General features: G+C 68.0%; 44 protein-coding genes (1 of these 44 cut by a window edge). 23 read left to right on the top strand and 21 right to left on the bottom strand.

Annotated elements, in window-relative coordinates:
* The first annotated feature begins 278 nt into the window (after positions 1 to 278).
* Positions 279 to 1,163 carry an endonuclease domain-containing protein gene (locus ACM6LU_RS36060; protein WP_414942335.1) on the top strand — a complete coding sequence of 295 codons (885 nt, stop codon included), beginning with the start codon at positions 279 to 281 and terminating at the stop codon, positions 1,161 to 1,163.
* A 46-nt stretch (positions 1,164 to 1,209) separates the two neighbouring features.
* Here ACM6LU_RS36060 and ACM6LU_RS36055 read toward each other — a convergent pair whose 3' ends face one another.
* Positions 1,210 to 1,806: a TetR/AcrR family transcriptional regulator gene (locus ACM6LU_RS36055; RefSeq protein WP_414942334.1), complete on the bottom strand. Its 597-nt coding sequence runs from the start codon at positions 1,804 to 1,806 to the stop codon at positions 1,210 to 1,212.
* 81 nt (positions 1,807 to 1,887) lie between these two features.
* Between ACM6LU_RS36055 and ACM6LU_RS36050 the strand changes: the two genes are divergently transcribed.
* From ACM6LU_RS36050 to ACM6LU_RS36040, 3 genes are read left to right on the top strand one after another with little or no spacing between them, the layout of a single operon-like run.
* Entirely contained in the window at positions 1,888 to 3,387 is a 1,500-nt protein-coding gene (locus ACM6LU_RS36050) for an MFS transporter (RefSeq protein ID WP_414942333.1), read from the top strand.
* A gap of 36 nt (positions 3,388 to 3,423) precedes the next feature.
* Positions 3,424 to 5,118: an SDR family oxidoreductase gene (locus tag ACM6LU_RS36045; RefSeq protein WP_414942343.1), complete on the top strand. Its 1,695-nt coding sequence runs from the start codon at positions 3,424 to 3,426 to the stop codon at positions 5,116 to 5,118.
* A gap of 23 nt (positions 5,119 to 5,141) precedes the next feature.
* On the top strand, positions 5,142 to 5,732 hold the full coding sequence (locus ACM6LU_RS36040; RefSeq protein ID WP_414942332.1) for a TetR/AcrR family transcriptional regulator: 591 nt from the start codon (positions 5,142 to 5,144) through the stop codon (positions 5,730 to 5,732).
* Between the two features lie 51 nt (positions 5,733 to 5,783).
* Here the strand turns inward: ACM6LU_RS36040 and ACM6LU_RS36035 are convergent, their stop codons facing one another.
* Positions 5,784 to 6,935, bottom strand: a complete 1,152-nt coding sequence (locus ACM6LU_RS36035; protein ID WP_414942331.1) for a citrate synthase 2 — start codon at positions 6,933 to 6,935, stop codon at positions 5,784 to 5,786.
* A gap of 291 nt (positions 6,936 to 7,226) precedes the next feature.
* Here ACM6LU_RS36035 and ACM6LU_RS36030 point away from each other — a divergent pair, with 291 nt between their 5' ends.
* The 6 genes from ACM6LU_RS36030 to ACM6LU_RS36005 are packed head-to-tail and all read left to right on the top strand — an operon-like array spanning position 7,227 to position 11,643.
* A complete protein-coding gene (locus ACM6LU_RS36030; protein WP_414942330.1) occupies positions 7,227 to 7,529 on the top strand; it encodes an urease subunit gamma in 303 nt (100 codons plus the stop codon).
* 12 nt (positions 7,530 to 7,541) lie between these two features.
* Positions 7,542 to 7,835, top strand: coding sequence for an urease subunit beta (locus ACM6LU_RS36025; RefSeq protein ID WP_414942329.1), 294 nt, complete (start codon positions 7,542 to 7,544; stop codon positions 7,833 to 7,835).
* Positions 7,835 to 9,556: an urease subunit alpha gene (locus tag ACM6LU_RS36020; RefSeq protein ID WP_414942328.1), complete on the top strand. Its 1,722-nt coding sequence runs from the start codon at positions 7,835 to 7,837 to the stop codon at positions 9,554 to 9,556. Before ACM6LU_RS36025 ends, ACM6LU_RS36020 begins: the two co-directional genes overlap by 1 nt.
* A gap of 14 nt (positions 9,557 to 9,570) precedes the next feature.
* Complete coding sequence (locus tag ACM6LU_RS36015; protein ID WP_414942342.1) at positions 9,571 to 10,245, top strand: urease accessory protein UreF; 675 nt, start codon at positions 9,571 to 9,573, stop codon at positions 10,243 to 10,245.
* Entirely contained in the window at positions 10,235 to 10,942 is a 708-nt protein-coding gene (gene ureG, locus ACM6LU_RS36010; RefSeq protein ID WP_414942327.1) for an urease accessory protein UreG, read from the top strand. The genes ACM6LU_RS36015 and ureG overlap by 11 nt, the downstream gene beginning before the upstream one ends.
* Positions 10,939 to 11,643 (top strand): urease accessory protein UreD, encoded by a 705-nt coding sequence (locus ACM6LU_RS36005; protein ID WP_414942341.1) that lies wholly within the window; start codon positions 10,939 to 10,941, stop codon positions 11,641 to 11,643. Before ureG ends, ACM6LU_RS36005 begins: the two co-directional genes overlap by 4 nt.
* Before the next feature lie 81 nt (positions 11,644 to 11,724).
* On the opposite strand, the gene ACM6LU_RS36000 is transcribed toward ACM6LU_RS36005, so the two are convergent.
* Positions 11,725 to 12,816, bottom strand: a complete 1,092-nt coding sequence (locus tag ACM6LU_RS36000; protein ID WP_414942326.1) for a lipase family protein — start codon at positions 12,814 to 12,816, stop codon at positions 11,725 to 11,727.
* A 91-nt stretch (positions 12,817 to 12,907) separates the two neighbouring features.
* On the opposite strand from ACM6LU_RS36000, the gene ACM6LU_RS35995 reads away from it, so the two are divergent.
* Entirely contained in the window at positions 12,908 to 13,528 is a 621-nt protein-coding gene (locus ACM6LU_RS35995; RefSeq protein ID WP_414942325.1) for a TetR/AcrR family transcriptional regulator, read from the top strand.
* Between the two features lie 10 nt (positions 13,529 to 13,538).
* Here the strand turns inward: ACM6LU_RS35995 and ACM6LU_RS35990 are convergent, their stop codons facing one another.
* From ACM6LU_RS35990 to ACM6LU_RS35955, 8 genes are all read right to left on the bottom strand, one after another.
* Positions 13,539 to 15,080, bottom strand: coding sequence for a hypothetical protein (locus ACM6LU_RS35990; protein WP_414942324.1), 1,542 nt, complete (start codon positions 15,078 to 15,080; stop codon positions 13,539 to 13,541).
* A 112-nt stretch (positions 15,081 to 15,192) separates the two neighbouring features.
* The gene (locus ACM6LU_RS35985; RefSeq protein WP_414942323.1) at positions 15,193 to 15,786 is read right to left on the bottom strand and encodes a GTP-binding protein; all 594 of its coding nucleotides are present in this window, start codon (positions 15,784 to 15,786) and stop codon (positions 15,193 to 15,195) included.
* Entirely contained in the window at positions 15,764 to 16,144 is a 381-nt protein-coding gene (locus tag ACM6LU_RS35980; protein ID WP_414942322.1) for a DUF742 domain-containing protein, read from the bottom strand. Before ACM6LU_RS35980 ends, ACM6LU_RS35985 begins: the two co-directional genes overlap by 23 nt.
* A 20-nt stretch (positions 16,145 to 16,164) precedes the next feature.
* Positions 16,165 to 16,590 (bottom strand): roadblock/LC7 domain-containing protein, encoded by a 426-nt coding sequence (locus ACM6LU_RS35975; protein ID WP_005156032.1) that lies wholly within the window; start codon positions 16,588 to 16,590, stop codon positions 16,165 to 16,167.
* Positions 16,587 to 19,325, bottom strand: a complete 2,739-nt coding sequence (locus tag ACM6LU_RS35970) for a nitrate- and nitrite sensing domain-containing protein (protein WP_414942321.1) — start codon at positions 19,323 to 19,325, stop codon at positions 16,587 to 16,589. The genes ACM6LU_RS35975 and ACM6LU_RS35970 overlap by 4 nt, the downstream gene beginning before the upstream one ends.
* A 14-nt stretch (positions 19,326 to 19,339) precedes the next feature.
* Entirely contained in the window at positions 19,340 to 20,116 is a 777-nt protein-coding gene (locus ACM6LU_RS35965) for an ABC transporter ATP-binding protein (RefSeq protein WP_414942320.1), read from the bottom strand.
* On the bottom strand, positions 20,113 to 21,075 hold the full coding sequence (locus tag ACM6LU_RS35960; RefSeq protein ID WP_414942319.1) for an ABC transporter permease: 963 nt from the start codon (positions 21,073 to 21,075) through the stop codon (positions 20,113 to 20,115). Before ACM6LU_RS35960 ends, ACM6LU_RS35965 begins: the two co-directional genes overlap by 4 nt.
* Positions 21,072 to 22,076, bottom strand: coding sequence for an ABC transporter substrate-binding protein (locus ACM6LU_RS35955; RefSeq protein WP_414942318.1), 1,005 nt, complete (start codon positions 22,074 to 22,076; stop codon positions 21,072 to 21,074). The genes ACM6LU_RS35960 and ACM6LU_RS35955 overlap by 4 nt, the downstream gene beginning before the upstream one ends.
* Positions 22,077 to 22,399: 323 nt before the next feature.
* Here ACM6LU_RS35955 and ACM6LU_RS35950 point away from each other — a divergent pair, with 323 nt between their 5' ends.
* From ACM6LU_RS35950 to ACM6LU_RS35930, 5 genes are all read left to right on the top strand, one after another.
* The gene (locus tag ACM6LU_RS35950) at positions 22,400 to 22,771 is read left to right on the top strand and encodes a hypothetical protein (protein WP_414942317.1); all 372 of its coding nucleotides are present in this window, start codon (positions 22,400 to 22,402) and stop codon (positions 22,769 to 22,771) included.
* Positions 22,772 to 23,420: 649 nt separating this feature from the next.
* Complete coding sequence (gene pdxH / locus ACM6LU_RS35945) at positions 23,421 to 24,101, top strand: pyridoxamine 5'-phosphate oxidase (protein ID WP_414942316.1); 681 nt, start codon at positions 23,421 to 23,423, stop codon at positions 24,099 to 24,101.
* Between the two features lie 357 nt (positions 24,102 to 24,458).
* Positions 24,459 to 25,742: an MFS transporter gene (locus tag ACM6LU_RS35940; protein WP_414942315.1), complete on the top strand. Its 1,284-nt coding sequence runs from the start codon at positions 24,459 to 24,461 to the stop codon at positions 25,740 to 25,742.
* A 24-nt stretch (positions 25,743 to 25,766) separates the two neighbouring features.
* Positions 25,767 to 26,351 (top strand): DUF3558 domain-containing protein, encoded by a 585-nt coding sequence (locus tag ACM6LU_RS35935; protein ID WP_414942314.1) that lies wholly within the window; start codon positions 25,767 to 25,769, stop codon positions 26,349 to 26,351.
* A gap of 95 nt (positions 26,352 to 26,446) precedes the next feature.
* A complete protein-coding gene (locus ACM6LU_RS35930) occupies positions 26,447 to 27,832 on the top strand; it encodes an APC family permease (protein WP_414942313.1) in 1,386 nt (461 codons plus the stop codon).
* Positions 27,833 to 27,855: 23 nt separating this feature from the next.
* Here ACM6LU_RS35930 and ACM6LU_RS35925 read toward each other — a convergent pair whose 3' ends face one another.
* From ACM6LU_RS35925 to ACM6LU_RS35915, 3 genes are read right to left on the bottom strand one after another with little or no spacing between them, the layout of a single operon-like run.
* A complete protein-coding gene (locus tag ACM6LU_RS35925; protein WP_414942312.1) occupies positions 27,856 to 28,680 on the bottom strand; it encodes an MBL fold metallo-hydrolase in 825 nt (274 codons plus the stop codon).
* The gene (locus tag ACM6LU_RS35920; RefSeq protein ID WP_414942311.1) at positions 28,677 to 29,507 is read right to left on the bottom strand and encodes an MBL fold metallo-hydrolase; all 831 of its coding nucleotides are present in this window, start codon (positions 29,505 to 29,507) and stop codon (positions 28,677 to 28,679) included. The genes ACM6LU_RS35925 and ACM6LU_RS35920 overlap by 4 nt, the downstream gene beginning before the upstream one ends.
* Positions 29,507 to 30,070, bottom strand: a complete 564-nt coding sequence (locus ACM6LU_RS35915) for a TetR/AcrR family transcriptional regulator (protein WP_414942310.1) — start codon at positions 30,068 to 30,070, stop codon at positions 29,507 to 29,509. The genes ACM6LU_RS35920 and ACM6LU_RS35915 overlap by 1 nt, the downstream gene beginning before the upstream one ends.
* A 586-nt stretch (positions 30,071 to 30,656) precedes the next feature.
* On the opposite strand from ACM6LU_RS35915, the gene ACM6LU_RS35910 reads away from it, so the two are divergent.
* Genes ACM6LU_RS35910 through ACM6LU_RS35900 form a run of 3 tightly spaced genes read left to right on the top strand, consistent with a single transcriptional unit; the run spans position 30,657 to position 33,288 of the window.
* Positions 30,657 to 31,562: an aldose 1-epimerase family protein gene (locus tag ACM6LU_RS35910; RefSeq protein ID WP_414942340.1), complete on the top strand. Its 906-nt coding sequence runs from the start codon at positions 30,657 to 30,659 to the stop codon at positions 31,560 to 31,562.
* The gene (locus ACM6LU_RS35905; protein WP_414942309.1) at positions 31,562 to 32,047 is read left to right on the top strand and encodes a GNAT family N-acetyltransferase; all 486 of its coding nucleotides are present in this window, start codon (positions 31,562 to 31,564) and stop codon (positions 32,045 to 32,047) included. The genes ACM6LU_RS35910 and ACM6LU_RS35905 overlap by 1 nt, the downstream gene beginning before the upstream one ends.
* Before the next feature lie 11 nt (positions 32,048 to 32,058).
* Positions 32,059 to 33,288 carry an amidohydrolase gene (locus tag ACM6LU_RS35900; protein ID WP_414942308.1) on the top strand — a complete coding sequence of 410 codons (1,230 nt, stop codon included), beginning with the start codon at positions 32,059 to 32,061 and terminating at the stop codon, positions 33,286 to 33,288.
* On the opposite strand, the gene ACM6LU_RS35895 is transcribed toward ACM6LU_RS35900, so the two are convergent.
* Together ACM6LU_RS35895 and ACM6LU_RS35890 are read right to left on the bottom strand one after the other, a co-directional pair.
* Positions 33,257 to 33,898, bottom strand: a complete 642-nt coding sequence (locus ACM6LU_RS35895; protein WP_414942307.1) for a Uma2 family endonuclease — start codon at positions 33,896 to 33,898, stop codon at positions 33,257 to 33,259. The two genes, ACM6LU_RS35900 and ACM6LU_RS35895, sit on opposite strands and share 32 nt — an antisense overlap.
* Positions 33,899 to 33,971: 73 nt before the next feature.
* The gene (locus ACM6LU_RS35890) at positions 33,972 to 35,117 is read right to left on the bottom strand and encodes an acyl-CoA dehydrogenase family protein (protein ID WP_414942306.1); all 1,146 of its coding nucleotides are present in this window, start codon (positions 35,115 to 35,117) and stop codon (positions 33,972 to 33,974) included.
* Positions 35,118 to 35,220: 103 nt separating this feature from the next.
* On the opposite strand from ACM6LU_RS35890, the gene ACM6LU_RS35885 reads away from it, so the two are divergent.
* From ACM6LU_RS35885 to ACM6LU_RS35870, 4 genes are all read left to right on the top strand, one after another.
* The gene (locus tag ACM6LU_RS35885) at positions 35,221 to 35,814 is read left to right on the top strand and encodes a TetR/AcrR family transcriptional regulator (protein ID WP_414942305.1); all 594 of its coding nucleotides are present in this window, start codon (positions 35,221 to 35,223) and stop codon (positions 35,812 to 35,814) included.
* A gap of 48 nt (positions 35,815 to 35,862) precedes the next feature.
* Complete coding sequence (locus ACM6LU_RS35880) at positions 35,863 to 36,804, top strand: carbohydrate kinase family protein (protein WP_414942304.1); 942 nt, start codon at positions 35,863 to 35,865, stop codon at positions 36,802 to 36,804.
* A gap of 192 nt (positions 36,805 to 36,996) precedes the next feature.
* The gene (locus tag ACM6LU_RS35875; protein ID WP_414942303.1) at positions 36,997 to 38,352 is read left to right on the top strand and encodes a citrate synthase; all 1,356 of its coding nucleotides are present in this window, start codon (positions 36,997 to 36,999) and stop codon (positions 38,350 to 38,352) included.
* 114 nt (positions 38,353 to 38,466) lie between these two features.
* On the top strand, positions 38,467 to 39,816 hold the full coding sequence (locus tag ACM6LU_RS35870; RefSeq protein WP_414942302.1) for a cryptochrome/photolyase family protein: 1,350 nt from the start codon (positions 38,467 to 38,469) through the stop codon (positions 39,814 to 39,816).
* 382 nt (positions 39,817 to 40,198) lie between these two features.
* Here the strand turns inward: ACM6LU_RS35870 and ACM6LU_RS35865 are convergent, their stop codons facing one another.
* The 5 genes in view from ACM6LU_RS35865 to ACM6LU_RS35845 are tightly spaced (each overlapping or abutting the next) and all read right to left on the bottom strand, a layout consistent with a single transcriptional unit that may run on beyond the window.
* Positions 40,199 to 41,389, bottom strand: coding sequence for an ABC transporter permease (locus ACM6LU_RS35865; RefSeq protein WP_414942301.1), 1,191 nt, complete (start codon positions 41,387 to 41,389; stop codon positions 40,199 to 40,201).
* Complete coding sequence (locus ACM6LU_RS35860; protein ID WP_414942300.1) at positions 41,386 to 42,312, bottom strand: ABC transporter ATP-binding protein; 927 nt, start codon at positions 42,310 to 42,312, stop codon at positions 41,386 to 41,388. Before ACM6LU_RS35860 ends, ACM6LU_RS35865 begins: the two co-directional genes overlap by 4 nt.
* On the bottom strand, positions 42,309 to 42,539 hold the full coding sequence (locus ACM6LU_RS35855; RefSeq protein ID WP_414942299.1) for a hypothetical protein: 231 nt from the start codon (positions 42,537 to 42,539) through the stop codon (positions 42,309 to 42,311). The genes ACM6LU_RS35860 and ACM6LU_RS35855 overlap by 4 nt, the downstream gene beginning before the upstream one ends.
* On the bottom strand, positions 42,536 to 43,081 hold the full coding sequence (locus ACM6LU_RS35850) for a hypothetical protein (RefSeq protein ID WP_414942298.1): 546 nt from the start codon (positions 43,079 to 43,081) through the stop codon (positions 42,536 to 42,538). Before ACM6LU_RS35850 ends, ACM6LU_RS35855 begins: the two co-directional genes overlap by 4 nt.
* Positions 43,078 to 43,110, bottom strand: partial view of a helix-turn-helix transcriptional regulator gene (locus tag ACM6LU_RS35845; protein ID WP_414942297.1) — the final stretch only. It continues 237 nt past the right edge of the window; the window shows 33 of its 270 coding nt (coding positions 238-270); the start codon falls outside the window, past its right edge; its stop codon occupies positions 43,078 to 43,080. The genes ACM6LU_RS35850 and ACM6LU_RS35845 overlap by 4 nt, the downstream gene beginning before the upstream one ends.

Genomic DNA, 43,110 nt, shown 5'->3' with positions numbered 1-43,110 from the left:
TGATCGGTCAAACGACGCGCCCGAACTGGTTTTGCCATCCACCCAGACTGACGCCCCGACGATCACCCGCCACGAACGCCGACCGGCGTGTCGCCAACCCGGCCAACGTTCATGGACACAGCACTAGTTGCGGTACTTGCGCGTGCAACTACCGCAACTAGAGGACTGATTGCGGGGAGGGGAGGGGGTTATGCACAGGTGGGGGGTGTTGTGGACAAGTGCGGTGAAGATGATCTTGAAGCCGAGGTGACGGCGGGGACAGGAGGCATCGTCGAGGCGTGTCCAGAAATCCCACCAGCGAGTTCTCCGGCCCCTTCGTCGGTAGCCGCGCTCTCAGCGAAGGGGACCTCACCCGTGCCCAGCTCCGTTCAAGCCTGTACAACCGCCTGTTCCAGGACGTCTACGCCCCGGCGGGTATTCGCCAAGATCACGGGTTGCGGTGCAAGGCCGCGGCCCTCGCCGCGCCTGAAGGCGCGGTGCTGACCGGTTGCTCCGCCGCTACGGTGCGCGGGTTCCCGTTCGCGCTCGCGGATGACCCTGTCGAATTCGTCGTGCCCGAAGAGAAGGGCTTTCACGGTCTGAGTGGAACGCACCTCCGTCGCACCAGGCTCCTCGGCGAGGATTTCGAGCCCTGGCGTGACGGCCGGATCGCCACCCCGCTGCGCATGACGATGGACATCCTCACCAACACTCGCCTCCATCGCTCCTTCCCGCGTGTGGTCGGCTTCCTCGATGTTCTGCTCCACGAGGGATTCGTCGACCGCGACGCGCTGGAGGTGTACCTGCGACACCGGCATGACCACGGCATCGTCCGGGCGCGCCAGGCGTTCGCCCTCTCGGATGGGCGAGCGGAGTCGATTCCGGAGTCCGAGGTCAGGGTGTGGCTGAGACTCCATGACATCGAGGCGGAGCCACAGGTGGAGGTGTACCGAAATGGCCGGTTCCTCGGCCGCCTGGATCTCGCGATCCGCGAGGCCAAACTCGCCATCGAGTACGACGGCGCTTGGCACCTCGATGGCGAACAACCGCGCCTGGACGCCCGGCGGCGCGCACTCATCGAGGCGGAAGGCTGGAAGTTCATCGTCATCACCAAGGAAGAGCTCTACGTCGACCCGCGGGCGATGGTCCACCGGGTACGGACGGCCCTCGCCGCCCGCGTTTAGTCCTCTAGTTGCGGTACTTGCACGCGCAACTACCGCAACTAGAGGACTAATTGCGGGGAGGGGGTGTGAGGAGGGTGCGGATGGCGGTTTTCAGGGAAGGGAGCAGGGCGGCCGGATCGGCGGAGGTGAGCATCCGGTTCGCGAAGCCGTCCGTCAGGGCGAGGACGGCGTCCGCCAGGTCGGAGGCCGCGAGGTCGTCACGGACGTGTCCCTCGGACTGTGCCTTCTCGAGGTACTGCGTCGAGAGTTCTTGCAGTTCGTCGTAGCCGGTGCGGATGAACTCGGCCCACGACGGCAGGACGGCGGCGCGCGCGGTGAAGGCGTTGACGATGATGACCTCCGCGCGACGTTGTTCGTCGAGGGGCATCGCCTCGATCAGCAACCGCGACAGCAGGTCCAGCAGATTCCCGGACCGATCGAGGGTGTTCCAGCGCTGTTCCAGGAACTCGCTCGTCAGATCGAGGGCGAAGCGGAACAATTCTTCTTTGGTGGAGAAGTACTTCTGCACCGCGCCCGCGGACACTCCGGCCTCGACGGCGACAGAGCGCACGCTCACCGCCTCGACGCCGTCGCGCGCGACGATGCGCAGGAGGGCGCCGGCGATGTTCCGGCGGCGCTCGGCACGGTCCACGATCTTCGGCACGGCCGCATCCTACTTTTCGGTGGACGTCTTGCCCGGCTGGAGCCTTTGGAATACATTCGTATCCGAAAAGGGGGTCCTGGGGTGGACGAAGTCGCACAAAAGAGGCGGGCGGAGGAGAACCGGCTCGCCGCCGCGCTGGCCAGGGGTCCGGCGGAGGTCCTCGATTTCCTCCTGCCGTTGTGGGTGGGGAGCCAGCTCGGCGCTTCCGCGGCCGAGGTCGGTGCGCTCACCGCGCTGGAGACACTGGTGTCGTTCGTGGCCCGGCCGATCGCGGGCTCGCTCGCGGACCGGTTCGACCGCGGGCGGCTCGCGGCCGCTGGAGCGGTCCTGTATGGACTGTCCTTTGTGGCCTACGCCGTCGCGCCAGGCATCGGTGTCGCTAATGGCGCGGCGGTTCTCGGAGGTGCCGGAGGGGCGCTGTTCTGGGTCGCGTTGCGGGCTCGCGTGGGGGAGGGACTCGGCCGGGACGACGGCGCCTTCAGCAAGCTGTTCGCGGCCGAGGGTGGCGGCACGTGGATCGCGTTCCTGGTCGCGCTGACCGCGATCGCCTGGATCGACTACCGGGGCGTGTTCTGGCTGGGTGCGGCGGCCTGTGCGGTGGCCGCGGTGGTGCTGATGACCGCCGAATCCGCGCCGGTGCGTGAAGAAAGCGCGCCACGGCTTCTGCGACTGGGCAGGCGGATGCGGCCGATGCTCGTCCTCGTCGCGCTCACCGCGATGGCCGAGGCCGGGGTCGCGCTCCTGCTCCTGATGCACCTTCAACGCGGGCACCGGCTGGAACTCGGCGAGATCGCCGCCGTGTTCATCCCCGGGTTCATCGTGTACAGCTTCCTGCCGGACTACCTGCACGGCTTCGTCCGCAAGGTCGGCCGGACACGGGTGCTCGCTCTGGCGATGGTGGCGAGCGCGGCCTTCGCCGCCGGTTTGTCCTTCGCGCCCGACCCGCCCGTGCTCGCGGTCATGTGGATCCTGTCCGCGGCGGCGTTCGCGGCGGCCATCCCGGTCGAGCAGGCGGTGGTCGCCGAAGCGGCCGGGCTCAGCCTCGGCCGGGCGATGGGGATCTACGAGAGCGCGGCGCTACTCGGAGCGACGATCGGGACGTTCTCGGCGGGCCTGCTCTACGGCTCGGACACCGGCTGGCGCGTCGCGTGCTTCGGTGCGACGGCGCTTTTGCTCTTCGGATCGTTCGTGGTCCGTGGCGCCGTACGGCGTGTCGGAGTTGCGGAGTTTCCCGTGGAACCAGCGAAAACGGTGTCACAGAAGGAAGAACCGGCTCTCCGCATGATCGAGGAGGCATCGCAAGAGCCCGAACCGGTGAAGGCCGATGCGAACAAGCGCGCGAATCCGATCCGGAACTGGGCGATCCGCGCCGCCGTCTATGTCCTCGCTCAGGCGGCGCTGGCGATGGCCGGATACAGCTGGCCGGTCGAGGCGCTGTTCGGTGGGCCGCACGACGCCGGCTGGTTCTGGAATTCCAGTGGTCACTGGTTGGTGAACCTCGGCCGGATCTGGACCTTCGTCTTCGTGATCGACACCGGCTGGACGGCTGGCCGCGAGATACTCAAGAAGCGGCCTTATTGACATCTTGTCTAACATGACACCATGTCTCATACGTGGGTGACGGCCAGCGACGGTGTCCGCCTCTCGGTCCGGGTGACCGGTGCCGACGACGCGCCGACGGTGGTGCTCGTCCACGGATATCCGGACAACGGGTCCATGTGGGACGGCGTCGCCACCCTGCTGGAATCCCGCTACCGGGTCGTCGTCTACGACGTCCGCGGCGCGGGTCGTTCGGACAAGCCTTCGGGACGCGCGTCCTACAGATTGGATCAGCTGTCCAGCGACCTCGCCGCGGTCATCGACGAAGTCCAGCCGCAAGACAAGGTCCACCTGCTCGCGCACGACTGGGGCTCCATCCAGACCTGGCATTCCGTCACCGGGGACAGGCTGCGCGGACGGCTCGCGTCGTTCACGTCGATCTCCGGGCCGAGCCTCGACCACGCGGGAGCGTGGTTCCGCGCGCAGGTCCGCCCGAACCCGAAGCGGCTCAAGAACGCGCTCGCCCAAGGAACACACTCGACGTACATCCTCGGCTTCCAGATCCCCCTGATACCGCAGCTGTTGTGGCGTACCGGCGCGATGGGCGCGCTCATCGGCCGGATGGACCCTGCCGCCGCCGTACCGTCCACTTCGGACGGTTTTTACGGGCTCAATCTTTACCGTGCCAACATGTTCACGCGCCTGTCCCGGCCTCAGCCGCGTAAGACCGAGATCCCGGTGCAGGTGCTCGCGCCCACTGGCGACAAGTTCGTCACCACGCCGTTGCAGACCGAGATCGAGCGCTGGGCGCCGGACCTCCGGGTCCGCCGGATCGTCGGCACGCATTGGGTCGTCCGGGAAAAGCCGCGGGTGATCGCCGATGCCACCGCCGAGCTGATCGACCACGTCGAAGGTGGCGAGGAAAGCCGCGCGCTGAAGCGGGCCCGGCGCTCGGGTGGTTTCGCGGACAAGCTCGTCGTGGTCACCGGCGCCGGCAGCGGGATCGGCCGTGCGACCGCGCTCGCGTTCGCGGACAAGGGCGCCGACCTCGTCATCACCGACATCAACGGTTCCGCCGCCGTGGACACCGCGAAACTCCTGCGGAACAAGGGTGTCACTGTCGGTGAGTACATAGTGGACTCCTCCGACACCGAAGCGGTGGAGAAGTTCGCCCTGCGGGTCAAGGAAGAGTTCGGGGTCCCGGACATCGTCGTGAACAACGCGGGCATCGGCCTCTCCGGCCCGTTCCTTGACACGACGGTGAAGGACTGGGAGCGCCTCATCGACGTGAACCTGTGGGGCGTCATCCACGGCTGCCGCGTCTTCGCCGAGCAGATGCGGGATCGCGCCGAAGGCGGCCAGATCGTCAACGTCGCCTCGGCCGCCGCCTATCTGCCGTCGAAGATCCTTTCCGCCTACGCCACCACGAAATCCGCCGTGCTGACGTTGAGCGTGTGCCTGCGCGCGGAGCTCGCCGCCGAGAACATCGGCGTCACCGCGATCTGCCCCGGTATCGTGAACACCAACATCACCAGTACCACGCGGTTCGTGGGTGTCGACGACGTCGAGCAGAAGCGGCGGCAGAAGTCGAGCGGCAAGCTGTACGCGAAACGTGGTTTCGGCCCGGAGAAGGTCGCGCGCGACATCCTGCGCGCGGTCGAGAAGGACAAGGCGATCCAGCCGTCTACGCCGGAGGCCAAGGCCGCGCTCGTCCTCTCCCGGCTCGCTCCCGGCCTGCTGCGTGCCGCGGCGAAACTGGACGTCACCCCGTGACCTCGGCCAGACGACCTCGCCGGATGTCGCCCCAGGCGCGCCGCGAGGACCTGATCCGTGCCGCGCTGGACCTGTTCGGCTCGCGCGCGCCCGAACTCGTCACGGTCGACGACATCATCGCCCGCGCCGAGGTCTCGCGGCCGCTGTTCTATCGCTACTTCCCGAGCCTGCGGGCACTGCAGGTCGAAGCACTGAAGACGGTTACGGAAGGGCTCATCGACGGCCTCGCCGGGCTTGAGGAAGGCCCGCCCGAAACGCGGCTGCGGGCCGCCGTCCGCGGGCTGATCGATGTCGCCGACCACTACCGGGCGGGTTACGTCGCCTTGCTGCGCAGCGGTTCGGTGATCGCGACTTCGGAGACGGACGCGGCGATCGACGAGGTCCGCAACCGCGCCGTCGAGCTGATCCTCGACGCGCTGGGACTGTCGGAGCCCTCGCCTATGCTCCTGCTGACCTTGCGCTGCTGGACCGCCGTGGTCGAGGGTGCCCTGCTGAGCTGGCTGCAGGAACGCGCTTTGCCGCGGGAGGTGCTCGACGGGTGGCTGGTCGATCAGCTGACGGCGATGCTGTCGGCGACGGCGCCGCACGATTCTTCGGTCCCGCAGATGCTATGAACGGTCCGTTACTTGCAAATTTTGCAAGTAACGGACCGTTCATAGCGCATGTCAGGCCTGCTTCGCGACCAGCTCCCAGCCTTCGACGTCTTCCGGGTGGCGCGGCTCGGGACCGACGTACTTGGCCGAGGGGCGTACGAGACGGCCGGTCTTCTTCTGCTCCAGGATGTGCGCGGCCCAGCCGGCGGTCCGCGCCGAGCTGAACATCGCGGGCATCATATGCGGCGGCACCTGGGCGAAGTCCAGGATCACGGCCGCCCAGAACTCGACGTTGGTCTCGATCGGGTGATCCGGACGCCGCTCGCGCAGCTCCTTCAGCGCGACCTGCTCCAGCTCCGCGGCCGCCTCGTAGCGCGAAGCGCCGAGCTCCTGACAGGTGCGGCGCAGCACGCGCGCTCGCGGGTCCTCCGCGCGGTACACGCGGTGCCCGAAGCCCATCATCCGTTCCTTGCGGTCCAGGATGCCCTTGACCAGGCCGACGGCGTCGCCGGTCTTCTCGACCTCTTCGATCATCGGCAGCACCCGCGCCGGCGCGCCGCCGTGCAGCGGGCCGGACATCGCGCCGATCGCGCCGGACAGGGCCGCGGCGACGTCGGCGCCGGTCGAGGCGATGACGCGGGCGGTGAAGGTCGACGCGTTGAGACCGTGCTCGGCGGCCGAGACCCAGTAGGCGTCGATGGCCTTGACGTGGGCCGGGTCGGGCTCGCCGCGCCAGCGGACCATGAACCGCTCGGTGATCGACTTCGCCTCGTCGACCCGGGTCTGCGGGACGGCGGGCTGCCCGATGCCGCGGGCGGACTGGGCGACGTAGGAAAGCGCCATCACCGACGCGCGGGCCAGCTGGTCGCGGGCCTCCTCGTCGCTGATGTCGAGCAGCGGCCGGTAACCCCAGATCGGGGCGAGCATGGCCAGCGCGGCCTGGACGTCGACCCGGACGTCGCCGGTGTGCACCGGCAGCGGGAACGGCTCCGCGGGCGGTAGCCCCTGGCCGAACCGGCTGTCGACGAGAAGGCCCCAGACGTCACCGAAGGTCACCTTGCCGGCGAGATCCTCGATGTCGACACCGCGATAACGCAGCGCGCCACCGTCACGGTCGGGTTCGGCGATTTCGGTCCGGAAGGCGACCACGCCCTCGAGACCCGGTCGGAAACCGTCGTCGACCTTCTCCGACGGCTGATTGGTGCTGATCGTGGAGGCACTCACTGTGGTGAAACCTTTCGATGCGCATTCCCCGGCTTTGTGTTTCACGCGTGGACGGGATACACGCAGCGAAGGCGCGCCTCATCGCACGGATGGACAAACCTTGCTCCACGCGGGGGCCAGGGGCAATCGGAAGATGTGGTGGTTTCGGTCACGATTACGAGAACGATTCAGTGAAAACGGCCTCCGTAAGCGAAGAGTTACGGCGACGTTCACTTTGCGTGTACCGGCGCCCAGGTAAATCCTGTGTTTCGAGAACAGGCGACGGCCGGTTTCCGGTGATAGACCTTTCGCATGCACTTGAGCCCCCAGGAGCGGGACAAACTGCTCGTCCACGTCGCGGCGGACGTGGCGCGCAAACGGCTGGAACGCGGGGTCCGCTTGAACTATCCGGAGGCGGTGGCGTTGATCACCGACCACGTGCTCGAAGGCGCCCGCGACGGCCGGACGGTCAGTGAACTGGTCTCCAGCGGGCGCTCGGTGCTCTCCCGGGCACAGGTGCTGGAAGGGGTGCCGGAAATGGTCGATTCCGTGCAGGCCGAGGCCACTTTCCCGGACGGCACGAAGCTCGTCACCGTGCACGACCCGATCGTCTAGAAGGGGCCGCGAGTGCGACCAGGAGAGATCATCACCGGTGTGGAACCGGTCGAACTGAATCCCGGCAGGCCGCGGGTGCGGCTGCTCGTGCGGAACCTCGGCGACCGGCCCGTCCAGGTCGGTTCGCACTACCATTTCGCGGCGGCCAATCCGGGGCTCGAATTCGATCGCGAAGCCGCGCGGGGGCATCGTCTCGACGTGCCCGCGGGAACTTCGGTGCGCTTCGAACCTGGCGTCGAACGGGAAGTCGACCTCGTCCCGCTGGCCGGGAATCGTCGTGTGCCCGGATTGCGCGCGGAGTCCTGATGCCGTCGATCGACCGCGAGCGCTACGCCGAACTCTTCGGTCCCACGACCGGCGACCGGATCCGCCTCGCGGACACCGATCTGCTCATCGAGGTCACCGAGGACCGCGGCATGGGGCCGTCCGGCAGCGGGGACGAGGTGCTGTTCGGCGGTGGCAAGGTGATCCGGGAATCCATGGGCCAGGGGATGGCGACCAGGGCCGAAGGCGCGCCCGACCTGATCATCACCGGCGCGGTGATCCTGGACCACTGGGGCATCGTCAAAGCCGACGTCGGCGTCCGTGACGGCCGGATCGTCGGCATCGGCAAGGCCGGCAACCCGGACACGATGGACGGCGTCGACCCGGCGCTGGTCATCGGCCCGTCGACGGAGGTGTTGTCCGGGAACGGGAAGATCCTCACCGCGGGCGGGATCGACTGCCACGTCCACTTCATCTGCCCGCAGCTGACCGATACCGCGCTGGCGTCCGGGCTCACCACGCTGGTCGGCGGTGGGACGGGGCCGGTCGAGGGCAGCAAGGCCACCACGGTCACGCCCGGCGCGTGGAACCTCGGCCGGATGCTGCAGGCGATGGACGGCCAGCCGGTCAACGTCTTGTTGCTGGGCAAGGGGAACACCGTCCGGCACGAAGCGCTGCGCGAACAGCTCGCCGCCGGCGCGGGCGGGTTCAAACTGCACGAGGACTGGGGCAGTACCCCGGCCGCGATCGACGCCTGTCTCACCGTCGCCGACGAATCCGGTGTCCAGGTGGCGATCCACACCGACACGCTGAACGAGGCGGGCTTCTTGGAGTCCACTGTGGACGCTATCGGTGGTCGTTCCATCAACGCGTACCACACCGAAGGCGCGGGCGGCGGGCACGCGCCGGACATCATCAAGGTCGCCGGGCTGCCCAACATCCTGCCGTCGTCGACGAATCCGACGCGTCCGCACACCGCGAACACCCTCGACGAGCATCTCGACATGCTCGTCGTCTGCCACCATCTGAACCCGTCCGTACCCGAGGATCTGGCGTTCGCCGAGAGCCGCATCCGGCCGACGACCATCGCGGCCGAGGACGTGTTGCACGACCTCGGCGCGATCTCGATGATGAGTTCGGATTCGCAGGCGATGGGCCGGATCGGCGAGGTCATCATCCGCACCTGGCAGACCGCGCACGTGATGAAACGACGGCGTGGCGCGCTGCCCGGCGACGGCGCGGCCGATAACCTGCGGGCTCGTCGCTATGTCGCCAAATACACGATCAACCCCGCGATCGCGCACGGAATGGAACGCGAGATCGGTTCGGTGGAGATCGGGAAGCTCGCGGATCTCGTGCTGTGGGAGCCGAAGTTCTTCGGTGTCCGGCCGCATGTCGTGCTCAAGGGCGGATTCCCCGCGTGGGCGGCGATGGGCGACGCGAACGCGTCCATCCCGACGCCGCAGCCGGTGCTGGCCCGTCCGATGTTCGGCGCGGCCCCGGCGATCGCCGCCGCGAGCGGTTTCCACTTCGTGGCACCGGCGGCGATCGACAACAACGTGGCCGAACGGTTCGGCATCTCGCGGGCACTGGTACCGATCTCGGACACCCGATCCCGGGGAAAGGCCGACATGGTGCTCAACGACGCCACCCCGGACATCCGGGTGGAGCCGGACAGTTTCGCCGTGCACGTCGACGGCGAGCTGATCGAACCGCGGCCGGTGACGGAACTGCCCATGGCGCAAAGGTACTTCTTGTTCTGATGGATCCTGTTCCGATGGACCTCGCCGCGCTCATTCTGGCCGACTCCCGGTTCCCCGGCGGCGGTCACGTCCATTCCGGCGGGCTCGAAGAGGCCGTCGCCCGGAAGCTGATCACCCGCGAACGCGACCTGCCGGGCTTCCTCTCCGGGCGTTTGCGGACCGCGGGTTCGCTGGCCGCCGTGTTCGCCGCGGCTTCCGCGCACGCGGCCGCCCGCAGCGTCCAGAGTGGACACTGGCGGCGGCTCGACCTCGAACTCGACGCCAGGACGCCGTCGCTCGCGCAGCGGGTGGCGTCCCGTGCGCAAGGGAGAGGGACGGCGAGGGCGGGCAAGGCGGCGTGGCCGTCTCCGGTGCTTTCCCAGCTGCTGAAGGAAACTCCGCGACCACATCATCCGGTGATCGTCGGTGCGCTGATCGGGGTACCTCTCGACGCCGCGATGGCGGTGGCCTACCTCTCGATCAGCGGCCCGGCGAGCGCGGCGGTGCGGCTGCTCGGGCTCGACCCGTTCGCCGTCAACGCCGTCGTGGCGAGGCTTTCCATCGAGGTCCGGAACGTTTCCCTGAAGGCCGCCGAGGCCGCGGGCGACGATCCGGCCGATCTCCCGGCGCCCGGATCCCCGGCGCTCGATCTGTTCGCCGAGGCACACGCCCGGCAGCACAAGGAAGAGGTGCGTCTCTTTGCCAGCTGAGCACGGACATGGACACGGTCACGTCCATCCGGTCAACTTCGACCCGACCGCCGCCGAACCCGATCACTACGACCAGGCGCCGACCGCCGGGCGCGCGTACCGGATCGGGATCGGCGGGCCGGTGGGCAGCGGGAAGACCGCGCTCACCGCGGCGCTGTGCCGGGCACTCGGCGACGAGGTGAACCTCGCCGTCGTCACCAACGACATCTACACCACCGAGGACGCCGACTTCCTGCGCAAGGCCGGGGTGCTCGACCCCGAGCGGATCGAGGCCGTGCAGACCGGTGCCTGCCCGCACACCGCGATCCGCGACGACATCACCGCGAACCTCGACGCCGTCGAGCGGCTGGAAGAGCGATTTCCCGGGCTGGACCTGGTGATCATCGAAAGCGGCGGGGACAACCTCACGGCGGTGTTCAGCCGGGGGCTCGCGGACAGTCAGGTCTTCGTGGTCGACGTCGCGGGCGGCGACAAGGTGCCGCGCAAGGGCGGCCCTGGCGTCACCACGGCCGACCTGCTCGTGATCAACAAGATCGACATCGCGCATCTGGTCGGCGCGGACATGGACGTGATGACGTCGGACGCGCACCGGATGCGGGGTGAGCTGCCGGTCATCAAGCAGTCCCTTGTGGACACTCCGAACGCGCCGGATGTCGCGGCGTGGGTCCGTTCACTGCTGCCGGCCCGAGCGGGGTGAAGGCGCACGCGCGGCTGACCGCCCGCTTCGATGGCGGCCGGACCGTACTGGGTGAGCTGCGTTCGATGGCGCCGCTCACCCTCCTTCCCAAGCGGGGCACCGGTGTGACGGCGATCGTGCACCTGGTCAGCTCGGCGACGTCGCCCCTGGGTGGCGATGAGCTGAAGCTGACCATCCGCGTCGGCACCGGTGCTTCGCTGCGGCTCGCCGGAGTCGCGGCGACCGTCGCGCTTCCCGGCTTGCACGGCGAGGAAAGTGTGTCCGAAGTGGACGTCGAGGTGGACGGCGGCGGGTCGCTGGAGTACCTGCCGGAACCGACCGTGGTGACCGCCCGCGCCCGGCACCGCGCGGTGTTCAAGGCGTCTCTGGCGGCCGACGCTTACCTGCACACGCGAGAGGTGCTCGTTCTCGGCAGGGCGGGTGAGCGGCCCGGTTCGCTGGTGACCACTCAACACGTGACGCGCGGCGAAGTCCCGGTGCTGCGGCAGACGCTGGAGATCGGGGATCCCACTTTGGACTCCAGTCTCGCGCATCTGGCCGGGCGCAGGGTACTGGCGACCGACCTGGTCGTCGGCGGCCCGGAACCGCCCGAGGCCTCCGGTGAGTGGTGGTCCCGCACGTCGTTGGCCGCCGGTGGGACACTGACGACGTCGCTGGCGCCCGATGCCGTGACCGCGCTCAAGCCGTTCAAAGAGAGCTGAAGGGGACTTTCCCCGCATCTAATGCGACGAAGGGGCCCTTCGTCGCGTCGCATGCGGCGAAGGGCCCCTTCAGCCCCCAGGCTAGAACTTGGTGCCCAGCCACGTCATCGCGACCGGGCCACCCGCCGAGACGCCGCCGATGTGTTCCAGCAGCGGGAATTCCTGCCAGGTGACGTCGGCACCGAGTGCGCGGTAGCGGTCGCGCAGCCCCTTGCCGACCGACAGCGGGATCAGTTCGTCCAGCGACGCGTGGTACAGGTAGACCGGCGCGCCCGGTTTGGTCTTGCCCGCCAGGTTCTCGCCGAGCCGGGCCTGCCAGCGCGGATCCGACGAAACGTTCGGCACGGTGGTGAAGTCGTTGAGCCGCGCGAAAGGCGCTGCCGCACCGAGGCCGACGGTGCACGCTTCCTTGACCTTCGCGACGGTCTTCTCGCCCCGCGCGTTGAGCACGTCGTCGAACGGCAGTTCCGGGTAAGCCGTCGAGTAGCCGACAGCGGCGCCGAGCACCAGGCCGAACGCGGGGCCGCCGTCGTTGAACTTCAGGACCGCGTTCAGATCCGCCGGGACACCGCCTTCCGCGACCCCGACCAGGTTGACGTCGGGTGCGTAGGACGGCTGCAGTTCACCGGCGAACGCCGCGGCCTGACCTCCTTGCGAGTAACCGAAGACGCCCACCGGACCGGTCTTGGACAGCCCGGCTTCGGGCACCTTGGTCGCCGCGCGGGCGGCGTCGAGCACGGCCCGGCCTTCGGACTGGCCGACGGCGTAGGTGTGCGTGCCCGGCGTGCCGAGGCCTTCGTAGTCGGTCACGACGACCGCCCAGCCGCGCGATAGTGCTTGGCTCATCAGGAGGACTTCGTTCTCGGACCCGTTCGTCAGCCGGGTCGACGGCGCGCAGTGGTCGCCGAGGCCGTGGGTGCCGACGGCGTAGCTGACCAGCGGGCGCGGCCCCTTCGTCCAGGGCGTCGGCGGGACCAGCAGGATGCCCGACACCGTGTTCGGCTGTCCGGTCGCCGAGGTCGAGCGGTAGGTGAGTTTCCAGGCCTTCGCCGGGGCGGTGGCGATGACCGGCTTGTAGTCGACCAGATCGCCGGGCCCGCTCGGCGCGGCTTGCGCGGCGGGCGCGCCTATCAGTGCGGCTGCGAGGGCTGAGACCAGAACTGTCCGAAGCACCGTTGCCTCCAGTTTGGTAATTGAGATTTTCGCAATGTAGGCGGTGTTGGTAGCATCTGGCAATCCCTATTACCGAATCGGGGGAGGTCGAGTGGCCCGCACGTATGGCGGGGTCGCACCCGAGCAGCGGCGCGCCGAACGGCGTGAACGCCTGCTCATGGCGGCCCTGGACCTGTTCACCTCGACGGGCTACCAGCAGGCGAAGATCACCGAGTTGTGCACACGCGCCGGCGTTTCGACGCGGAACTTCTACGAGGAGTTCGAGAGCAAGGAACAGGTGCTGCTGACCCTGCACGAGCGCATCAACGCCCTCGCGCTGGAGCACGTCACCGAAAACCTGGAACGCCTGGAGGACGCCGACGCGGTCACGCGGATCGGGACCCTGCTGGACGTCTTCGTCAGCACGGTGACGTCAGATCCCCGGATGCCGCGGCTGAACTACGTCGAGGCGGTCGGTGTCAGCGCCGCTTTGGAGGCGCAGCACCAGGAATGGGTCGACAGGTGGGCCGCGTTCATCGAATCCGAGGCCCGGCACGCCGCCTCGTACGGCGTCGCGCCGGACCGTGACTACCACCTGACGGCGATCGCGCTCGTCGGCGCGGCGACCGGACTGCTGCGGGAATGGCAGGCGCACACGCCGCCGCTACCCGTCGCCGACGTCGCCGCCGAACTCCGCGCGCTGATGCTCGCCGCCATCACGCGGCCCGGCTGAGCACGCGGCGTCAGTTCTGGGCGCCTTCCTTGTCCGGGTCGAGGTCGATCCGGTCCCGCCGATCGCCCTCGGGGTGCCTGCCCGGATCTTCCTTGGCCCAATCACCGAGCGTGCCGATCGCTGTCTGAAGCCGATCCTTCTGCTCGGCGTCGGTCTGCGCGTACTTCTCGGCGGCCTCTTTGATGCGGTCGCCCGCCGCCAGGTAGCGCGCGGTCGTCTTCTGGAAGAACGATTCGACGTCGTTCCGCAACTGCTTCAAGGCGGTGTCGGCGGCGGTGGGGACGACCCCGCGACCCGCCAGTTGGCCGTCGGCGTAAGAGGTTTTCGCGAGTTCCCCGAGCAGGCCCGAGTAGATTTCGGCCGCTCCGTAGCAGGCCTCGGCGAGTTCCAGTACGACCGTGACGTCCACGGCGTAGCGCTGGGTTCCGTCCGAGCCAGCTTTGGCGGTGCCCTTCTTCTGGGGTTGAGTCATGTCGTAGAGCTCCAGATCCATGCGGTCGACCCCGGCGATCTCGTGCTCGATGGCCTTGATGGCGTCGTGGTATTCCTTCTCGGCTTTGTCCAGGTCGGCGTGGAGGCCGCGGACGCCGGTGTCCACATGGGCGAAGAATTCCGCCAGCTGCGGGAACTTCAGCTCCGAGTTCATCGGCGGCGCCTTCAGCTCCATCGCGAACTCGAGCAGGACGAGTGCGTTGCCGACGCCGGCCGGAGCCGTGCGGCCCAAGGCTCCGATGACGGTTTTGGCGTAATCCCAAGCATCGCTGACGGCGTTCAGCAGCAGCTTCTCCTTGGGAGGCTCCGTCGGCGCCGGGGCGGTGGCGTTGAGCGCGCGGGTGGCCTCCGCGATGAGGTGCAGGATGTTGTTCCTGGCGGCGTGGATGATCGCGGCCCGGCACGAGTAGCTGTTGCCGAGCCACTTCACGAGGATGTCCTGGTGTCTGAGGGTGGGTTCCACCGTCGCGAGAAAACCGTCCTGGAGGCTGTTCGCCGCGAGCCCCATCCAGCCGGTCATCCAAGCCCGGGTGCCTGACTTGTTGCCGCCCGCGAGGAGGGCGATCAGGTTGTCCAAGTCGTGGTCGCCCATCGCATCGCCGAGCCTCATCTTCTTCTCGACCGACGAGAAGGCGCTGTAAGCCTCTTCGAGCGACGACAGTTCCGGCCCACCCGCGAGATCCGGGATCGCGGTCGCCAGCTGTTCCCGCTTCCGCCACGCCCAATCCCCGACCTGGGAGAAGACGTCGAGCGCCCGGCATTCGACGTATTTCGCGTCCGGCACGCTCCAGCCGTCGCAAGCATCCGCCGACGGCCGGGTCGCCGGTGTGCCGTCATTGACGGCCCACTCGACGATCGGGCAGGTCGTCAGATGGCCCCGCGACTCGACCGGGACCTGCCATCGGGCAGGCTCCGGCGCACCGGAGATCTGGCTCGTGCCACCTCGGACCAGTTGACCGGCGTCGTTCAGCCAGCGCTTTTCCAGCGTCTGCCAGTAACTGTTGAGCGCAGCCGTAAGCGTCGCCGAATACTCGCTTCCGCTCAGATACTCGCCGGTCATCGCACCCACCCCGTTTCGCATTCCCGCGGCCGGACTGGGCGGGAATGCGATCGAGGGTAACAGGACGATGTGACGTCTGGGGTCAGATTGTCACTTCTTGTCCGCGATCGGGTTATGAAGCGGCGGAAGCCCGGCGGAAGGTGTTGTGCAGGACGGCCAGCAGCGCGTCACGGACCGACAGCCGCTGCCGCGCGTCGAAGGTGATCAGCGGGACCTCCTCGCTCACCGCGAGCGCCCAGCGCACGTCCTCGAGGTCGTGCTTGAGGGAACCGTCGAAGACGTTCACCCCGACCACGAACGGCAGTCCGGCCTTCTCGAAGTAGTCGACGGCCGGGTAGCAGTCGTCGAGCCGACGGGTGTCGACGATGACGAGCGCGCCCAGCGCGCCCAGCACGAGGTCGTGCCACATGAAGCCGAACCGGTCCTGCCCCGGCGTGCCGAAGAGATACAGCTTCACCTCTTCGTCGATGGTGATGCAGCCGAAGTCCAGCGCCACCGTGGTGGTGGTCTTCGACGGCACCTCTCCGCTCGTGCCGTCCACGGCCGCGCCGGTCGAGGTCATGGCGGCCTCGGTGGTCAGCGGTTTGATCTCCGAGATCGCTCCGACGGTGGTCGTCTTGCCGACGCCGAAACCGCCCGCGATGACGATCTTGACCGGTGTCGGCGGCTTGGCCGCCGCCGGTTCAGCGAATTGATTCGAGTCCACGAATGACCCTTTCGATCATGCCGAGGTCCTGGGTGAAGGCTCCGGCCGGGCGCCGGAGCACCACGTAGCCGAGCGCGGCGAGGTCCGCCACGAGCACCCTGGCCACGCCGATGTGCAGGCCGAGCATCGCCGCCACTTCGGCGACGGATTTCGTTTCCCGGCAAAGGGAAACGATCTCCCGTCGTTCGAAGGTCAGCCTCGCCTGCGACGCCGCGCCGAGCCTGCTGGTGAGCACCTGCGCTTCGATTTCGAGCGTGCCGTCCACCGGCTGCGCACGGCCGGCGGTGAGCAGATACGGGCGCAGCGGCGAGATGCTCTGTTCGCCGCCGCGGGGCCGAGGTACCTGATCGTCGCTCATACCCTTATCCCCTCGTCATTTCAGCTGCCGACGCTCTTCTTGAGTTCCTCGATCAGCGCGGGGGTGAGCACCTCGGTGGCCCGGTTGGCGAACATCGCCATCTCGTAGGCGATCGTGCCGAGGCTGGCCTGCTTGGTGGCGAGCACGCCGAGCGAACAGCCGATGCTGATCGTGCAGACCAGCAGGTAGCCCTGTTCCAGCTCGATGATGATCTTGTCGGGCGAACCGAGCGGGTGGCTCTCGGAGACACCGTGCGCCAGACCGAGCATCGCCGAGCAGATCGCGGCCAGCCGGTCGGCGTTGGCCCGTTCCAGCTCGGACGACATCGCGATCAGCAGGCCGTCGGCCGAGACGGCGATCGCGCCCATCGCGCTCGCCGTGTTCTGTGCGAAGCGCGTCACCAACCAGTTGAAGTTCCGGGCTTCGACGCTGACTCCGGTCGTCATCTCTTGCTCTTCTCTCTCTGTTCCATCTCCGGGTTGACGGCTTTCTCCAACCCGTCACTGAAGGCGTCGAACGCGGCACGTTCGGCCTCGGGGTCACGCATGCCCCTGGGCTTGGCGGTGTTCAGGGCGGCCCGCGCGGTCTGATGCCGCGCGGCCGGTCCTTTCGACAGGCCCGGCGCCAGCTGGGCACCGGGGACCCGCCGGGTGAGACCGCCGCGGGAGGCGGCGGGCACGGGTGTCGGGGTCGGCATGGGCGTCGGATCGCCCGCCGGTGGGCTCACCGGGGGCGGCGGGGTTTGCGGCGGCACCGGGTCCTTGAAAGACCCGGTGGCCTTCGCGAGTCCAGCCTCGAAACCGTCGAAGACCGATTTGGCCGCTGCTGGATCATGCCTTGACTTCTGCCGCGACGGCGCTTCGGGGGCACCGGGAAGCTGCGCGCCCTTGACCCGCCGCCGCAGCCCGCCACGGGTCTCCCCGGAATCGGCGGCCGGTGTCGGCGCGGGAGCTTCGAGCGCGGGCAAGGGTTCGGCCGCCGCCGCCGGGCGTGACGTGGGCAGCGACGTGGGCAGCGACGTTCGCAGTGGCACGGGCAACGGGGTGGGCTCTGGCATCGGCATCGGCTCCGGAAGTTCCCGGTCGGTCTTGCGGAACCAACGGAAGTCCTTGGGGCGCTGGCCGTCGCGCGGGATCATCCCGGCGATCGCCAGCGTCGGCAGCTCACGTCCGGAAGCCTTGTCCCGCGGCTTGGGCGGGGGCGGGGACTGCCGCGGGGCGGGTTCGTCGCCCGGTTCCGCCGTCGGCCACGCCGGCGGCGGAACGGACTTCGGCACGGGCTGCCGGTAGGTCAGCAGATCCGGCGGGACGGCGATCCGCGCGGTGATGCCGGCGCCCGGCTCGGTCTCGGTCAGTTCGACCTTCAGCCCGTACCGTCGTGCGAGCCGCCCGACCACGAACAGGCCGAGCACACTGGTCGGCGCCAGTTCGAGCCGCTCGCGTTCGATCAGCCGCCGGTTCTCCTCGGCGAGCCGTTCGGCGGTCATGCCGATGCCCTGATCCACGATCACGATCAGACAGGAGCCGTCGGCGAGGATCTTCGTGCCGACGTCCACAAAGGACTCCGGCGGGGAGAACGACGTCGCGTTCTCCAGCAGCTCGGCGAAGATCAGCACCAGATCCGAACCGAACGGCGACGACAGCAGGACGTCGCCCATCGAACCGAGCCGGACCCGCTGGTAGTCCTCGATCTCCGCGAGCGCCGAACGCAACGCCGTCGACAGCTCGATCGGCCCGGAAATCCTCGCCTCGTCGCGGTTTCCCGAAACGACGAGGAGGTTGTCCGCGTTCCGGCGCAGCCGGGTCGAGAGGTGGTCGAGCCGGTAGAGGCTCGCCAGCAGGGCGACGTCCTGTTCGTTGCGCTCCAGTTCGTCGACCAGCGCCAGTTGCCTGCCCACCAGGTTCTGCGTCCGCTTCGCGACGTTGGCGAACATGAGGCCGACGTTGCGCCGCGTGACGGCCTGCCGTTCCACCAGTTCGGCCGCGGTGGCCTGTACCCGGTTGAACGCCTCGGCCAGCTTCCCGAGTTCGTCCTGGGACGACACGTCGATGGTGGCCAGGCGTGGCGCGAGTTCTTCGGCCTGCTCGGTGTCGGAGACGCGGACCAGTTCGGTACTCGCGAGGTCCGCGACCGACGTCGCCGCCGTGGTCAGCTTCCGCAGCGGATCCGCGATCGACCGGCTGACCGCGATCGCGAGACCACCGACCAGCAGGAACAGCACACCGGCGCCGATACCGATCGTCCACGCCAGGTTCTGCGCGGCGTCGGCTCGCGCGGTCGCCGCGTCGGTGATGCCGGTGGTGACCGTGTCCTGGGCGAGCCGTCGCTGATTCGACTGGGCCTCGACGGCGCCGAGGATGTCCGGCAGCAGTGCCTGCACGGCCTGCTGGCCCCGGGTGTCCGGGAGCTTGGCCTCCAGCGCGTCGACCCGGCGGCCCGTCTCGCCCTGTTCCACCGCCACGACCTGCGTCGCCTGGCTGACGTCGGCCTGCTGCACGAACCGTTCGAGGAACAGCGACGACTGCTGCTTCGCGTCGTCCAGCACCGGTTCACCGGAGTCGGGGGTGACCAGCACGATGATCAGCGCCATCCCGCGCAGCGCGTTCTCCTCGTTCGCGCGCAGCAGCGCGTCGAGCGCCGTCAACTGCCGGGTGCCCTCCGCGTCACTGGTCTGCTGCGGGACGAGCCGCAGCGAGTTGATGACCGCGTCGATCACCGCGTGGTAGGTCCGTGCCACGCTGTCCAGCGAGGCACCGCGCCGGAGCGCGCTTTCCCGGATCTCGTTCAGCGATCCGATCCGCACCAGCGCGGCCGCGAGTTCTTCCGGTGCGTCGGCGCTCAGCTGCGAGCGCACCTGGTTCACCGTGTCCGCGACGACGCCCTGCTGCTTCTGCATCGCCGCGCTGCTCGCCGACGAAGACGCGATGTAGTGCGCCGTCAGCAGTCGTTCCCGCTGCAGTTCCCACGCCAGCGTGCCGAGGGCACGGGCCTGTGACGCGACGTCGGCGGTGGTGCGGGCGGACCGGGCGTCGTCGATCTCCCCGGCGACGTAAGGCACCGACACCAGGACCACGGCGGTCAGCGGCAACATCAGGAGCAGGTTGAGCTTGCCCCGGATGCCGAGTCTGCCGAGCAACCCGGAACGCGGGGTGCGTTCCGGCCGGGTCTTCCCGTGCCTCATGATCACCTTTCTTCTCAGCTCCGCCCGAGGTGGCCGCGGTGCTGCTCCCGGACGAGGTCTTCGATGGACGCGCGCAACGCGAGGAACTCGGGCGCGCGTTTGACCGCGAGGTCACGTTCACCGGGCAGGTCGACCGCGATGTCGGCGGCCACCCGGCCCGGGTCCGAGGCCAGCACCACGACGCGCCGTCCGAGGAACACGGCCTCTTCGACGTCGTGGGTCACCATCAGCACCGTGGTGCCGGTGTCGGTCCAGATCCGGCGGATCAGAACCTGCATGTCCTCTTTGGTCTGGACGTCCAGCGCGCCGAAAGGTTCGTCCAGCAGCAGCACGTCGGGTTCGCACACCAGCGCCCGCGCGATCGCGACCCGCTGCTTCTGCCCGCCGGAAAGCTGCTTGGGCAACGACTTCCGCAACCCGTCGAGCCCGGTCTCTTCGAGATACCAGTCGATCCGGCGCGCGCGTTCGGCCTTGCCGAGGCTGAGCAGTTCGAGTCCGAACGCGACGTTGCTTTCCACCGTGCGCCACGGGTACAGCGCCCCGTGCTGGAACACCAGCCCGCGATCGGGGCCCGGTCCGGTCACGGCGTCGTCGTCGAGGGTGATCAGGCCCTCGGTCGGTTCGGCCAGCCCGGCGATCAGCGAGAGCAGGGTCGACTTGCCGGACCCGCTCGCGCCGACCACGCAGACGAAGTCGCCGCGCGTGATGTCGAGGTCGATCCCGTCGAGGGCCCGGGTGGTTCGGCCGCGAACCGTGTAGTCCTTGGCGACGGCCTTCAGCTGAAGCGTCATGCCGCCCACTTCCCGACCCTGGATCGCAGGAGCCGCAGCGCGATGTCGATGACCAGGCCCAGCAGGCCGATCACGATCAGCAGCGCGAAGATGCGGTCGGTCTGGGTGAACCGCTGCGCCCGCATGATCCGCAGGCCGAGCCCGGCGGTGGCGTTGATCAGTTCGGCGACCACCACGAAGTTCCACGCGGCCGCGGCGTTGACGCGGGTCGCGTCGATCATGCCGGGCAGCGCGTGCGGCACGATCACCTTGCGCAGGACCTCGCCGCGCCGCGCGCCGAGTGTGTACGACACGTCGATCAGCGAACGCGGCACCCCGCGGACGGCGTCGGCCGTCATCAGCGTGTTGAAGAAGACCGTGCCGAGGAACAGCACCGCGACCTTCGACGGCTCGCCGAGGCCGAGCCAGATCATCAGCAGCGGGATGAACGCGCTGGCCGGCAGGTAGCGCAGCATCGCGATGACCGGTTCGAACAGCGCCAGCCCGGCGTTGAACGTCCCCATCACGATGCCGAGCGGGATCGAGACGATCACCGCGAGGCCGAAACCGAGCAGCACCCGCTGGGTGGTGGCCCAGAGGTCGCTGAACAGTTCGCCCGACTCGATCATCTTCAGCAGCGCGTCGAACACCGCGACCGGGGTCGGCAGGAACGTGGGCTTGATGGTGCCCAGCGCGTTCAGCGTCACCCAGATCAGCAGCGGGATCGCGAACGAGGCCACGGCCAGCGTCCACCGCCAGCGCGCGGGGATCGGCGTCCGGAGCGAGAACAGCGGGGAGGCGTTCGGCTTGAGGCCCGCCCGGCGGGGCAGCGGCGCCCAGTCCGGTCGCGCGCCGCCGCCGCGTCGACGGTCTTCCTGTGCTTCGGCGAGGCGCTGCTCATCGTCGAGGAGCCGGGCTTCGGCCTCGTCAGCGGCGTCCGTCCGCTGAACGGCCTGCCTCGCCGAGCCCGTGGTGCTCACTTCACCGCCTTGACGTACTGGTCGTCGAACAGCCCGTCGAAGCTGGGCCGGTTCTGGGCGAGCCCGTTGGCGATGATGAAGTCGGCGATCCGGCCGGCCTGGAAGTTCAGGTGGGCGGGGGTGACGCCAGGGGTGAACGCGTCGAGGTTCTGCTGCTTGGTGAAGATCGTCGTGCCCGCGTCGTAGCTCTTGTACTCGTCGATCGACACGGCGCCGCGTTTCGCCATGATCCGCACGGCCTCGTCCCGGTTCTGCTTGATCCAGTCGATCGTCTGGAACCAGGTGGTCACCAGCGCCTGGACCTCCTTCTTGCGCTCCTTCGACATCTGCTCGGAGACGACGAGGTGGTCAGGGATGGCACCGGGGAACTCGGCGGACGTCGCGATCGCGCGGCTGCCGGGGCGCTCGAGCGCCTTCGAGGTGAAGGGGGCGAAGGCGGCGACGGCGTCGACCTGCTCGCCCACGAACGCGGCCGCGGCGGCGTCGGTCAGCAGCGGGACCAGCTCGACGTCCTTCTCGGTCAGCTTCGCCTCCTGAAGCGCGAGCAGCAGGAGGTAGTGGTCGACGGTGCCCTGCTCGACGGCGACCTTCTTGCCCTTGAGGTCGGCGACGCCGGTGATTCCCTGCCGCGCGATGATCTTGTCGTTGCCGGTCGAGTTGTCGTTGACCAGGACCACCGACAGTTTCGCGCCACCGCTGACCGACGCGAGCGTGTCGTTGAGAGTCTGGCTGTTCGCGTCGATCGCGCCCGAGGACAGTGCGTTGATGCTCTCGGTGTAGCTGTCGAACCACTTCAGGTCGACGGTCACGCCGTTCTTCTCGAAGAGGCCCTTCTCCTGGGCCACCGCCCACGGGAACCAGCCCGGCCAAGCGCTGTAACCGATGGTGACCTTGGTGCCGGAAGCGGCCGTGCTGTCGGAACAGGCCGAAAGGGCCGTCACACCAGCCAGCGAAAAGGCACACAACAACGCCGTCATGAGACGGCGGGAACGGGAAATCACAACGCACTCCTGGGGAAGGGGAGTAACACGGTCGTAGAAAGTTCCGGCGGCGCGAGCGCAGGAGTGATCGATCGGCCGCACACCCGGCCGTACCATCCAAAACCTCTGAACACACTGGATAGAGGTGATCACCCCGTTGCCCTCGGCGGCGATCCTATCGAGTGGCGCAAGGCCTACCTAGTGTGATCGTCAGCTCTTGCATGAATTCCTGTCACATTCTGCTAACCGAGTAGCTCTCGACAGGTTGGCAACCCAGGGTACGGCGGCGCGCGTCCTCCGGGTGGCCGGTGAAAACCTCGCCGGACTTCTGGAGGGAGCAGAGGATGAAGATTCGTTCGGCCGCGCTGTGTGCCGCCGCGGCGGCGTTGGTGGCCACCACGCTCGGAGCAGGACAGGCGAACGCGACCAGACCGTCCAGTTTGGTCCTCGCCCCGACCACGATCGTCGCAGGTGGGACGGTCACCGCGGACATCTACTGCCTGCGCCCGTCGGGGGCGGGCGAGCTCGCGACGACGCTCACCGCGGACGGTCTCGCCGCACCGATTCCCTTGCGGGTAGTGGGAGACGGTGGCACCGGCGGCATCGGTGTCGCCTTGCGGGGCGACGGTCCTGTAGGGACAGTGCCGGGCCGGTACAAGGCGTCGTACGACTGCTGGGGCTGGATCGTCCGCGCGGAGTTCGTCGTCACGAGCTGACGGCGCGACACCGGAGAAGCGAAGGCCGTTTTCGGGATTTCGACCGTCCTGGGGGCGGCCTTCGTCGTGTTTTCGCGCCCGGGTCTTGGCACATCTCGCGGAGATGTGCCGCAGAGCTGATTTCTATCGCGCGACAGAATTAGGACGTGCCATCGGCCGACCTGACGGACGATAGGCCGAATGTCGTAATCAATTGTTGAAATCGCGGGAAAAGGGTGCCGGGGAATTGCCCGGGGAGTCGTCGATTTTCGAAGGATAAGTTCGGGTGAATTCGATGTGACGTGAGTGGTGAGGGCGGTTAGAGCGCGGTCCGTGAAGGACTCCTTGAGGGACCCAGGGTCCCTCAAGGAGTCCTTCACGGACTCGGAACACTCGGGCGGTCGCTCAGTGGTCTCACCAGTCGGCATGGTGGCGCGTGAAGGACCCTTCCGGCGGGCAAAGCCGTGCGACAGGACCGCATGGGTTTGATCGATCAGGGGCGGAAGGTAACCGGGAGGTGGCGGCTTGCGGTCCGGCGGTTACGCACAGATGACCAGCCGGGGGTGGCGGGTGTCACCGTTCAGTGGGTTTCGCCGCCGCCTTCTAGGCAATACCGTCGGCGGCAAAGCCGAAGTCACAGATGCCCCGACCGGGTACGGAGGTTTGGCGGATGATGCCGGAGATCAAGGATGGCGTGGACGGTGACGCCGTCGTGCGCCTGCCCGGAATGCGCGTGGCCTACGAAGGGGCCGCCTTCGACGAGTCCGCACTGGCGGAGACCTGGACCGCTCAGCTGCAGGACTGGCTGAACCAAGCCGTCTCCGCCGGGGTCGCCGAACCGAACGCGATGGTGCTCGCCACGGCGGACCCGGAGGGCAGGCCGTCCTCCAGGACCGTCCTGTGCAAGGGCCTCGACGAACGCGGTGTCGTGTTCTACACGAACTACACGTCGACGAAGAGTCACGACCTCACCGCGACGCGCTACGCGTCGGTCACCTTCCCGTGGTACGCCCTGCAGCGCCAGGTCCACGTGCGCGGCGAGGTGGAGAAGGTCAACGTCGCGGAGACCGCCGAGTACTGGGCTTCCCGTCCGCGGGGCTCGCAGCTCGGGGCCTGGGCTTCGCCGCAGTCCCGCGTCGTCGACGGCCGCCGCGCCCTCGAGACCGCGCTTCACGGCATCGAGCGCCGCTTCGCCGACGTCGAGAACATCCCGTTTCCGCCGCACTGGGGCGGATGGCGCATCCGGCCCGACTACGTCGAGTTCTGGCAGGGCCGCGAGGAGCGCATGCACGACCGGCTCCGCTACGTCCGCACCGACGACGGCTGGCAGATCGAGCGCGTCGCGCCGTGATGTCGGTCGGCGCTGCTATCTGTCGCGCGCTGACGAAAAGCGCGCCGAAGGGGCGCCGTTCCGTGTTCACCTCGCGTGAGTGTGGAGGGCGCCCCTTCATCGCGTTTTCGTGGGCCTTCGGCCCAAAAGAGGGCGCGCGACGGTGAAGTCTCCCCGTCGCGCTGGCGCGCTCCCGGGAGACCGTAGGGGGCACCGAGGCGCAGGTGTGAGGCGGGCGGGGGCTGAAGGGGACTTTCCCCGCATCGCATGCGGTGAAAGCTCCCTTCACCGCGTCCCATGCGGCGAAAGTCCCCTTCAGCCACCGGGTGACGTAAATCGCGCGCGGTTGGTTAGTTAGCGCGGCTAAACTGTCGGGTTGTGAGTGACGACGTGGGGGTTGGACAGCGTAAGGGTCTCCGCAAGCTGTTCGGTTCGATCGTCGTCGACACCCGGCCGCTCAAGATCCCCGCGTTCCGCCGCCTCTGGCTGTCCACCGCGGTCACCGCCGTCGGTAGCCAGCTCACCGCCGTCGCGGTCCCCAAACAGGTCTTCGACCTCACCGGTTCGTCGGCCTACGTCGGCCTGACCGGCCTGGTCGCCCTGATCCCGTTGCTCGTCTTCGGCCTCTGGGGCGGCGCGATCGCGGACGCCGTCGATCGCCGCAAACTCCTCCTCGTCACCAATGTCGGCGTCACCGTCACCTCGGCGGTCCTGTGGCTCCAGGCGTTCCTGAACATCGGCTCGGTCTGGCTCGTCCTCGTCCTGCTCGCGGTCAACCAGGCGTTCTTCGCGATCAACATGCCGACCCGCGGCGCCGTCGTCGCCCGGCTGGTGCCGGACAACCTGATCGCGCCCGCGACCGCGTTGAGCAGCACGATGGCCACCTTCGGCGCGGTCTTCGGTCCGCTGCTCGCGGGCTCACTGATCCCGGTCCTCGGTCTCTCGACGCTCTACCTGATCGACGTCATCGCACTGACCGCGACCCTCGTCGCGGTCTGGAAGCTGCCCCCGATCCCGCCGCTCGGCGAGATCGCGCGCCGCGCCGGGATCCGCGACATCATCGACGGCTTCAAATACCTGGCGACGCAGAAGATCCTGCTGGCCTCCTTCCTCGTCGACATCATCGCGATGGTCGCGGGCATGCCGCGCGCGCTGATCCCGGAGATGGCCGAGCGCACCTTCGGCGACCCGCCCGGCGGTGGCCCGGCGCTGGGCTGGCTCTACGCCGCGCTCCCGGCGGGCGCGATGCTGATCGGCCTCTTCTCCGGCTGGCTGACGAGGATCCAGAAGCAGGGCGTCGGCGTGATCATCTCGATCTGCGTCTGGGGCGGGGCGATCGTCGGCTTCGGTCTCGCGAATTCGCTGTGGCTCGCGGTCTTCTTCATGGCACTCGCCGGGGCCGCCGACATGGTCAGCGCGATCTACCGGATGGCGATCCTCCAGGTCGCCACCACCGACGAGATGCGCGGACGGCTGCAGGGCGTGTTCACCGTGGTCGTCGCGGGCGGCCCCCGGATCGCCGACCTCACCCACGGCTGGGCCGCCGCCGGGGTGGGCACGGCCGCCGCGGCCTCCGGCGGCGGGGTACTGGTCATCGTGCTGGTCATCGCGGCGGCGCTGCTGATCCCGTCCTTCTGGCGATACCGGGCCCCGGTGGCCTGATTCGCCGGGGCTATCGTCGGGCCCATGCGTATTTTACGGGCGATCGCCGGATTCGCCGCTGTCATCGCGACCCTTTCCGCCTGTTCGTCCGGGGGCCAGAAGCCGGACAACGCGGCCGGGCCGTCGAGCCAGGCTCCCACTTCCTCCGCCGCGCCGAGTTCTTCGGCCGCGCCCACCGGAGGCGCCGGTTCGAAGGAGCCGTGCGCGCTGCTGCCCGCCGAGGCCGTCTCGAAGGCGATCTCCGTCCAGGGCGTGACCTCGGCGCCAGGTCCGGTGCAGGACACCGCCGCCAACGGTGGCAAGGCCAAGAGCTGCGTCTACTCGGCGGGCGGCAAGCAGGTCGGCGCGCTCGCGGTGACCCGCTTCGAGGGCAACAAGATCAAGCCCGCCGAGATGGTCGCGGCGCTGAAGAAGGCGAAGCCGGGTGCGAAGGACGTCGCCGGTGTCGGCGAGGGCGCCCTCTATTACGTCGACGAGAACAAGACCGCCACGCTGGCCTCCGCCGAACTCGTGAACGACGTGCCGGTGCTGGTCAACTACACGGGTCCGGCGAAGATGACGCAGGAGATGATGGTCCCGCTGGTGAAGACCGCGGTCGACGCCGACTGACCGAATCACCCAGTCCCACGGTTCGCCAGCCCGTGACGAAGAACTGACCATATCGGACTGTCGGCCCCAGACGCGATACGGCACACTCTTGCCGCATGGTGGACACGACGACAACAGAACAGACCGGTCCGGCCGGTCAGCCGAGCCTCAAACGGGTCATGGGTTCCAAGCTCCTGCTGTTCTTCGTGGTGGGGGACATCATCGGGACGGGCGTCTACGCGCTCACCGGACAGGTCGCGGGCCGGGTGGGCGGCGCGCTGTGGCTGCCGTTCCTGATCGCGTTCGTGGTCGCGATCATGACCGCGTTCAGCTACCTGGAACTGGTCGGAAAGTACCCGCAGGCGGCGGGGGCGGCGCTCTACACGCACAAGGCGTTCAAGATCCGCTTCCTCACCTTCATGGTGGCGTTCGCGGTGATGTGCTCGGGGATCACGTCGGCCTCGTCCGCGGCGAAGGCCTTCGGGGACACCTATCTCGCCGAGTTCATCACCGCGCCGATGCCGCTGGTGGCGATCCTGTTCGTGATCGGTCTCGCGCTGATCAACTTCCGCGGGGTCTCCGAATCGGTGAAGACCAACGTGGTGCTGACCTGCATCGAGATCGGCGGCCTGCTGATCATCATCGGGGTCGGCGTGTGGGCGGTGCTGAACGGCAACGGGGACGCCTCGCGGCTGGTCGAGTTCGACACCGAGAACCAGACCATGCTGGTGGCGATCACGTCGGCGACCTCGCTGGCGTTCTTCGCGATGGTCGGCTTCGAAGACTCGGTGAACATGGCCGAGGAGTGCAAGGATCCGATCCGGATCTTTCCGAAGGCGATGCTGTGGGGCATGGTCATCGCCGCGACCATCTACATCCTGGTCTCCGTGACCTCTTCGCTGCTGGTGCCGGCCGACGAACTGGAGGCCGCCAAGAGCAGCGCGCTGCTGAAGGTGCTCGACGTCGGTGCCCCGGGGTTCCCGCGTGAGGTCTTCTCCGCGATCGGCCTCTTCGCGGTCATCAACTCGGCGCTGATCAACATGCTGATGGCCAGCCGCCTGCTCTACGGCATGGCGAACCAGCGGATCATCCCGAAGCAGCTGGGCACGGTGCACCCGTTCCGCCGCAGCCCGTGGGTGGCGATCGTGTTCACCAGCGTCATCGCCATCGGCCTTGTGTCCTTTGTGGACATCAGCGTGCTCGGCGGCACGACGGCGTTGCTGCTGCTGGCGGTGTTCGCCATCGTCAACGTCGCGGTCCTGGTGCTGCGCAAGGAGAAGTCGGCGCACAAGCATTTCCGTGCGCCGACGATCATCCCGGTGCTGGCCGCGATCTTCTGTGTCTACCTGGTGACCCCGTTGTCCGGGCGGCCCGCGCGTGACTACAAGGTCGCCGCGATCCTGCTCGCCGTCGGTGTCCTGCTGTGGGGGGTCAACTGGCTCGTCATGCGGGCCACGCACAAGGAAGAGGACCGGCAGCCCCTCGAGCCGCCGGTCGGCTGACCTCTTCTAGCCCCGGCCTTCTTTCAACGACTGAGTGACTGGTACTCAACCGGGCTGTGGGCCGAGAACACGGTGACCTCGTCGGCGTGTTCTCGGCTCAGCTCGCGGAGCCGTTCGACGTTCTCCAGCCGCGGCCTGCGCAGAGTCTGCACCATGTTCTGGAACACGGTCATCCCCGGCGGGCAGTGCGGTTTCACCGGATCCAGCTGACCGTGGAAGAAGTACGCGTCGCCCGCGTGCAGCAGCCAGCCGTCGCCGGTGTCGACGGCCACCCCGGTGTGCCCCTTGGTATGTCCCGCGAGCGGCACCAGCAGGATCTCCGACGGCAGGCCCTTGAGCTCGCGGACCGCCTGGAAGCCGAACCATTCGTCGCCGGCCTCGTCGTATTTGCTCCACAGTGGACGGTGGGCGAACTGGTTGGCACGGAATCGGAGTTTCTCGCTCGCGTTACGCGGTGCGGTCGCCGCGTCGTGCTCCTCGGCGCGGACGTGCACGACGGCGTTCGGGAAGTCCGCGAGCCCGCCCGCGTGGTCGACGTCGAGGTGGGTGCAGATGATGTGCCGCACGTCCTCCAGCTTGTGGCCGAGCGCTTCGACGTGATGAGCCGCGGTCTCCGTCTCGACCGGTTTCGCACCGACCATCACCGTGAACGGCGTGCCGAGCCAGGCGCCCGGCCGCGCCACCCCCTGGCGGCCGAATCCCGTGTCCACCAGCACGAGCCCGTCGCCGGTCTCGATGAGCAGGCAATGCGCCACCAGCTCTGAGCGGCGCAGCAGACCCGGCTGACCGTCGAGGAACTTGCCTCCCGGGGCCCGCATCGTGCCGCAGTTCAGGTGGTGGACCTTCATATCCTGCTCCTCTGGCTGAACCGTTCGAAGGCGGTGGCGTCGTGCGCGGCGAAGACCGACACTTCGTCACCGTTGTTACTGACAAGTTCGCGCAGCCGGCGCTGGTTGTCCAGTCGTGCTGCTTTTTCCGTCTGCATGTACGACTCGAAGAAGCCCAGCGCGAAGGGGATGTGCGGCTTCTGCTCGAGCTCGCCGCCGTGGAAGACGGCGTCCCCGGCGTTCAAGATCCAGCCGTCACCCGTGTCGACGGCGATCCCGGCGTGCCCGCGGGTGTGCCCGGCGAGGGGGATGATCAGCACGTCCGGGACCCCTTCGAGTTCGCGGACGGCGTCGAAACCGAACCAGGGCTCGCCGTCGGCGCGATACGACCTCCAGATCGGGCCGTGGTCGAACTGGACCTTCCGGTAGCGGCTCGCCTCCTTGCGGTCGATCGGCTTCTCCAAGGCCTGGAGCTCGCGGGCGTGGACGTGGACCCGCGCCTGCGGGAAGTCGACGAGCCCGCCCGCGTGGTCGAGATCGAGGTGAGTGAGCACGATGTCGCGCACGTCGGCGGGGTCGAAACCGAGTTTCCGGATCTGCGTGGTGGCGCTGAGGTCGTCGTCCCGGTCGGGGTGGACCAGCCGCACGAAGCCGGCGCCGAGCCATTCGGCGGGACGGCTCACGGTCGGCGTGCCGACGCCGGTTTCGATGAGCACGAGGCCGGTTTCGGTCTCCAGCAGCAGGCAGTGACAGATCAGTTCCGCGCGGCGGAACAACCCCGGCCTGCCGTCGACGAGCTTTCCGCCGATCGGCCGCAAGGTGCCGCAGTTGAGGTGGTGGACACGCATCAGGACAGCTCCCGTTCGAGTGTGGTGCGAAGGTGCGGGGCGATCGCGCGCAGCGGCGCGGTGTCGTGCAACGTCTTGGCCAGCAACAGCCCGCCCTCGACGGCGGCGAGGACGACGGTCGCCAGGTGGTCCGCCTTGTCGGTGTCCAGTGCCCCGGCGATGACGGTGTGCCAGGAGGTGTAGCCGTCGGCGCAGGCCTGGCGGATCACCTCGCTGTCGCCCGACGCGTCCAGCGCGACCGTCGCGAGTGGACAGCCGCGCTGGAAGTCCGACTCCTCCAGCGAGGTCGCCAGCGCGCCGACGACGTTCTCGATGCCGGTGACGACGTCGGGGGAGTCCGCGACGATCGCGCGCAAGGTGTCGCAGAGTCGCTCGGCGGACTGGCGGATGGCCTCGGCGGCCAGCTGCTCCTTGCCGCCGGGGAAGTGGAAGTAGAGCGATCCCTTGGGAGCGCCACCGGCGGCGACGAGCTGATTAAGGCCGGTGGCGTGGTAACCCTGCTGGTGGAAGAGTTCGGCGGCGGAATCGAGCATGCGCTGCCGAGTGTCGGTGCGGCGGACCATGCGGCCGACTGTAGCCCAAACTATGACGACCGGTCTAGTGAGTTCCGCGTGGCCGACTGGCCGTTTCGCGTGATTGGCTGGACGGCACGTGTGAGCCGATGGACGACACGTGTGATGGAACGGACGACACGAGCGCGGCCGGGCTACGTGGTGAGTCGTCCCTCTGGACACACGTGTCGTCCATCCCGTCACGCGTGTCGTCCCTCTGGTCACGCGACACCGCCACTGGCGCCCAAGAGTAGCGGAGAGCGGTACACGACCTCGCCGAGTTCGTCCGACGGGAGGTCGTCCCGGACGTGCAGAGCGATTGAACGAGGTCTTCGTCAGCGACACCGGATTCCTCGTGCGAGACAACGGTTTCGTCCAGCAACCAAGCAAGGGTGTCCAGTGTGGACACATGCTCGGTCCCGACGTGCTCGGACTGCGTGAGCAGGTACTCGAGTTCTTCGCCGCGACCTCGTTCGGGACGCGCCGCGCGCTCCGCTCCGGGACACGGCCGACGGGACCGGTCATCGCGGCGGTCTCCTTCGTCCGGGCGTGGCGTTCTCGCACTACTTCGGACAAGGTCGCCGGTAGCCTCGTCCGCATGGCCAATCCCACCGGAGAGCAGTTCGAGATCACCCGCGGCAACGCGCGCGCCGTCATCACCGAGATCGGTGCCGGGTTGCGCGCGTTCGAGGTCGGCGGGGTGCCGTACGTCGAGGCGTTCGCCGAGGACGAAAAGCCGCCGAAGGGTGCCGGGCAGGTGCTGCTGCCCTGGCCGAACCGCACCAAGGGCGGCCAGTGGGTCCATCAGGGTGAAAAGCAGCAGCTCGCGATCACCGAGGAGGCGCGCGGCAACGCGATCCACGGCCTGACCCGCCACGAGGAGTGGGAGCTTCTCGAGCACGCGGAGTCGTCGATCACCCTGGCCGTCGACGTCCCGGCGCAGGACGGCTGGCCGGTGCCGCTGCGCGCGACGATCACCTACGAGATCTCGCCGCGCGAACTGGTCGTGACGCACGAGATCCGCAACGAGGGTGAGAGCCCGATCGGTGTCGGGCTCGGCACACACCCCTACTTCCGCATCGGTGACGTGCCCACCGACGAGCTGACCCTGACGCTGCCCGCGAGCCGAGTCCGGCCCTCTCTCGGCGACGAGCAGATGCCGTACGCCGCCGAGCAGGACGTCGAAGGGACCGAGTACGACTTCCGGTCCGGCAAGGTCCTCGAAGGCGTCGACCTGGACACGGCGTTCGGCGGGCTGAGCGTCGCCGGGGACGGCGACCACCACCACGTCCTCTCGCACGGGGAGCAGGAACTGGTGGTCTGGGCCGGGCCGGACTTCCACTGGGTGCAGGTGTTCACGCCGGACGACCTGGTCGGCCGCGGCCGGGCGGTGGCGATCGAGCCGATGACCTGCCCCGCCGACGCGCTCAACACCGGCACCGACCTGATCGACCTGGAGCCCGCCTCCTCGTGGACCGGCAGCTGGGGAATCCGGGTCCGCTGATGACGTCACCGCTCCGGCTGGGGCCCGTGGACGCGGGCGAAGCGCTCACTCTGCAGCTCGCGGCCTACGTTCCGGAAGCGAGGGCGCACGGGAACATCGACCTCCCGCCGCTGGTCGAGACCTTCGAGCAGGCCAAGGATGCCCTGGGCGATCCCGCGTGTTTCGCCTGGGGCATCAGGGAATCCGGACGGCTGGTGGCGAGCGTCCGGATCGTCGTCGACGGTGCGGCCGGTCTGGTCGGCAGGCTCGTCGTGGCCCCGGACAGGCAGGGACACGGGCTCGGCAGCTCGCTGCTGCTCGCCGCCGAAGCGGCCATGCCGCCGTCGGTGACCGTGTTCCGCCTGTTCACCGGCGAGCTGAGCGCCGGCCCGCTGCGGATGTACTCGAAGCTCGGCTACGTCGAAACGCACCGGACGCCCGAGTCGCACTACGAACTGGTCCACTTCGAAAAGCCCCGCGTGCGTCCGGCCGGTCCAGTTCGTTAGCGTGTCAAAGTATGTCGAACAAAGCACTGGTCAAGGCCATCGTCGGTGGTTACGTCGTCCCTGTCGACGGTGAACCGATCGAAGGCGGCACAATCCTCATCGAGAACGGGAAGATCGTCGCGGTCGGCACCGACGCCGACGTCGACGTCCCCGACGACGCCGAACTCGTCGACGCCGCGGGCACCTGGGTGCTGCCCGGGTTCATCGACGCGCACGCCCACCTCGGCGTCCACGAGGACGGCGAAGGCTGGTCGGGCGACGACACCAACGAGATGACCGACCCCAACGGCGCGCGGTTCCGGGCGATCGACGGGATCGACCCGTACGAGCCCGGCTTCGACGACGCGCTCGCGGGTGGCGTCACCAGCGTCGTCATCAAGCCCGGCTCGGGGAACCCCATCGGCGGGCAGACGATCGGCGTCAAGACCTGGGGCCGGACCGTGCTCGACATGATCTTCGCCGAGGGCGTCAGCGTGAAGAGCGCGCTCGGCGAGAACCCGAAGCGGGTCTACGGCGACAAGAAGCAGACGCCGTCGACCAGGCTCGGCGTCGCGTCGACCATCCGCGACGCGTTCACCGGCGCGCGCAACTACGCCGCCAAGCGTGATCACGCCGCCGGTGAGGGCAAGCCGTTCGACGTCGACCTGACCAAGGAGACCCTGTCGAAGGTCCTGGACGGCGAGCTGTTCTGGGACCAGCACGTCCACCGCGCCGACGACATGGTCACCGCGATCCGGCTGGCCGACGAGTTCGGCTACAAACTGGTGATCAACCACGGCACCGAAGGGCACCTCATCGCGGACCTGCTCGCCGAGCGGGACGTGCCGGTGATCCTCGGCCCGCTGTTCACCACCAAGTCCAAAGTGGAGCTGCGCAACCGCACCCTGCGTGCGCCCGGCATCCTCGCCAGGGCGGGCGTGCGGATCGCGATCACCACGGACCACCCGGTCGTGCCCATCAACTTCCTGGTCTACCAGGCGGCGCTGTCGGTGAAGGACGGCCTCGACCCGGAGACCGCGCTGAAGGCGCTGACCGTCAACCCGGCCGCGATGCTGGACCTCGACGACCAGGTCGGCTCGCTGAAGCCGGGTCTCGACGCCGACGTGGTCATCTGGTCGGGTGACCCGCTGGACGTGATGAACCGGGCCATGCGGGTGTTCGTGCGCGGGCGCGAGGTCTACCACTTCGACGAGGAGACCGGGGTCGGCGTCACCGAGGAGCGCCGGTACCGCGAGGGCTGAGCAGTCGGTCGAGATCCAGTTTCACCGGAAACGGCTCGGCGGCACTGAATTCACCGGTCATGGCCGGAGCGTCCTGGTAGCCGAGTTCGCCAGCCTGGTGACAGGCGACCAGTGAGACGGGCTCGTTGAGGTCGACGATCCAGTAGTGCGGAATCCCCGCGTCGGCGTACTCGCCGTGTTTGGTCACGTAATCGGTGCGCTTCGAGCCCGGCGACACGATTTCGACCACTACGACGACATCGTCGGCGTGGTACATCGTGTCCTCTTCGTCGATCCGTTCGCCCGCTTCGCGAAGGGCGATGATCAGATCCGGTCGCCGGGCGAAACCCGGCTCGCCGGGCGGCACCAATCCCAGGTCGACGTCGATGTCCTGAATGAACTCGAGGTGATCGGGTAGCTGTGGTTCCAGTTGCCTGGCCAAGGCGTAAAGCGCCTTGTTGTGTCTCCTCGTGGGGCTCGGCGACATGACAAGGCGGCCTTCCACGAGCTCGGTGAATCCGGAATCGGGCTCACCGAGCGCCGCGTACTCCGCGATCGACAGCAGGTGATCCGGGATGGCCCACCCTGGTTCACCGTGCGACCCGGTCGTGGAGTCGGGAAGGGCTGTCACAGCGTCTCCTCACGTCGTCCACAGTTTCTCACGGTGGCCAGGTGACCACTAGTGATCGTATCGGCGCGGACAGTCAGGCTTTCCGTAGTTCCCGTGCGATCACCATGCGCTGGATCTGGTTCGTGCCCTCGAAGATCTGCGGCACCTTCGCCTCCCGCATGTACCGCTCCACCGGGAAGTCCTTCGTGTAGCCGGCGCCGCCGAGGACCTGCACCGCGTCGGTGGTCACCTTCATCGCGCCGTCGGTCGCGACGAGCTTCGCGATGGACGCCTGCCGCTGGAACGGCAGGCCGCGGTCGCGGCGGCGGGCGGCGTCGAGGTACATGGCGCGCGACGTCTCGACGGTCGCGGCCATGTCGGCCAGCAGGAACTCCAGGCCCTGGAACTCGATGATCGGCCGCCCGAACTGCGTGCGGCCCTTCGCGTATTCGAGCGCTTCGTCCAGCGCGGCCTGCGCGAGCCCGACGGCGCACGCGGCGATGCCCAGCCGTCCGGAGCTGAGCGACGACAGTGCGATCTTCAGTCCTTGGCCCTCTTCGCCGATCAGCCGTTCGGCGTCGACGGCGGCGTCTTCGAACATCAGTTGCGCGGTCGTCGATCCGGTGAGGCCCATTTTCCGTTCGGGCGGCGCGGCCGAGAGACCCGTCGTCGAGGCGTCGACGAGCAGGCACGAGATGCCCTGCCCGCCGTCGTCGCTCGTGCGCACCATGGTCGTGTAGAAGTCGGCCTCGCCCGCATGGGTGATCCACGCCTTCGTGCCGTTCACGACGTACCGGTCGCCGTCGAGCCGCGCGCGGGTGGAAAGGGCCGCCGCGTCCGAACCGGCGTGGGTTTCGGACAGCGCGTACGCGCCGAGCAGGTCACCCTCCAGCATGTCGGGCAGCCAACGGTCGCGCTGAGCGTCGGTGCCGTGGTGCGCCAGCGCGAAGCAGGACATCGTGTGCACGGAGAGCCCGACGCCGACGGACATCCACGCGGTCGCGATCTCCTCGAGAACCTGCAGGTAGACCTCGTACGGCAGTTCGCCGCCACCCCAGCGCTCCGCGTACGGCAGGCCGAGCAGCCCGGCCTGCCCGAGCAGGCGGAACTGCTCGCGAGGGAAGTGCGCGGTCTCTTCGTACTTGCTCGCGATCGGAGCGAGTTCCTCGCGCGCGATCTCCTTGGCGAGGCCGATCAGATCCTGGGCCTCGGTGCTGGGCAGCAGACGGTCGGCAGGCATGACTCCTCCGAGCTGAGCTGTACTCAAAACAGTACTGCGGGCTGATTGAGCGTACAGTAGAAGGCGCTGGGGGTACACCATCCGCGTAAGGGATAGTGAGCTGATGACCGAGAGGCCCACCCGCCGCCAGCCGACCGCGCGTCAGCGCGCGCTGCTCTCGGAACTCGAAGCGCTCTTCCTCGCCGAAGGCTTCTCCCAGTTCACACTGGACGACCTCGCCGCCAGGCTGCGCTGCTCGAAGTCGACGCTCTACGCGCTCGCCCCCAGCAAGGAGCAACTCGCGGTCAAGGTCGTCGCCCACTTCTTCAAAGGTGCCGCCGAGCTTCTGGAGGAGCGGCTCGCCGGAATCGACGACGCTCGCAAGATCCTCGGGGAGTACCTCGCCGGTATCTCCGAATACCTCAATCGCGCCTCGGCCGCGTTCATGACCGACATCGCCGAATTCGCGCCGGCGCGGGACGCGTATCAGCTCAACAGCCGCGCGGCGGCCGCCCGGATCCGGTCGTTCATCGACCGTGGTGTCACCGACGGCGTCTTTCGCGAGGTGCACGCGCGGCTGATCGCGGAAATGGCGGGATTGATCATCGAGGGAATCCAGACCGGCGTGGTCGGTCAGCGCACCGGCGTGACCGACGCCGAGGCGTTCACCGCTCTCTCGGAGCTTCTTCTCGGAGGCCTTGCGCCGAAAATGTCCTGAACTGACAATTCTGGTGGTGGAACCGCCGGCTCGGCTAGCATCGCGCCCGTGATCGTCGTAGGTGGAGAGGCGCTCGTCGACCTCGTTCCCGGTGAACCGTTGGATTCCACTGTGGACGGTGGGTTGCGCGCGCTGCTCCCCCGGATGGGTGGTGGTCCCTACAACGTCGCGCTCGCCGCCGGTCGGCTCGGCGTGCCGACGGGCTTCCTCTCCCGTGTCTCGAACGACCGTTTCGGGGTCGCGCTGGTGGACCGGCTGCACGCTTCCGGTGTCGACATCGCCTTGCTGCAGCGGGGAAACGAGCCGACGACGCTCGCCGTGGTCGCGCTCGACGAAAAGGGTTCCGCGCGGTACACCTTCTACACCGAGGGCACCGCGGACAGGCTCGTCGGTGATCCTGGCCCCCTGCCCGAGAATGTGACGGCGCTCTCGCTCGGCACCCTCGGCATGGTCCTGGAACCGGGTGCGAGCACGTACGAAACCGTGTTGCGCCGCGAATCCGCCCGCGGTGTCCTGACCGTCCTCGACCCGAACATCCGGGCGGCGCTGATCACCGATCCGGCGGCGTACCGGGCCAGGTTCGAGTCCTGGCTGCCGCATGTCCGCCTGCTCAAGATCTCCGACGACGACACGGAATGGCTCACCGAAGGGGCCGATCCGGTCGACGCCGCAAAGGTCTGGACCTCTTGCGGAGTCGATGCCGTTGTGCTCACCCGTGGCGCGGAGGGGTTGTCCGTCATCACACGGGCGGGGGAAATCGCCCAGGTGCCGTCACGCCGAGTCGCCGTCGTCGACACGATCGGCGCCGGTGACACCGTCCAGGGCGCTTTGCTGGCGTGGCTGTATTCGAACGAGGTGCGCGACGTGTCCACTCTCGACGCCGTCGGCTGGCGTTCGGCGCTCGAATTCGCGGCGAAAGCGGCGTCGATCACCGTCTCGCGGAGTGGGGCGGAACCGCCGACGGCCGGGGATATGGCATCTGCCGTGTGAACCTGGTCCCAAAGCGGCTGTTGTGAGCAACTCACCCGCTGCGCGTTGACCCCACTCTCGACTAGCGTGGTGGGGAATTCATACCCCAGCGGGGCGGTGTGCAGCGAGGCCGTGGGTCACGCGCGTGAAAGAGGGCGTACCTGTGGAACCTACAGGCGCCGCCGGCCCGTGCTGAACGTGAGAGGGACTTACATGTCCGACGCGACGACGGCTGCGGGGCAGTCCGGCGAGACTGTGCCACTTGGTTCTCGGCGGGAAAGCGAACCTCAAACCGCGACGCTGCGCCTGCCCAATGGCGAGCACGAGTTCAAGGTGATCCACCCCGTCGAGGGCGCGCCGGGGATCGAGCTGGGGAAGCTGCTGGCGACGACCGGGTACATCACCCACGATCCGGGGTTCGTGAACACCGGTGCCGCGTCTTCGGCCATCACCTACATCGACGGCGACGCCGGCATCCTGCGCTACCGCGGGTACCCGATCGAGCAGCTGGCCGAGAAGTCGACCTTCATCGAGGTCTCCTACCTGCTCATCTACGGCGAGCTGCCCACCGAGACGCAGCTGTCCGAGTTCACCGAGAAGATTCAGCGCCACACCCTGCTGCACGAAGACCTGAAGGCCTTCTTCGGTGGCTTCCCGCGCGACGCGCACCCGATGCCGGTGCTCTCCAGCGCGGTATCGGCGCTGTCGACCTTCTACCAGGACTCGCTCAACCCGTTCGACGAACCCAACGTGGAGCTGTCGACCATCCGCCTGCTGGCCAAGGTCCCGACCCTGGCCGCGTACGCGTACAAGAAGTCCGTCGGACAGCCCATGCTGTACCCGGACAACTCGCTCGGCCTCGTCGAGAACTTCCTCCGGATGACCTTCGGCTTCCCGGCCGAGCCCTACGAGGTCGACCCGGACGTCGCCAAGGCGCTCGACCTGCTGTTCATCCTGCACGCCGACCACGAGCAGAACTGCTCCACCTCGACCGTGCGCCTCGTCGGCTCCTCCGAGGCGAACCTGTTCGCCTCGATCTCGGCGGGCATCAACGCGCTCTTCGGCCCGCTGCACGGTGGCGCCAACAGCGCGGTACTGGACATGCTCGAGGGCATCCAGGCCGAGGGCGGCGACGTCGCGAACTTCGTCACCCGCGTGAAGAACAAGGAAAAGGGTGTCCGCCTGATGGGCTTCGGGCACCGGGTCTACAAGAACTACGACCCGCGCGCGAAGATCATCAAGAACACCGCGGACGACATCCTCTCCAAGCTCAAGGGCGGCGACCAGCTGCTCGACATCGCGAAGAAGCTGGAAGAGACCGCGCTCTCGGACGACTACTTCATCGAGCGGAAGCTGTACCCGAACGTCGACTTCTACACCGGCCTGATCTACCGGGCGCTCGGCTTCCCGACGAAGTACTTCACCGTGCTGTTCGCGCTCGGCCGCCTGCCGGGCTGGATCGCGCACTGGCGCGAGATGATCCAGGACCCGGCCACCAAGATCGGCCGCCCGCGGCAGATCTACACCGGCTCCGCGGAGCGGAACTACGCGCCGATCTCGGAGCGCTGACCTCCGCCTCGGCAAGTTTTGTGAACGGGACTTTCCTTGCGAATTCCGCGAGGAAAGTCCCGTTCATCTCATTCGGGACTGCGCGCACCGGCGGCACCGCCTAGGGTTCCCGGCGTGACCAGAGAAGCCCCCGTAGTGCTGTGGTTCCGCCGCGACCTCCGCCTCGGCGACCACGCCGCCCTGCTGGAAGCCTCGGAGCACAGCAAGCACGTCCTGGCGCTGTACGTCCTCGACGACGCGCTCCTCAAACCCTCGGGTGCCCCGCGGGTGGCGTTCCTGCACGGCTGCCTGAAGGCATTGGACGACCAGCTCGGCGGCCGCCTGATGCTCGTCAAGGGCGACCCGGTCAAGGAGGTCGTCAAGGTCGCGCGCGAGATCGGCGCTTCGGCCGTGCACGTCAGCGCGGACACCGGCCCGTACGGCCGCCGCCGCGACGACGAGGTCGAGAAGGCGTTGGCACGGCACGACATCGCGTGGACCGAGACGGGGTCGTCCTACGCGATCACGCCCGGCCGGATCACCAAGCCGGACGGCGAACCCTACCGCGTGTTCACCCCGTTCTACCACGCGTGGGTACGTCACGGCTGGCCGAGTCCGGTGGACACCGGAAAGTCCATAGTGGACTGGGTGGAGCCGCCCCGTTCGGTGCAGCTTCCGAAATCCCCTTCCCTCGAGGGGATGGAGCTACCCGAGCCCGGCGAGAAGGCGGCACTGGATCGCTGGCACGAGTTCCTGGACGACGGTATCGAGACCTACGACGAGGATCGTGACCGCCCGGATCGCCCCGGTACGACAAGGCTTTCGCCGTATCTGCGCTGGGGTTGCGTCCACCCGCGCACCCTGCTCGCCGACATCGCCGGGAACGAGGGGGTCGGCGCGAAGTCGTTGCGCGGCGAGTTCGCCTGGCGTGAGTTCCACGCCGACGTTCTGTGGCATCGCCCCGAAACCGCGCGGAAGAACTACGATTCCCGCTTCGACGCCATGGAACACGAGAGTGACGACGAGGCCTTCAAACGGTGGTGTGAGGGCCGCACCGGATTCCCGATCGTCGACGCCGGGATGCGGCAGTTGCTCGCCGAGGGCTGGATGCACAACCGCGTCCGGATGATCGTGGCGAGCTTCCTGGTCAAGGATCTGCATCTGCCGTGGTGGCTCGGCGCGCGGCACTTCATGCGGCATCTGGTCGACGGCGATCTCGCGTCGAACCAGCTGAACTGGCAGTGGGTCGCCGGCAGCGGCACCGACGCCGCGCCGTACTTCCGGATCTTCAATCCGACCACGCAGGGGGAGAAGTTCGACCCCTCCGGCGAGTACGTCCGCCGCTACGTCCCCGAGCTCCGTTCCACGCAAGGGGAAGCCACGCACAAGCCGACGGATGTCAAGGACTATCCGGCGCCGATGGTCGACCACGCCCACGAACGCCAAGTCGCGCTGGAGCGTTACGGCGCCATCAAAGGGCCATGAAGGCCCCCTTCCTGTACCCAGGCGCCAGAGTCCCGGCAAAGTCGAGGTCTTGCAGGTCAGGCGGTTGTTCGTCGCTGTGTAAGGCTGACGATGTAGGAATTGGGACGTTGAGTGTCCCAATTCCTACATCGTCGCGGAGTCACACCGGTCACGAAGCTTGATCAACAGGGGTTCAGGAACATGCCTCCCCCAAAAACCCCGGCACACGCCCGAGTGGGGAGGATTTCGGACGTTCAACGTCCCGAACCCTCCCCACTCGGCCCTCCCCTTGCAGGCGTCAGAAATGTCAAGCCCGGACTGCCGCCAGCAGCGCTGACCAGCGGCTGCAACTTTGCCGGGACCCTGCGTCCAGCGCAAGGAAGGGGGCCTTCATATACTTGGATCAGCCCTTCAGGGCCTCGGACAGCTTGATCCGGCTGCCGACCCGCAGGACGCTGTTCTGGTAGATCCGCGCGCCCAGCCAGGTGAACAGGGCGATGGCGCCGACGGTCAGGCCCAGCGACAGCACGACCTCCCACACTTCGACGGTCCCGGCCGCGATCCGGGCGGGCATCAGCACCGGTGACAGCAGTGGCACCAGCGAAAGGATCACCGTTCCCGTGCCTTCCGGCGACTGCGCCAGCAGGTTGAACCCGACGACGAAGCCCAAAATCAGCACGATGTTGACCGGGCCGATCACCGACTGGGTGTCCTCCTGCCGGGAGACCAGCGAGCCCATCGCGCCGTAGACGGTGGCGTACAACAGGAACCCGAGCAGGTACCACACCACGCCCCACAGCAGCGCGCTCGTCGCGACCCCGGACAGCGTCAGCACGTTGGTCGCCGACGCGACGGCCAACCCGACGCCGCCGATGATCACCAGCTGGGTCAAGCCGACCAGGCCGAGCCCGATCACCTTGCCCAGCAACAGATGCCACGGCCGGACGGTGGACAGCAAGATCTCCACGACCCGGCTCGACTTCTCTTCGACCACACCCTGGGCGACCAGCGTCCCGTAGGTCACGATGCTGATGTACAGCAGCACCGCCACGATCAGCCCGATCACCATCCGCTGGGCCTTCTCCGGATCCGGCGGTTTGATCGAGTCGACCTCGACCTGGGTGTCGGAGACCGTGCGCAGCACCTGCTCCGGGTTCTCCACGACTTCGGAAAGCTTGCCGTTGAGTACTTCCTGCTGCGAAACAGTGGTCAGCAGGGCACGCAGCTTGGTGTCCAATTCGGACTTGACGAGCACTTTCAGCTCGGTGGCGTTGCCGGACAGCAACGCGTCGAGATCACCGTTCTCGACCTGCGACCGGCCCTGCGCCGGATCGGCGACGACGACGGTCTCGATCTTCTCGCCGACCGCCGTACCGGCCGTCTGGAGCTGTTGCGCGATGCCGGCGGTCTGGCCGGTGAGCCCGATCTTGCTCTTGTCCTCGTTGCTGATCAGCGTGGACTGCAGCAGGACGTAGCCCATCAGCATGACCAGCAGCACGGCGGTGCCGATCACGAAGGACCTGGTGCGCAGCCGCGTGTTCAGCTCACGTTTGGCGATGAGCCAGACCGCGCGCCAGGGCGATACGGTGTTCATGCGGAAACTCCTTGTACTGCGGGCTTTTCGGCGACGGCGTCACGGAACAACTCGGTCAGCGAACGCCTGCGCTTGGTGAACTCGGTGACCGGGCCGGTGGCCAGCGCCGCGGCGAGCACGGCCTGATCGTCGGCGTGGGCTTCGAGCTCGAGGATCGTCGTCGGGCCGTTCTGCTCGACCGACCGGACACCGGGAACGGCCGAGGCCCAGCCGGGCGAGGCGTTGGGCGCGGTGACGACAAGGCCGTTGCCCGCGTCGGCGGTCAGTTCGGCGACGGTGCCGGAGGCGACCATCCGTCCACTCCGGATGATGCCGACCCGGTCGCACAACCGCTCGACCAGATCCAGCTGGTGACTGGAGAACACCACCGGCACCCCGGTGGCGGCCTTCTCCCGCAACACCCCGCTCATCACGTCCACGGCCAGCGGGTCGAGACCGGAGAACGGCTCGTCCAGCACCAGCACCCGCGGGTCGTGCACCAGCGCGGCCGCGAGCTGCACACGCTGCTGGTTGCCGAGGCTGAGTTTCTGGACCTCGTCCTTGCGGCGTTCGGTCAGGCCGAGCCGGGCGATCCAGTTCTCCGCGCTGCGGTGGGCGTCGTTGGCCGACATCCCGTGCAGTTCGGCGAGGTAGACCAGTTGCTCCAGCACCTTCATCTTCGGATACAGCCCTCGTTCTTCCGGCATGTACCCGATATGCGTGCGGGTCTCGTGAGTGATCGGCGCGCCGCCGAGGCGCACCTGGCCGGAGTCGGCCGCCAGCACCCCGAGGACGATCCGCATCGTGGTGGTCTTGCCCGCGCCGTTGCTGCCGACGAACCCGAACAGTTCACCGGGCTGAACCTCGAAGCTCACCTCGTCCAGCGCGACCTTCGCGCCGTAACTCTTGGAGATCCGGTCGATCTCCAGCTTTCCCTCGATCATTTCCACTTCCCCTCCTCGAAATACCGCACCAGCGCCGTGAAACCCCGGTGAACGCCGGAGACCGTGCGGTTTCGCTGGACCAGTCCGTCCAGTTTGACGTTGCTCACCACCGAAGTGGCCCGATACACCAGGACCGCCCGCCCCGCACCGGCGAGGACCCCACCGGCCACCAGCACGACGGCGACCATCCCGATGGACACCTTGTAGCGCTTCTTGTCCCCGGTCATGCCGGAGTCACCCCCTCGAAGTCTTCGGGATCGTCGTCCGGCAGTGCCCAGCCCAGGATGACCGCCGACAGCGTGGTGCCGGTGATCAGCAGGGCGCAGCCCATCATCGCGCCGCGCGCGCCGCCGTGTTCGGTACCGGAGACGAGCAACCCGTAGAGCACCGCGACGATCATCAACCCGACCAGAACCTGGTAGCTGACGAAGGTGGCGCGATGCCGCCACTCCCGCTCGCGTTCGTCGAGGCGGAGCGAGAAACCGCCGCTCATCTTGCCGGTGAGGATCCGCAACAGGTATTGCGCGCCGCCGGCGACGACGCAGCCGCCGAACCAGCACAGGAAATAGGCCAGGGTGTACCGCGTTTCGAACAGGGCGGCCCCGGCGATCAGGACCAGGTCGCCGGCCACCACGAACACGCTCAACGTCCGCCGCCGCTTCCGTGTGCGCCAGGTCGGCAGCCGCAGCGCCCGTTTGCGTTCCCTTTCCTCCAGCCGTTCCAGCTGTCGTTCCCAGGAGGCCGCGAGGCGTCCCCGTTTCTCACTCATGTTCCCCCCTCCCGGTAGACCTGAGTGGA

It is taken from the genome of Amycolatopsis sp. cmx-11-51, from assembly GCF_047608665.1.
Taxonomy (GTDB): Bacteria; Actinomycetota; Actinomycetes; order Mycobacteriales; family Pseudonocardiaceae; genus Amycolatopsis.
This window is presented reverse-complemented; position numbering and strand designations above follow the sequence as displayed.

Coding starts and splice junctions, on each gene's coding strand:
- ACM6LU_RS36040 (WP_414942332.1), top strand. CDS start 5,142: ATGTCGCCCCAGGCGCGCCGCGAGGACCTGATCCGTGCCGCGCTGGAC.
- ACM6LU_RS36030 (WP_414942330.1), top strand. CDS start 7,227: ATGCACTTGAGCCCCCAGGAGCGGGACAAACTGCTCGTCCACGTCGCG.
- ACM6LU_RS36020 (WP_414942328.1), top strand. CDS start 7,835: ATGCCGTCGATCGACCGCGAGCGCTACGCCGAACTCTTCGGTCCCACG.
- ACM6LU_RS36015 (WP_414942342.1), top strand. CDS start 9,571: ATGGACCTCGCCGCGCTCATTCTGGCCGACTCCCGGTTCCCCGGCGGC.
- ACM6LU_RS35990 (WP_414942324.1), bottom strand. CDS start 15,080: ATGACCGGCGAGTATCTGAGCGGAAGCGAGTATTCGGCGACGCTTACG.
- ACM6LU_RS35980 (WP_414942322.1), bottom strand. CDS start 16,144: ATGAGCGACGATCAGGTACCTCGGCCCCGCGGCGGCGAACAGAGCATC.
- ACM6LU_RS35975 (WP_005156032.1), bottom strand. CDS start 16,590: ATGACGACCGGAGTCAGCGTCGAAGCCCGGAACTTCAACTGGTTGGTG.
- ACM6LU_RS35970 (WP_414942321.1), bottom strand. CDS start 19,325: ATGAGGCACGGGAAGACCCGGCCGGAACGCACCCCGCGTTCCGGGTTG.
- ACM6LU_RS35965 (WP_414942320.1), bottom strand. CDS start 20,116: ATGACGCTTCAGCTGAAGGCCGTCGCCAAGGACTACACGGTTCGCGGC.
- ACM6LU_RS35950 (WP_414942317.1), top strand. CDS start 22,400: ATGAAGATTCGTTCGGCCGCGCTGTGTGCCGCCGCGGCGGCGTTGGTG.
- pdxH (WP_414942316.1), top strand. CDS start 23,421: ATGATGCCGGAGATCAAGGATGGCGTGGACGGTGACGCCGTCGTGCGC.
- ACM6LU_RS35935 (WP_414942314.1), top strand. CDS start 25,767: ATGCGTATTTTACGGGCGATCGCCGGATTCGCCGCTGTCATCGCGACC.
- ACM6LU_RS35930 (WP_414942313.1), top strand. CDS start 26,447: ATGGTGGACACGACGACAACAGAACAGACCGGTCCGGCCGGTCAGCCG.
- ACM6LU_RS35925 (WP_414942312.1), bottom strand. CDS start 28,680: ATGAAGGTCCACCACCTGAACTGCGGCACGATGCGGGCCCCGGGAGGC.
- ACM6LU_RS35920 (WP_414942311.1), bottom strand. CDS start 29,507: ATGCGTGTCCACCACCTCAACTGCGGCACCTTGCGGCCGATCGGCGGA.
- ACM6LU_RS35915 (WP_414942310.1), bottom strand. CDS start 30,070: ATGGTCCGCCGCACCGACACTCGGCAGCGCATGCTCGATTCCGCCGCC.
- ACM6LU_RS35910 (WP_414942340.1), top strand. CDS start 30,657: ATGGCCAATCCCACCGGAGAGCAGTTCGAGATCACCCGCGGCAACGCG.
- ACM6LU_RS35905 (WP_414942309.1), top strand. CDS start 31,562: ATGACGTCACCGCTCCGGCTGGGGCCCGTGGACGCGGGCGAAGCGCTC.
- ACM6LU_RS35900 (WP_414942308.1), top strand. CDS start 32,059: ATGTCGAACAAAGCACTGGTCAAGGCCATCGTCGGTGGTTACGTCGTC.
- ACM6LU_RS35890 (WP_414942306.1), bottom strand. CDS start 35,117: ATGCCTGCCGACCGTCTGCTGCCCAGCACCGAGGCCCAGGATCTGATC.
- ACM6LU_RS35885 (WP_414942305.1), top strand. CDS start 35,221: ATGACCGAGAGGCCCACCCGCCGCCAGCCGACCGCGCGTCAGCGCGCG.
- ACM6LU_RS35875 (WP_414942303.1), top strand. CDS start 36,997: ATGTCCGACGCGACGACGGCTGCGGGGCAGTCCGGCGAGACTGTGCCA.
- ACM6LU_RS35865 (WP_414942301.1), bottom strand. CDS start 41,389: ATGAACACCGTATCGCCCTGGCGCGCGGTCTGGCTCATCGCCAAACGT.
- ACM6LU_RS35860 (WP_414942300.1), bottom strand. CDS start 42,312: ATGATCGAGGGAAAGCTGGAGATCGACCGGATCTCCAAGAGTTACGGC.
- ACM6LU_RS35855 (WP_414942299.1), bottom strand. CDS start 42,539: ATGACCGGGGACAAGAAGCGCTACAAGGTGTCCATCGGGATGGTCGCC.
- ACM6LU_RS35850 (WP_414942298.1), bottom strand. CDS start 43,081: ATGAGTGAGAAACGGGGACGCCTCGCGGCCTCCTGGGAACGACAGCTG.